Raw genomic sequence first — 57,671 nt, forward strand, 5'->3', positions numbered from 1 at the left:
AGGCCACGCGTCCCCAAAAATATTTTTAGACCATATGTGCGGATCAAGGAGTTCGTCCAGAAAGGGACGATCACCATAAACAACATAAATGGGCGCATTTTTTTTGGCATGCGAGAAATGATGTAAGCGAATGGGTAGCCAATCAACAAACACAGCAAGGTGGCTATGGCAGCCATGTAGAAGGAGTGCCATACCACTTTTGCGTAAAGTGGATCCATCAACTTGGCGTAGTTGCTCAAGGTGAAGGTCATCTCAATCAGGTTTGCATCATCGCGAGTTAGGAAACTGGTGATAATAATCATCAGGTTCGGGATCATGACGAACAGCAGCAACCAACCTACAATGACACCAATGATGGCGTTTTGGAGATTAAGCTTCTTCATCAGGTAGCACCACTTCCCAGCTTTCAACCCAGGTAATCGCCACTTTCTGATCTAATGAGTGATCAACATCTGGATCATCTTCGTTGAAGAACTCACTCACCATGACAGACATGCCGGACTCAAGTTCAAGCACAGAATCTAAAGTCATGCCTTTGTAGTTACGTTCGCGAACATAACCCACAATGCCATTGCCAGATTCTGAAGCACTGATTTCTTCAATGCGAAGATCCTCAGGGCGAAGCAGTACTTTCACTTTGTCACCAGCGCTCACATCAAGTTTGCAATAAACCTGACATTCCTGGCCTTCGACGGTGGCAGTAATGCGCTCTGCATCGATTCGAGCAATTACATGAGCGTCAAACACATTGATTTCGCCAATGAAGCGGGCGACAAAAAGGTTGGCGGGTTCTTCGTAAATTTCTCGCGGCGTGCCGTCTTGCACCACATCACCTGACTGCATCACTATGATACGGTCGGACATGGACAGGGCTTCTTCTTGATCGTGAGTCACGAAAATGAAGGTAATGCCTAGCTTACGTTGAAGCTGCTTAAGCTCATTCTGCATCTGTTTACGGAGTTTGTAATCCAGTGCGGAAAGCGACTCATCGAGCAACAACACTTTTGGCTTATTAACAACAGCACGCGCAATAGCGACGCGTTGTTGCTGACCACCGGAAAGTTGATGCGGCTTGCGAGGGGCAAACTTCTCAAGCTGAACCATGCGCAATGCTTCCATAACACGCGGTTCGATTTCACTTTCGTTTACTTTCTGCATGCGCAGACCGAAAGCGACGTTTTCGAACACAGTCATGTGCGGGAAAAGCGCGTAGCTCTGAAATACGGTATTAACGTGTCTGTGTTCTGCGGGGATTGCAGTCACATCTTGATCGTCAATAATAATTTGGCCATCGTCTGCATCTTCAAGACCAGCAATCAAACGAAGTACTGTGGTCTTGCCACAACCGGACGGACCTAGGATTGTCAAAAACTCGCCGTTGTTTATCTCGAGATCAAATTTAGAGATGATCTCTTTACCATCGAAACTCTTACAAAGTCCCTTCAGTTGTACAACGGGTTTTTTCATTGGTTGTGTCGCGTTCAATTCTACTCTCTCTCCTTACACCACGGGCGATTAGCTAGAAAAAATTCCCCAAAAAGTAGACGGCGCATGATAGACGTGCAAACCATGAAGTTAAAGCGTTTTTTTGTATTTAGAGGGCAAAATAATGCCCATTATCTGCGAGATAACCGAGATGTGCGGAAACATCAACCAAAATGCGGTTTGTGAACTCCATCGCGAAATCCGCCACGCAAGCGTTGAGTAGTATAGCGCGTTAATTCGCTGCCTAAAAATGCATCACTTTGAGACGAGTTCAAAAAATATCACCTATAACTTTATAAAGACGGAATTTTCTTAGGCTAAAGACAAAAGTTACTTTGCTATGAATAAACAACAATTGAGCAATGCACTTCACGTTGGCGGGACATTAGAGAATGCACTGACAGGGGATTACACCCTGAGTGCATCGAGTGTGGTCCAAGAAGCCCTAAAATTGACGCAGAAGCACTTCTGGCGATTTTTACCAGCCACGTTACTGTTGGCTGGAGCCAATGTTGCCATTTTCTTAGTCGCGTTATCGATAATGCAAGACTCGCCCATGGTGCTGTTTGATGCGTTGTTAGGTAAAGCGCCGATGAATGAAGATTTATTGGCATCAGGACGAATAGCGCTTTTCGCAACGACGGTGTTAAGTGCGCCGCTGTATGCGGGAGCGAGTTTAATGGGCTTAAGCCATGCTATTGGTTTCCGTACCAAGCCTAGACACATTATTAAAGGGATGGCCTTTGCGCTAGCCGTGACAATTGCGATGGGTTTCATTTCGGCCCTGCAAAGTGTAGGAAGCCAGATTATTCCATTGTTCGGTGTTTTCCTTGGTATTACATTTTCAATGACCATTCTACTAATCTGCGAAAAACGCCTGCGCCCCGTGGAGGCGATGATTGTTTCGTTTAGAGCGATCATCAAAAAGCTGATACCATTGAGCTTGGTTTACATCGTCATTGCAATTTTGTTCGTGTTCTCTTATGCGACAGGCGGTATCGCACTGCTGTTTGCTCTGCCTTTTATGTTTAACGTGAAAGGTGTGATCTATAGAGAAATGTTCGGTGTAGGTATTGAAGTGACCGTGTCACAAGAAGGGGATGATGATTCCCCATCGGATGGCGGTAATAAAGAGGTTTTCAACGCGTAAATGAAGCTCTCCTATGCTGTACTGGCTTCGGCTCTGTTTATTTCTGCGTGTAGCGACGCTCCCCAAGCACCCACAACTCGAATTGACCAACTTCAACAGGCTTCTCCGCCACCAGAAATGGTGGTGAAGCCCGATTTTGCTAAATATGAAATCGTGGATGAAAAGAAGAGAGCGTTTGTCGCTTTTTTAAAGCCAGGTGTGGATTACATCAATGGCTTGATTGAAAAAGCGAGAGTGCGTTTAACTCAATTGTCTGATACGGCGTCTCCGACGAAAGATGACCTGGCTTTCCTTGCTAAGGTGGCGGAGCTTTTTAATCTGCCTCTTCCAGAATCTGGTGCTGATAAAGCGTGGTTCGATGAAGCGTTGAAACGTGTTGATATTATCCCGAGTGATTTGGTACTCAGCCAAGCGGCGAAAGAGTCTGGGTGGGGTACGTCACGATTTGCTCGTGAGGGTAATAACTACTTCGGACAGTGGTGTTACACTTCGGGCTGCGGCATGGTGCCAAGTGCACGAAGCCAAGGTAAAACACACGAAGTTGCCGCATTTAAAGATGCCTACCAGTCTGTTCGCGCGTATTTTCTTAACGTAAATCGTAACAAAGCATACTCGTCACTACGTGATATTCGAGCTGATCTTAGAAAACAAGGTAAGCCTATCACAGGGGTGGCACTTTCGAACGGTTTGGGTAGTTATTCGGAACGCGGTCAGGCATATGTTGATGAAGTGCAGGGCATGATTCGTTATAACGAAAAATATTGGAGCCAAGGATGATCAAAGGACTTACGGCTGCTGTCATTGCAGCTGTAATTTCACTGCCTGTCAGCGCAGTGCAGATTGAATTTAGTTACAGTAAATTGTATAGCCAATTAAAGCACAACCTTGGTGAAAACCACCCTGATGTGAAAATAGGTTACTTTATGGTTGCCCCAGAAACGGGGAAAGTTTGCACCATTACGAAAGCGTGGATGGTAAAAAAGAAAAACTACGAAGAATTTGTCATTCCTGATTCCCAAGAGCTCCCACTGCCGATTGATAATCGACTCCGTCAGGTGAATCCTGATGTGTTTATCCAAACGGAAGGTGAGACGCCTTGTGATGTTTCTTTCCAAGTCTTGGCTAAAGAGACCTATGAGAAGGAGTTGTCTGAGCAGGAGCTAGGTCACCTAGTACCACAAATGACAGCAATGATGCAGGATTTGGGTGGCATGTTCTCATCATGGTTTATGCCAGATGTTGAAGGTGTTTCTGTCCACTTTGATCAAGCACCGAGTTCACTTTCAACTTCAGAAGGGAGGGTGATCGAAGTTGTTGGTAACGTGGCCGTTTTGAAGCTAGCTGATCTTAAAGAAGGTGAGCGCGTGTTATTTGAGCGAACCCCAGTAAAAGTAACACCTTGGATACCGCAAAGCTGACTTACCTCGAGAGACGGTAATGCCATAAAAAAAAGAGCCCGCATTGCGGGCTCTTTTTTTTAATCGTTGGTTTTATCAGCTTACCTGAACAACGTTCAGCGCCATTGCTGGGTCAACTTCAATCACGTCGTCTTGTGACGGCGAAACATCAGTGAATTGCTCTTTGTCGAATGCGGTGTCACCGCCGTTGATCACGCCTGATTCTTTGTTGATGCTCTTGAAGTCGAACAAGTTAAAGTCCGCTAAGTGAGAAGGCACAACGTTTTGCATAGCAGTGAACATGGTTTCAATGCGGCCAGGGAAACGCTTATCCCAATCGCGAAGCATTTCTTTGATCACTTGGCGTTGAAGGTTCGGTTGAGAACCACAAAGGTTGCACGGAATAATTGGAAACTCTGCCGATTGTGCATATCGCTCGATGTCTTTCTCACGGCAGTAAGCCAATGGACGAATAACAACATGTTCGCCATTATCAGAAACCAATTTAGGCGGCATACCTTTCAATTTTCCGCCATAGAAAATGTTGAGGAACATGGTTTCAAGGATATCGTCACGGTGGTGACCCAGCGCGATTTTCGTGCAGCCAAGCTCTTTTGCCGTGCGGTATAGAATACCGCGACGCAGGCGAGAGCATAGCGAACACGTCGTTTTACCTTCAGGCACTTTGTCTTTAACGATAGAGTAAGTGTCTTCTTCCACAATCTTGTACTGAACACCAAGTTTCTCAAGGTACTCAGGCAAAACATGTGAAGGGAAACCTGGCTGTTTTTGATCCAGGTTTACCGCAATCAGTTCAAACGAAATTGGCGCGCTTTTCTGCAAGCTTTGAAGGATCTCTAACATGGTGTAGCTGTCTTTGCCACCGCTTAGGCAGACCATGATGCGGTCGCCGTCTTCGATCATATTAAAGTCAGCAATAGCTTGGCCTGTGTTACGGCGAATGCGCTTTTGCAGTTTGTTCTGATTGTACTTTTGTGATTTTGTGAGTTCTTGATTCAACATGGTAATACTGTGTGCCTCTGAAATATCTCTACGCCAACAAGCAGGCAATAGGTTGAAGAGTTCGCTGTGAGCTTATCTCGTCAGTGCTTGATGCGAGGGTTTGGCGCGTATGATACGGATTTCGTGACAGGATGCTAGTGTACCGTGTTCAAAGGAGAAGAAAGAGAGCACATACGTTGGTAGTGTGCTCTCTTATGACGGTTAATGGGGGACGCAGATTGGCCTTACTTCTTCTAGCTTCAATTTCGATGGTTTGGTTAGTTTATTCTCTTTGAACAACTTATCGTGGGCGTCGTAATCCGATTGATCCAAGGTAACCACAGTGAGAAGCGCCATATCAACGCAAGCTATGTAGTGATTAGAGGTGCTTCCCCCATTTCCGGGAAACAGAGCGTGCTTGATGTTTAACTTTTCATCAAATCTGTCTGTAATTTCAACCTCTGTAGCAGGCTGAGGGATACCATCGAGCCTCAGGTGTTTGGCTGAATTAAAAGGGAAATAGGTGGTTAACATATAGCTACCATGTTTAAGCCAGTCTCTCTCTTTTTCATCGCCACATTGTAATACCTCATAACCATTCAATGGTTTTGAATTGAGAGGAGTTGGTTTGAGGTCTTGGTTGGAAGAGAGCTTGAGTGAACCTCTATAGTCAACACCATCAGCGAGTTCTTGATTGTTAGGAGGGTTGCTCGGATCATAGTTGGTATATCCGGAACGATAGAGTTTGTTCTTGTAATCGGTTTGTCCAAGGACAGCAGTATAGTATCCACTGAAATTAAATTTTGGCGTGAGTTTTAGCTCCACAAGATAATCCTTCATTTCAGGTTTACTAACACTGAGTAATTCAGATTTAATCATGGTTACGACTCTAGACTTAAGCCCTGAAGGGGCATTGAGATAGACATCAATATAGTTATGCCCTAGAGGGTCAGTATGAAGGACTGCTGGCGGCCAAACGTAATTGGCTTTTAATCCACGACCTGTGAGTACATCAAGCGAGTTGATGACTGCATCACCACTAGAAAGTATATATGGGCCGTTTAGCGTTGGTGATGCGGGTGCTACGTGGACAGCTTTAACTGCGCCTGATGAATAAGCCTTGACGTTTTTTACATGTTCATAAGCTTTATTCATGAAAAGGTTGCCTTGTGAATGAGCCAACAAGACGACTTTGTTTCCTTGCCACATAAGCGCGTCTAACAGTGCTTTATGCTCTTGGCTTGTTTCGAGCTCTGCCTGATTGTCGTAAAGGAAACCCAGCATCTTGTTGATAACGTCATGACGCTGTTCAGTGAGAACCTCCGCGAATAGGTCTAGATAACTCGAAAGTACATCGCCCAAGTAGTCCCATATGTTTGATGATTGTTGTCCGCTAAGTACTAACCAAAAAAGCTCCCACCGATCAGATAGCCGGACATCAATTTCATCAGCTCGTTGCTCAAAGGTCTCTGCAAAGTCTCTCAATGCGCCGACAAAGCCGTCTCCCTTTTCTGTTTCGTTATAGGCGAGAACGTACGTAAGCTTTTCAGAGTTATATGAGTTATTGATTCCAAGAGCAAAACGCGTTTCTAACACATTGCTTTGAGCTTCATACTTGTCTGTTAAAACACCATTGAAAAATACGAGGCCATAGTCCTCCACTTTGCAGGTGTTGGGAGCGGAAGCAAAAGTTTGTACTGAAAATAGAGCGAGTAGTAAGGCGACAAAGGATGATTTATTCACATGCATCTTCGAATCCTCCTACAGTGAAAGCCATTCCATCAGCGATGCTATTACTTTTGATGAAATGCAGGGAGCGATTCTTAGTGTTATARGTCAGGGCTTTTAGTATGCGAGAAGGGCCTGAAAATCCAGCACCTAGCGTTTCCCCCAAGCATTGAGACGCCTTAGACATATCTGAAAACAAGGTTCGTTGCATTGACTTCGCTTCTTCATCAGAAAGGACTCCCCAATCTACCGTCAATTCTTTTTGGTAAGAGGTCGCTACTTGCACGAGCGCTTCTTTGATCGGTGTGTCTGAAGTTATATCGTTGATGATTACATCGATATCATCTCTGACTCCATTACCATTGTTGTCAGTCCCTGTAAGGCTGCTATCCCGATCAAGGTTGGGAGCATGGCGCAGATAAGACTGTTCTAGCTCTCGTTTTATAACCTCGGCAGGTGATTCGGATAACGCTTGTTCCTCGTCCTCTTGTTTCTCTTTGTCTGCGCTATCATTTCCTGAGTCTTGTTCTGGTTCCTGCTCTTGGTTGGGTGAAGATGGCGTCGTTGATATGTTGTTTTCGTCATTACATCCAAAAAGGAATATGGCGAGAACAAATACAAGTGAAATCCGTTTCATTTTAATAGCCTACTGATATTGTTGTCAGATTAGACTAAAGGGGCATTTCCTAAAATTCTGGCTTAACAATGAGAATACATTCAATAGGATAGGTCGAATGATGGAACTGTGAAGCCTGATATTATTTCCGTGATAATGAATATGTTCCATTGGTGGTATCCAAATAAAACAAGCGCAGAAAGCGCTTGTTTTACTTGGAGAAAGGTTTGTAACTAGGAAAGATTTGGTGCGAGAGGACTCACGTAGCCATCGGGCTTTATCGCCAACACATCACAGTTTAATTGGTCGATGGTATGCTCAGCGGTGTTGCCAATAAATATGGCAGATAAACCAACACGCCCCGTCGTTCCAAGTATGACTAATTCTGCATCGAGCTGTTTAGCCACTGCAGGAATAACATCTTCTGGCAATCCCTCCTGACAATATGTCTGCGCTTCGTCAATACCATGTTTTTGCCTTAGCGCTTTCATTTCAAGTAAATGATGGCCTCGAACAGCATCAGTGTAAGATGCAGGATCAAACTCTGGTAACTCAATCGTGACATTGACGGGTGTTGCAGGGTAAGCATTGACGAGGTTAACTTCTGCATTGAGCAATTTGCTCATCGCATTTGACTCATCTATGAGCTTGTCATTAAGCGGTATATGCGTTTCGTTTTCGGAAGACACATTGACGGCAGTGAGTATTTTACCGTTTTCTGGCCAACCGTGTTCTTTGACCAATAAAACGGGACAAGGACATTTTCGGAGTAAATGCCAGTCTGTCGGGGTGAAAATAACGGAGCCTAGTTTATCGTGCTCGTGTGTCGCTTTGACTAATAGGTCATGATTGCTATCAAACACCTGGGCAATCATGCTTTCGTAAGGGCGATTGTGCCAAACAACATGGGGAATCACTTCAACGCCTTGTGTGTCTTGGGCTGTCACCAATGAGGCAACCCATTCTTCACGTTGACGAAGTACACCGGAACGCATAGCTTGACGCTCTTCTGCTGATAGCATCGAGGTCATTTCGTAAGAAAAGTCGTAGATAGCAAGGAAAAGGGTAAGCTTAACATCGGCAGACGATTTTCTGGCGATATCAAGTGCTCGCGAGAGTGCGGGCTGTTCTTCGTGGTCGGGATCGATAGCCACGAGCAAGTTGGTATATCTGTTCATAACAAACCTCCAGCTTGGTGATGCCGATACTTTACTGTAACGCAATCTTAGCGGATAGTGAGATAAATTCAGATATATAAACGTAAAAAAGAGAAATGGCGCGTAAAGCGCCATTGGGAAATTTGTCAATTTGTGAGAGCGAGTTACTTGCTGATTCCAGCGAGTCGGCCCAGTTCTTCTTGGTCTAGTATCGTAATGTATTTGCCTTTTACGCTTAACATTTCGCTTTTCTGGAAACGTCCAAGTAAGCGGCTGATCGTTTCAACCGTTAGGCCGAGATAATTACCAATATCACCACGAGTCATAGTAAGGCGAAACTCTTTTGCAGAGAATCCGCGCTGCGAGAATCGAGTAGACAAAGTATGCAGAAACGCAGCTAAACGCTCTTCAGCATTTTTCTTTGACAAAAGTAGGATCATTTCTTGATCCCCTTTAATTTCGCTACTCATTAATCGCATGATTTGTTGACGAAGTTTCGGCATTTTACCTGAAAGGTCATCAAGTATCTCAAAAGGGATTTCACAAACCATTGAGGTTTCAAGAGCTTGGGCAAAGCTAGGGTGAGACATGTGATTAATAGCGTCGAAGCCGACGAGATCACCAGCCAGATGGAATGCAGTGATTTGCTCATCACCTTGCTCTGTGATGGTGTAGCTTTTTATCGTACCTGAGCGAATGGCATAAAGTGAACGAAGTGCGTCGCCTGCTTGGAACAATGGCTGACCTTTTTGAATTGGCTTCTTCCGTTCAATAATTTGGTCAAGCTGATTTAGCTCACTTTCACTCAAGGTGAAAGGGATACAGAGCTGACTGATACTGCAGTCCTGACAATGGATTGCGCACCCGCCGGATTGAACTCGTTTAGTGATGATCTTGTCTTGAATCATGAGCCTGCTTTGCCAAATTGATTTGAGTCAATATTTTACCACTTCTACATGATAAATCGAGCCTTAGTACAACTGATTGTATACAGAATAAGCGGTAACTATTCCGTACATTAGTAGTATCATCGATGAGAATCTTCTAAAAATCAGGTTGTTAAGTAACTTTTTGGCTGCTTCAGCAAAAGAGCCAATAAGTAGCATTGCAGGGAGCGTTCCTAGGCCAAATGCGAGCATTATCAATAATCCATGTAACGCATTACCAGATACTGCTGCCCAACTTAACGCTGAATAAACCAATCCGCATGGCAACCACCCCCAGATCATGCCAAATGGAAGTGCTGCCCATGGGCTTCTCAACGGTAGAAATCTAGAAGATAGGGGAGAGATATGTCTCCACAGTACTTTACCAATTCTCTCTACATAAGACAGTCCGTTCCAGAACTGTCCTATATATAGTGCTAATAAAATCATCATGATAGCAGCAGCTAGTCGCAACCAAATGAGCCCTTGAGACATTTGACTAATACCGATAACACCGGAAACTACGCCGCCACCAATTGCTCCAATGACGCTATAAGACAACAGTCGTCCGCCATTGTAAAAAAGTAAAAATGGCATTTTACTTTTGTCAGTAGGCGTGCCAAAGGAAACGGCGGCAGCGACGCCACCACACATCCCTAAGCAATGGCCGGCCCCCAAGAGGCCAACCATAAATGCAGCAATGAAATCAGCGTACGGCATTACTGTTCTTCCGAACTATCAGGCCTATTTTTTGTGCTTGCTGGTTCGCTGTCGTCATCAAGAAGAATATTCATTCCCTGACGCTCCAGATCTTCAAATTGTTCGGTTTTTACCGCCCAAATGAAAATGCCGACAGCAACACAGACAAGCAAAATGGCTATAGGTATTAGAATATACAGGCTTTCCATAACTACTTATCCTTTAAGCGTTCGATAAGGTCTTTCTTAAAGAGACGCAAAGAGTTGGTGACCACAATGACGGAGCTACCTGACATACCTGCAACGGCAATGTATGGAGCAACAAAACCCATTACGGCAAGCGGCAAAATAACGAGGTTGTAGCCTAGTGCCCAAGCAAGATTCTGGCGGATTATCTTTTGCGTAAAACCCGCCAAATGACGCGCATCAAGGAGCTTTGTAAGATCATCACCCAGTAATACCATATCCGCTGACGCTTTCGCGACATCAGTCCCGCCCCCCATAGCAACAGAGAGGTGAGCACCAGCCAATACAGGGGCGTCATTGACACCATCTCCAATCATCATCGTGATTTGGTCTTTTGGCAGGGAGTTAAGGTAATCAAGTTTACCTTGCGGTGACACGCCAGAAACAAGCTCATCAATGCCAAGTTGTGTCGCAACGGCTTGGGCTGTTTTTGAGTTATCACCGGTTAGCATTGTTACCGCAATGCCAGCTTCGTGAAACTTATCGATAAGCGCTTTACTGCTTACACGGATAGGGTCTACGAGTTGGAAAGAGGCAACTTTTTCACCTTCACAAGAGAGCCAAATCTGATGGTCTATCGTTTTGGCTTCATGCGCGTTTGTTAATGCAAACTCGGGCTTACCAATTCGCCATTCTTGACCAAGGTAAATGCCTTTCAAGCCTTCACCAATAACATTTTCAACCTGCGTAATGCCATCTGCCGCTTCAATGTCGCAGAATGCTTCTGCGATTGGATGGTTAGCGTATGATTCTAGCGCTGCAGCAATACTAAAAGCTTGCTCAGAAGATGTACCACCATAAGTCGCACTGTGCGATAAGGTGATATTGCCTTCTGTGAGTGTGCCTGTCTTGTCGACAATAACCCGGTTAACCTTAGTCAGCGTTTCAAAGACGTGACCGCGACGTAGTAAGATCCCGAGCCTTCCAAATGTCGACGTCGAGCATGTCAACGCAGTGGGTGTAGCTAGAGACAGGGCACATGGACAGGTAGCCACTAATACCGACAACATGATCCAAAAGGCATCGTCAGGGCGATGGCTCTGCCAATACCACCAAGTTAACGCAGAGATCAACAAGATGGCCGCCACGAAATACCTAGCGACGATATCGGCTATTTGAGCAACTCGCGGTTTCGCGAGTTGCGCTTCATCTTGAAGCTGCACGATATGGGCAATCAAGGAGTCCTTTTTCTCTGCTGACACTTTCACATTAACATTACCATCAATGTTGAGCGTTCCTGCAAATACTGAGTGACCAGACTCACGAGCTTCTGGCATCGACTCACCGGTTAGCATGGATTCATCAACGGTGGTGACGCCTTCAGTAATAACGCCATCAGCAGGAAAGGGTTCTCCTGGAAGCACGCGAACGATATGACCGACCGACAGTGATTTGGCCGGGATTTGCTCACCAGAATCGAGTGTTGCTAAACGCGGTATCAGCTTAAGTAAATTTGCACTTGCCGCTGCCGCTGTTCGACGCGCACGCATTTCAAGGAAACGACCAACAAGCAAAAAGAAGGTAAACATCGCAATCGATTCGAAAAACACCTCGCCGACGCCGGTGACAGTGGCATATAAGCTAGCAAAATAGGCGAATAACAACGCAATGGATACGGGAACATCCATACCGAGTGTTCTTGCTTTCAAGTTACGCCACGCATTGATGTAGAACGGCATGGCCGAATACAGCAGAACCGGAGTGGCAAAGATCAAACTGACCCAACGGAAATAATTTCGGAAAGATTCATCCATATCACCAAAGACTTCGAAATACATAGCAACGGCCAGCATCATAACCTGCATGGTTGCGAGGCCAGCAACACCCAACTTATAAAGGTATTGCTTCATCGTACGGTGATATTGCGCTTCTTGATTATCAGCCTCGAAAGGCGCGGCTTTGTAACCGAGGTTATGAATTTCCCCAAGTAACGTACTTAGTTTGGCTTTTGACGGATCCCAGCGCAGTGTGGCGCGATTTGTGGTCGTATTCACTTGAATACGAGAGACGCCAGCTTGGGCGCTGATTTGTTTCTCGATTAACCAAGCACAGGCGGCACAGGAAACGCCATCGACAGAGAGAATAACTTCATCAATACCGTTCTCATGGCGGACAAACTCTTGCTGAACATCTTCGTTGTCGTAAAGGCTGAGGGATTGAAGCTCTTCTGGGACGAGGTTTGCTCTTTCTGCAGGTGCAGTGCGGTACTCGTAATATGAGGTTAAGCCGTTCGCAACGATGGTTGTTGCAACGGCCTCACAACCCGGACAGCACATCGTACGGTTTGTGCCCTGAATTTCGACTTGGTAGGAGTCACCAGTTAATACTGGCTCTCCGCAGTGATAACAATCTTGCGTCATTCCTTGATCTGACCATACAACTTAACAGGTTCTGAAGATGGGAGGTTTGCACGTCCATTCAGTGCCCAAGAGCCATCAAACGCATTAAGTTCGATATACCAAGGTCCTTCAAGTGGCTCTGAGAGAGCGATACGATAACGACCATTAAGGTCAGCATTGACCATTTGTTCAATATCTTTGTTAGCAAGGGTACGGTGCTGGAATGTCACTTTTAGGGTAGGGAATTGCTTGAGTTGACCCTTGTCGAGGGTGAACACGGCAGAGTCTTCTTGCATCGTTAAAAACGCAGACAGTGATAAGGAATCGGCATGACGAAGTCGAGAAAGGTCCTGATTAATGCCTTTGCCTTCTTTGTAATAATCTTCTGCGACGAGAGAAACCTGATTTTTGCTGAATAACGTGAAGGTGAATAAGCTGGCAACGACAACTGTGCCGGGCAATGCAATCAGGAACCAAGGCCAGAACTGCTTATACCATGGTTTGTTCATATCGCTTTCCTGTATTTACTAATTTCTTGGGTAAAAAAGCCCCTGAATGCAGGGGCTTAACAACAACGACTTCTTATTGATTTTGTGTATTGCTTAGTTGCCAAACATACGCAGAAAGAAGTTGGATCTTATCTTCGTCCAAAATATCTTTCCATGCTGGCATCACGCCTTGACGCCCATAGCGAACGGTATCTTCAACGGCTTTACGAGAGCCACCAAATAACCAGACGTTATCTGTTAGGTCAGGTGCACCAAAGGCAGGGTTACCTTTACCATCCGTACCATGACATGCGGCACAAACAACAAAGCGCGCTTTACCTTTCGCCGCTTCTTCTGCATTCACTTTACGACCTGAAAGGCTCAGAGCATACGCAGAAACTTCCTTAACACCATCTTCACCAAATGCATCTAACCATGCTGGCATGTTACCGACACGACCATGTAACAAAGTAGCTTTGATAGCTTCAGGCTCACCGCCATACAACCATGCTTTATCAGTTAGGTTCGGGAAACCTGACTGACCGCGAGCGTCAGAGCCGTGGCACTGAGCACAGTTCTGAATGAACAAGCGCTGTCCCACTTTAACCGCTTCTGGGTTCTTGGCGATTTCAGTAATTTCAAGTAGCTCATCGCTACCAGGCTGGTAAGCAAGCTGACGGAAGGTCTCTCCAAAGATCTCGTTTGCAGAAGATAATTCACGAGCATATTGGTCAATACCCTCGCTATTTACCATCAATTCACGAGATTGCTCGATGTTTTTGACGTTCTGCGCTGAACTCTGCCAATTGAATAACCCTTGGAAGTTTCCTAGGCCTGGATAAAGCGCCAAGTAAACGGCACCGAATACAATGGTTGCCCAAAACATGTAGGACCACCATTTCGGTAGGGGGTTATTCAATTCACGAATACCATCGTATTCGTGGCCCATATCTTCACCGTCAGCAATACCTTTAAGGTCTTTGCCACACCAAATAATCAGTGCAGCACACCCAACTAGCGTACCGACGACAATGACAGTGATAAATAGACTCCAAAATGTCGTCATTTGTTATCTTCTCCTGTCTTTTTTGCACCTTTTTCCTCATCCGCAAAGACAAGGTTCGCAGCGTCTTCAAATTCCGTTTTACGACGGCTGCTGTAGGCCCAAAGCACTATCCCAATGAAGCTCACAAAAATTACGAGTGTCCAGATACTATGGAACGAAACAATTTCCATAACGATTCCTTACTTCATTGCGTGGCCGAGAGACTGAAGGTAAGCAATTAATGCTTCCATTTCAGTTTTTCCTTGAACGTCAGCTTGTGCGTTCTCGATTTGCTCGTCGGTGTATGGCACGCCGAACATATCTCGGAAAACTGTCAGTTTTCTCTCTGTCGTATCGCCTGATAACACATTTTCAGCTAACCAAGGGAAGCCAGGCATGTTTGACTCAGGCACAACGGCGCGAGGATCAATCAAGTGAACGCGGTGCCATTCGTCAGAATAACGACCACCAACACGAGCCAGATCAGGACCAGTACGTTTTGAACCCCACAAGAATGGGTGCTCCCAAACACTTTCACCCGCTACGGAATAGTGACCGTAACGTTCGGTTTCAGCACGGAATGGACGAATCATTTGGCTATGACAAACGTTACATCCTTCGCGGATGTATATATCACGGCCTTCCATTTCTAGTGCAGTGTAAGGACGTAGGTTATCTACAGGTTCCGTTGTTTGCTTTTGGTAAAGCAATGGCGTGATTTCAACCAGTGCACCTAAGCTGATAGCAATAACGATTAGGATTGCCAACAGACCAACGTTTTTTTCTACTATTTCGTGACGACTAGTACTCATTCGTCGATCTCCTTATGCTGGTTGCTCAACGGCTTTCAGGCTAGCTTTCGGCGCGGAGATGGTTTTGTACGTGTTGTACGCCATCAAGAACATGCCAGAGAGGAAGATAGCTCCACCAACGAATCGAACGAAGTAAAACGGGTACGACGCTTCTAATGATTCTACAAAGCTGTAGGTCAGGGTGCCGTCAGTGTTAACTGCACGCCACATCAAACCTTGCAGTACGCCTGAAATCCACATCGCAACGATGTATAGGACCGTACCGACTGTTGCCAACCAAAAGTGAACGTTGATTAGGTTGAGCGAGTACATGCGCTCTTGATTGAACAACTTAGGGATCAGGTGATATACCGCGCCAATAGAGACCATGGCTACCCAGCCCAATGCACCGGAGTGAACGTGACCAATTGTCCAGTCGGTATAGTGAGACAGGGCGTTAACCGTCTTAATCGCCATCATTGGACCTTCAAACGTGGACATACCGTAAAACGACAGAGATACCACAAGGAAACGAAGGATTGGGTCATAACGTAGTTTATGCCAAGCACCAGACAGGGTCATGATACCGTTGATCATGCCGCCCCAAGATGGCGCGAACAGAACGATAGACATCACCATGCCCAACGACTGAGTCCAGTCTGGAAGTGCAGTGTAGTGAAGGTGGTGAGGACCAGCCCAGATATACAGAGAGACAAGCGCCCAGAAGTGAACGATGGATAGACGATAAGAGTAAACCGGGCGACCAGCTTGCTTTGGTACGAAGTAGTACATCATACCTAGGAAGCCTGCAGTCAAAAGGAAGCCTACAGCGTTGTGTCCATACCACCATTGGATCATGGCATCTATTGCTCCAGCGTAAATCGAATACGATTTCATGCCAGAGACAGGGATAGCCATGCTATTCACAATGTGCAAAACGGCAACGGTGATAATAAATGCACCAAAGAACCAGTTTGCGACATAAATATGGGACGTTTTACGTTTTATCATGGTCCCAAAGAAAACCACGGCGTATGAAACCCAAACGACCGCAATAGCGATATCGATTGGCCACTCTAACTCAGCATATTCTTTACCACTGGTGTAACCCATAGGTAAGGTAATTGCTGCAGATAGAATAATTGCTTGCCATCCCCAGAAAGTAAATTCAGCCAGCTTTCCTCCGAACAGTTTTACCTGACATGTGCGCTGAACAACGTAATAAGACGTTGCGAACAGTGCACTTGTGCCGAATGCGAAGATCACTGCATTAGTATGCAGAGGACGCAGACGGCTGTAGGTCAGGTATGGAACATCGAAGTTAAGCGCAGGCCATACCAACTGAGCGGCAATGAGAACACCAATACCCATGCCCACAATACCCCACAAAATTGTAACGAGGGTAAATTGACGGACAACGCGGTAATTGTATTCGAGTTCAAGCTGCTTATCTTGGCTCATATTGCATGCTTCCACTTTTTAATTACTACACTCACGTATATACAAAGTGACTTAGTGTCACAATGCCACCCAGGAGCAATGCAATGCGAATAGTGCTTGATTTATACCCACTTGATGCATTCCATTGCTATTTTATTGTAAAAGTGGCATTTTCGGTGTTGATAATACTTCACTTATTCAGTTAAAAACAGGTCTCTAACCACACTCGGTTTACCCTTAGGTAACATTTCTACTAAAACTTTGAGCTCTGTAACACGGGAAAAGCAAAGTCATATGGCTGCAGAAAAATTAACCACCGGTCGTTTAATACAAATATTAGTCGTTATGGCTGCACTTATTGCGGCATTTATTTGGCGAACATTTGACTATTCGGATTCAACTAATGTCTTTCAATGTGAGATGTCTTCAGGGGGGTGTCAGTTCACTGTGAATGGCACTCAAGTTGAAGTTTTGGCTAAAAAACAGTCAGATAAGTCAGTCTTGCTAGTAGTGAATTCCGCCATCAACCCATCGTCTTTATATGTTAATAGAGGCTCAGTTAAGACAAAGATCGACGTGAGAAATATCGAGGTAACTGAGAATAATCGCGCTTATCTTTACGCTTTATCAGACAATGTTAAATATAGGGCAGGGGATAAATTGACATTAATCATTGATCGAGATCAAATAGAAATTAACTTTTAACAACAAATTAATATTTATGCGATTAGAGTTAACATTTTGGTGATTGGTAACGAATATTGAGTGAAGGTTATAAAATCTTACATAAAAGCAGCGGAAGGCTGCTTTTTTACTGCTTATTTATCCCTCAGATTTTCAATATAGAAAGCCTGACGATAGATGGCGCGGGCATGTGAGGACGTTAGATAATGTATCAGGTTAGAGACATCAGTGGAGATATCCGAGAACACTGAGCTTTCCATCAGTTTTTCGTCCGCCTTTGTTGATATCACAACGTAATTTACTCGAAGCGCACTAGGTTTTTCGTATAAATGAGATTGGGCACACAAAGCTAAGTGTATCGCTTTTAGCGACTCTGTTTGTGTGTCGTCATTTGAAACGATGACATAGGTGAGTGGGAGAGTCTGTACTGATTCTTTCAACACCACGGACGAAAACAAGGAGTGGTCTTCAAGCGGCATTCGAATGCCTTGCACCTCGGCTGCTGACACCACGGCAACAATGCCATCAATGGATGAAACACACCGTTGTGTCCATTCTACTTCAGACAAAATCATGTCTTCATCTCTAGGCTGACAATAACGATAGCGAATGCGAGGCTCTTCAGCCGCCAATCGATAGCCTTCTTGTTCATCGTCGTCAAGATAGACGACGACATTTCCTTTTTCTGCCAACCGTTTACTGACTTGTTGGCCCAAACATTGTATTTGGTTTACGACTAAATAGAGCTGGCTATCCATGGCGAGCGAAATATTGGCCTTCGATGTCGCAATTCTATCGTCTATTAATAGAGATTTCAGTGATTAAACGAAAAGATTAGACCGAAAAACTGGTGTTAGCCGAAAGGAGAGCGCTATTATTGATTTAACTGTAGAAAACACGATAGAACTGAAATCCATGAGAATTGCGACATCGTCGTCTACTGATTCAAATGCCATGTCTGCTGTGCAAGCGGTCGCTGAGGAGATACGTTCTGTTATCTCTTCACCTGCGCTCATCTTGGTGTACTACACGGAAACGCAAGACGCTGAAACATTAAGGCAAGCGTTTAGACATCAATTTCCAAATGCATATATCGTTGGATGTTCATCTTGCCGCGGCACAATGACTGAAAAAGGGTATGTCGGCGGTCATAACTTAGCGGCATGGGCGGTGCAAGATGACGCGGGCACATATGGAACAGCACTTTGCTCATTGTCTGAAACTTCTGATATAGACACGAGTGCAAAACAGGTTTTACAACGAGCCATTGAAAGCAGTGGTAGACCTGGAGAGCTTCCTGCCCTGATTGCCCTTCATGCCACACCGGGTAATGAGGAAACCATACTTCGTGCCATTCGAAGTGAATTAGGTGTCAACATTCCTATTATTGGTGGAACAGCTGCTGATGATGGTGTCAGCGGTAATTGGTCGTTGTTCAATAGTGACAGTGTCACGGACTCTGGCATCGCTATGGCGGTCTTTTTTCCTTCTGCCCGAGTGAGCTATTCTTTTCACAGTGGGTATGCGCCGTTAGGTGATTGTGCCGTAGCGACCAAAGTCAATGGTAGAACCTTGCTTGAGTTGGATAATGAGCCTGCTTCTGAGGTTTATGGGCAGTGGTTTCAAAATGCGACGGGACAATCTATTGATGAAGACGACTTGTTTGCTCAATCAACCTTGTTTCCATTAGGAAGGCAAACCGGAGAGATTCACGGTATGCCTTACTATACCTTGTCTCATCCTGCTTCCGTATCAGATGACGGCGGCATAAACATGTTCTGCAATCTTCGTGAAGGGGAAACCGTCCATTTCATGTCAGGAACTAAAGAGATGCTAGTGTCTCGTGCCGGGAGAGTCGTTGATTCTGCAAACGAGCATGAAAGGTATACGTGTGATCCGATAGGGGGCATTGCGATTTATTGTGCTGGGTGCATGCTACACGTTAGAGAGTCATTGGATGATGTTGCGGCGAATATGAACCGCGCGATGCAGAAAGCCCCCTTTATATGTCCTTTCACGTTTGGAGAGCAAGGACAGTTTCTCGGGGGCGAGATTGCTCATGGAAATTTGATGATTTCAGCTGTTTTGTTCCACAAGGATGAATTATGACGGGCGCTGTATCCGAGAAGTTGCAGGAAACGCTCTTTGAATTGAATCGCGTTGAAGAACGAGAGCATAAATTCAAAGAGGAAAACCGAGCGATCCTTTCTGCCATTTCCGCCATGTCAGGGGCCAGCAACAAAATAGAAGTGTTTAATACACTTCTTAAAGTGATCGAGCGTTACGTTTCATTTGAAAATGCTTTGGTACTCACACGAAACAAAGATACAGAAGATAGATATTCGTGTCTTGTATCGACCTCGCACGAAGTCGAAAAATTCCAATGGCAAGATGGCGGCACATTTTCACGCTGTGTGAATGGCCAAACTGTTATCTTATATGCGCCAGATAGAGTACGAGAATTCGACTTGCTCGATGCATCAGATTTTGACTCCTGCCGTTCTGCTTTGGTGACTGGCATGACGGTGAATGCTAGCGAATCTATTCTTCTGCTCTTCTCTTCCCAAAAGGGAGGGTTCGACATCAAAGCCCAGCAAGTTATCGAACGCTTTCGACCACTGATTGAACGAACAATCATTGATATAGATTATCGAGAACGCCTCCAGTGCTTGGTTTCGGTTAAAACCCAAGAGCTTACAGCTAGTCGTCAGCGATTCAGAGATTTTGCTAAAACCGCGGGGGACTGGTTCTGGGAAATCAATAATAACCTGCAGTTTACTTATTTGTCGTCACCATCAAATGAAGCGCTTTCAACAGAACCTCAAGCTATTATGAGCCAGTTTGATCGGCAGCCTGAAGTGAAGAAAAGGCTGATGGATCTAATCCAACTAGAGCAGCCGTTTTCAGAAGTGGAATGGAAAGTTTTTAGTCAGGGAGCTGAGCAATGGATCAGCCTTTCCGGTAGGCCTTATTACGATAAGCGCGGAAACTGCTTAGGTTTCCGAGGGACAGCAAAAGATATTACAACGCGAAAGCAACGATTGCATGAACTACAAATGGCGAGGAGACAGGCAGAATCAGCCAATGCCGCGAAATCACAATTCCTTGCCATGATGAGCCATGAAATTCGGACACCGCTTAATGCAGTAATGGGTTTGCTTGATGCCCTTCAACAGTCGCCAATTAATGAAGAACAAGAGCAATGGGTTCTCCAAATGGATAAGTCAGCCCATCTTTTGTTGACGATCATTAATGATGTTCTAGATTTATCTCGCGTAGAATCTGCTCGTTTTGCGCTACATCCCGAGAACATGAGCCCAAGAGAATGTATCTCTGTGGTGTTTAACCAGCTAAAAGAAGCGTCTTCCAGCAAGGACATAATGTTGGAAATGGATGTTTCTAATGATGTGCCCAATCTCATCTATCAAGACGGTAATCGTTTTACGCAAATCTTGTTAAACCTGGTTGGAAATGCAGTGAAGTTTTCGGATACGGGTGAAATTAACGTATCAATGTGGGCGGAAGGGAGAACGTTAAAACTCAGCGTTCAAGATTCAGGGATCGGCATCGCCCCAGAAAGAAAAAGAGATATTTTTCAGCCATTTACTCAGGCTGATGGCAGTATCACCCGTAAATACGGAGGTACCGGTCTCGGGCTTTCTATTTGTAAAAAGCTTGTATCAATGATGCAAGGTACGATCGACTTTGAAAGCCAACTAGGCGTTGGGACGACATTCTATATCACCATTCCTCTCATTGAACCTCCGATGCAGGAAATCGTTCAAAAAGACAAGACGGAAAATAGCGAAGTGAAACCGCTGAGAGTTTTGGTTGCCGAAGATAGCAAAGCAAATCAAATGGTTGTTAGGCTCATGCTGGAAAAAGCAGGTCATTCTGTCGTTCTGGCAAACAACGGCCAAGAAGCGATAGAAATATTGGACCGTGAACGGAGAGAGTCGCCATTTGATATAGTTCTCATGGATATGTCTATGCCTGTGCTTTGTGGTATTGAGGCAACAAAACAATTGAGAGCAAAAGGCTTCGCACAACCGATTATCGCCTTAACAGCCAATGCAATGAACGAAGATAGAGAGAAGTGTCTGCAAGCCGGAATGGATGATTTTGTTACAAAACCAGTGCGCTCAGTAATCCTTAAGCAAGCATTACAAAGACACACAGTAGGGAATGTAACAACCTAAATTTTTTTCTTCCTATTCGGGTTAGTGTCATATTACTACGCGGTGACGTTGTAACAATCTGTAATTTTGATTGTTCAGTAGTGTTCTATCGGCACGGTTCTAATTACGTGGTTTGTTAGATGTGGCACTAAGCAAGAACTCGCTAAACGCGAGTGCAATAGGCGAGAGTTTTTTTTCCTTTCGATGAACCAAATACCAATGCCGAATGATAGGCATGTTTTCAACATCAAGGACTTGAAGCCGTTTAGTCTCTAACTCCAACTCAATGGTATGACTAGATACAATCCCCAAGCTTAGTCCGGCTGAAACAGCTTGCTTGATGGATTCACTCGCACTCATTTCCGCAGACACGATGAGCGATAACCCGTGATTGTGAAAGAATCGCTCAATCGAAAACCGAGTACCTGATCCTTGCTCTCGAACTACCATTGGTTCTTTGGCAATCCTAGACAATGGGATATTGGTTTCAGCGCACAGCGGATGGTTAGCTGGGGCAACGACCACTAATGGGTTTTCCATAAAAACGGTGGCGTTTAAATCGAGCTCGGCAGGAGGCTTGCCCATAATGGCCAAATCACATCCATTGATTTTTATGTCTTTTAGTAGGTGTTCTCGATTGGTTACTTTAAGACTGAGTTTTACATCAGGATGCTCTTGAGAGAACGATGCGAGTAGACGCGCAGCAAAGTAGTTAGCGGTACTTGCCACGGTAATGTTTAATTTCCCACGAGTTAGCTCTTTCATGCTGTCGAAAACATCTTCGGCATCGCGAAGCTGTTCTGAAATACGCTCGCAGTAACCGAGTAGCTCTTGACCCGCTTCGGTAAGAAACAACGATTTACCCAACTGTTCGAACAATGCCAGCCCAATATTGTCTTCAAGTTGCTTGATTTGCATTGAGACGGCAGGTTGTGTCAGGTGAAGCTCTTCAGCTGCACGCGTGTAACTTGATTGAGTGGCTACGGCCTGAAAGATGTTTAGTTGTCTTAGGGTCAGATGCATACGACTACCTTGTATCAAACCACGAGATTAATGACCAAGATCCTGATTACTAGAACATCACCATCAACCTGCTCGTTTAGTCAATGAAGCAAACAAGCTAGGAAGAACGTCTGGCAGTTGAGTAACCTTATCGACAACCGTGTAATGACCTTGCCCAAATATCTGACCGACATAATTATCTGCGTCAGGATCGATCGTCAGGCAGTATGGGATCACACCTTGGCTGCATAGTTCGTCGACAGCACGCCTTGTATCGGCTTGAAGATATAGCGGGTCGCGAACATCAACATCTGCGGGTTCTCCGTCTCCTACTAATAACAGTAGTTTCTTTCGTTGTGGCTGTTTAGCCAAAAATGTTTTGGCATGACGCAATGCTGCTCCCATCCGTGTAGATAGGCCGCCTTGTATACCCGCTAAACGTGACTTGGCTTTGTCGTCATATGCTTCGTCAAAATCTTTGAATCGTTGATATTGCACATCCTCTCTACCGTTGGATGAAAAGCCATGTATTGCGAAGGTATCTCCAATCCCATCAAGCGCTGATGCCAACATGACTGTGGCTTCCTTAGCGACATCAAGAATGGTACGGCTTTCGTCATCGTTGGGTATTGTATCAAGCGTTGATTGAGATAAATCCAACAGGACCAATACTGCGATATCTCTTTCTTGCCGCTTCAGCCGTTGGTCAATGTTCATTTCTGGCAATGCGCCGCGACGTAGTTCTTTCATCGCGTCTATCGCAGCATCTAAGTCTAGGCCGTCACCGTCGTATTGCTTTCTCAGACGGGTAAGTCCTTTGGGTTGAAGTGTTTCAACCAGTGTTTTTATTTTTCGAACCAGCATTTGACGCTTGGCTAGAATACTGTCGATATCTTCAGAAAGACCAAGAGGGGCGCGCCGCTCTGTTAACGTTACCCAATCTGGCCGATGAGCTTGCAGTCCATAGTCCCACTCGGGGTACAAAATAGGAGGTGATATATTTTCGTTTCCCGCTAGAGCATTGGCATCTCGTTCGTTCATGCTGACATTTTCAGGGTCGCCGTCTCTGAAAAACTCAGAGTGTAATGTCCAAATCTCCTGTGCATTTTCATCGGCTAACTCGCAGTCAATTTCGTTGACCATTTGCGTGACTGTGACACTACGTCGAACTTGTTGATGTTGCTGCACTTCCCAGCGCACAAGTTCTGCTTCGCTGTCACACCACATCGCTATATTATCATCACGATAAGGCGCTAAAGGCTCCATATGGCTTGATGGTATTGAGGCCGAAATATCAAATTCTTGTATCACTTCATGGGCAAGCCAGCATCCCAAGCGCTCTATTTCTTGTGAGCTATCATGCTTATCATCATGACTTAACGTATTCCAAAATTTTGTATGTGACGCTGTAACTAATTGATGGCGGGTGTTGTCGGCCTCTATTGACGCGTCTTTATCAAGCAATGCATTTGCAATGTCTTTTAGGACCACCAAATAGCTTTCAGCCGAGGTGTTGTTGTTCTGATGATGTCGATGACATGGGTGATGAAAGCATTTCCATAAAATCTTTAATCCCGGAAACACCTCAATAGCCATTGCTTCAACGCGAGCGTCTTCAAATAAACCAATACAGATCCGCTCTAATGGTGAGAAAGCGTCACGTAAGCGAGGTCGACTGTATTTGACATGCGCTGCACAATGGGCAGACATAGCGCGGTAAAGCTGTTTGTTTAATGTTGCCTGTGTTGAGTGAGATTGCGCAGTTTCTGCGGCATTACGTGTGTTCAACGTTGCTATCGCGTCTACTGCGTCTGGCAATAAAATGACGCCATCCTCTATTGTCGCTAATTGAGTCGTCATGATAGGAGAGGTTGCTATTTTGGAATGGGTGTCATTCATGGGGCTAACATCAGTCGTATCGCCGTTCGCGAATAACGACTTGTGCATAGATATAGGCCGCATAAAGAAATCGCTCCCCCATACTGCACGGAGAAAAAAGTGTACTTGTCGCTGAACATTGCTGAAAAGAGTGCCTTTTCGCTGTTTTTGAAACACGGTCAGGCTTTCAGTCGATGCCAGAGAAAAGTATGCATCAAGCGCTTCATATTGATGAGCATGCGCGTTGGCACCAAAGAGAACCCAGTATCTAAAGCCGCTAAACGGTAAAGCTTGTAAATACAAAGACGCGTTATCTAAAACAGATTTGAGATTGCGAGGTGCTTTCAATACCAGTAATTCAATGAGCTGCAGGTAAGCGAGGAATTCTTTCGATGAGTTCAGCTGAGTGGCGACTTTGGGCAGTGAATAGAGAAACTGCGCTTGCCGCGCCGAGCTTACCCATCGTCCAAGTTCCATTGTCGTTGAATAGATCTTTCGAGTGACGCTGTCACTTTTTGTATGGGATGTTTTTTCGGCGATACAAACATCACCTTCGAAGGGAATATCTTTGAGACCTGAAGCGAAAGATAAATAAGGAATAGTCAGGATCCATGCAACGGTTATTGGATCAAAACGTTTATTGGACATAAACGATCGAATGGCCTGATAAAACGATGCGAGTTCATCTGACTGGAGCAAGTGTTGAGCATCGGATAGTGCCACCTCAATGTCTTCGAAATGAATGTCATCACTTTCGGAGTTGGAATTAGCACCATTGTGTCTCTCGACGACAAGTTTGATGTCTTGAATAGAAAGAGGCGTTCCATCATCCATTTTATGTGCTCCTATGCTATTTCTGCCCGCGTGTGTTTTGCCCGTCATGGCTTCATCAATTCGAGTATTCGCATACTGATTAGTTAGAAACAGCCCATGACCGTGGCTTCTAATGTGTCTCGAATATCTGGGTCATCGCTGAGTGGGCGTACCAACGCCATATGACAGGCTGATATGGCAGGGATGCCTTGACTGATCAACTGCGCGGTATAGACAAGAAGTCGCGTCGAAATACCTTCAGTAAGGCCATGCCCAACAAGGTTTCTTGCGTGAGTGGCGATTTGAATAAGACGTTGAGCAGTATCTCTATCCACACCGGTTTCATGGCAGACGATGAGGATTTCAGTTTCCTCGTCAGGATAAGTGAACTCCAACGCTGCAAAGCGTTGTTTGGTTGATGTTTTTAAATCCTTCATGATCGTTTGGTAACCTGGGTTATAAGAAATCACCAATTGAAAATCAGGATGTGCAGCAAGTAATTCGCCTTTTTTTTCTAACGAAAGAGAGCGACGGTAGTCAGTCAAAGAGTGAATTGCCACTGTGGTATCTTGTCTGGCTTCAACCACCTCATCGAGGTAGCAAATTGCACCCATACGCGCAGCGAGTGTCAATGGCCCGTCTTGCCAATATGTACCATTCGCATCCAACAAATAGCGACCAATCAAATCGGATGCCGTCATGTCCTCGTGACAAGAAATGGTGATCAATGGCCTTGATAGCCGCCATGCCATATGTTCAATAAATCGCGTTTTACCGCAACCAGTCGGGCCTTTTAACATCATCGGAATGCGTGATTGATAGGCCGCTTCATAAAGCGTAATTTCTTCGCCGGATGCTTGATAGTAGGGTTCTTTGTCAACCAAATATTGTTGATTGGCAGGCATCGCTTCAATTGTCTGAGTCATTGCTGGCTTCCTGTCATTCGCAAAAAAGGGCTAGGGCGACAGCTGGATAGGTAGCTGTGCCCCGCCAATAGACAGCGTATTATGGATACTGTCACTCAAATCCGGGCGCGCGATAGATAACCATCGATGCCCCTTGGCTTTGTTGATAATTGTCGTAACCAACTAACCTGACATGGTGATTGGCGTTTAGGTTGTGACAAAGCTGAGCTTCATTGAGAATCGTATCGACGTTAGTTTCTCCAAACATGGGAAGTTTCCACATGTACCAGAATGAACCACTGGCTTCCTCAGGTTCGGAGTGCTCAATCGCTGGGTTCCAACCTTTGCTGACAATGTATTCCACTTGGCGTCGAATTTGCTCTGCGGTCATACGGGGTAGGTAGGAAAACGTCTCGAACTTCCGGCTATGTTTGTCGGTTAACCTTGACGGGTAGTCCATCACTTCACTCATAGTGTCGCTCCTTTTGTTGTTACGTTTCGGGTGAGTCGTTATCCATCAATTAGGCATGAACCACATCGAGTTTATCGACCGTATCGAATTCGAATTTGACCTCTTTCCATGTTTCCATGGCTGCTTTCAGTTCTGGGCTATGTTTCGCGGCGGCAGTAAGAATGTCTTTGCCTTCGCGCTCCAATTCTTTACCTTCGTTTCTTGCTTGTGTACATGCTTCCAATGCCACACGGTTTGCAGCCGCGCCAGCTGCGTTACCCCAAGGGTGACCTAATGTGCCCCCGCCAAATTGGAAAATGGCGTCGTCACCAAAAATCGAAACAAGGGCAGGCATATGCCATACATGGATTCCGCCCGATGCAACGGGTAACACGCCAGGCATTGAGCCAAAGTCTTGGTCAAAGAAAATCCCGCGAGAGCGATCTTCTTTGATAAAACGATCACGCATGATGTCAATCCAACCCAGCGTTGCTTCACGATCCCCCTCTAGCTTTCCAACAACCGTGCCTGAATGGAGATGGTCGCCGCCTGAAAGGCGAAGGCATTTGGATAACACGCGGAAATGAATACCATGACGAGGGTTTCTATCTAACACCGCATGCATTGCACGGTGAATGTGAAGCAACATGCCGTTTTCACGGCACCAGTTAGCGAGCCCCGTATTAGCGGTAAAACCCGCGGTTAGAAAATCATGCATGATGATTGGCATATCCAACTCTTTGGCGAACTCGGCACGACGATACATTTCTTCAGGCGTTGCAGCCGTCACATTTAGGTAATGACCTTTACGCTCACCAGTTTCACGCTCTGCACGATGAATGGCCTCGGCCACATACTCAAAACGATCACGCCAGCGCATAAACGGTTGAGAGTTAACATTTTCATCATCTTTGGTGAAATCCAACCCACCACGCAAACCTTCGTAACAAGCACGCCCGTAGTTTTTCGCAGAAAGGCCTAATTTCGGCTTGATGGTGCAACCAAGTAGGGCACGACCGTATTTGTTCATTTTGTCACGCTCGACCTGAATACCATTTGGTGGGCCACCACAGGTTTTTACGTATGCAATAGGGAAACGAACGTCCTCTAAACGCAGCCCGCGAATCGCTTTAAATCCGAATACGTTACCCACCAATGAAGTCAGTACGTTAACCACTGACCCTTCTTCAAATAGATCAATAGGGTAAGCAACAAAGGCATAGAAGGCGGTATCGTCTCCAGGCACATCTTCAATGGCGTAAGCACGTCCCTTGTAATAGTCGAGATCAGTAAGTAGATCCGTCCAAACCGTCGTCCACGTACCTGTCGAAGACTCTGCCGCAACAGCTGCAGCAGCTTCCTCCCTCGGTACTCCCGGTTGAGGTTCTATTTTAAAACATGCAAGAAGATCGGTGTCTGTGGGAATGTATTCAGGCATCCAATATGTTTCACGATAATCCTTTACGCCGGCTTGATAACTTTTTGCCATAATCAAATTCCTTATGTATTTCTGTTTAGAAGAATGAGCCTTTGAATCATGTGTGCTTCAATGCGTTAGGCTTATATTCAGTGTTGCTATTTTCACGAGGAAGTGAAATAGAAAGTTCTTATGGGAAATATAATAAATAATTTGGATGTAATAATGCTCCCGATTGGTGTTATTTTTTCCTGAGTGTTTCTTTGCTCGCCATTCACACTTTGAATTCGCCAAGGCATCACCTAGTTGTCTGATTTTAATGGTTTAAATAGACATTCCAATGTATTGAGTGGTGCGAACCTACTGGCGGTTTAATATTTATAAATCTCCGGTATAACTATTTCTTATCATACTGGAAACTATTCCTGATTGGTTTGTTTTGAACTGACTGTTTAATTTCAATATTGATTTCCATGATTTTACTGTGGCTTTCTCTCTGTGTGTTTTGATCTAAATCGGTCAGTGAATATTTTTAATAATGAAAAATCGAGACTTAATAAATCATACGCGTGGAAATTATTTATGTCTGGGCAATCAGGTTCAAATGGGCGGCAGGAAACCTCTATAGTGAAAAGGAGTTTATATGAACAAAGCTAAATATCTCAGTGAAGTCCACAGTGGCCTTGGCACCGATCATAGCGCTATTGACGGTTTAACGAGGCACCCAGAAATATCCAATAATATCCATCTAGAGTGCGCTACCGCACTTCGTATGCTCTGCGTCGATATGGTGGAAGCGGCCAATTCTGGTCATCCGGGTGCGCCAATGGGAATGGCAGATATTGCGACCGTACTTTGGAGAGATTTTTTAAAACACAACCCACGAAATCCTCTGTGGAGTAACCGTGATCGTTTTGTCCTTTCCAATGGACACGCGTCGTCAATGCTTTACGCGCTGCTGCACCTCACTGGCTACGACCTTCCTCTAGACGAATTGCGTCGGTTTCGTCAATTGGGCAGTAAAACCCCAGGTCACCCTGAAGTAGGTGTTACTCCAGGAGTAGAAACCACAACAGGTCCACTAGGGCAAGGCTTGACCAATGCTGTTGGCATGGCGTTAGCAGAAAAAACACTGGCGGCCCAGTTTAATCGCCCTGATTTCGACATCGTCAATCACTATACATACACCTTCTTGGGCGATGGCTGCCTGATGGAAGGTATCTCCCACGAAGCCTGCTCTTTGGCGGGCACTCTTAAATTGTCAAAGCTGATCGCTTTTTACGACGACAATGGCATTTCGATAGATGGCGACGTTGATGGTTGGTTTACCGATGACACGCCACAACGCTTTCTTTCCTATGGTTGGCATGTCATCGAAAATGTGGACGGGCATGATCCATTAGCAATTCAAGAAGCGATTCTTGATGCGCAATCGACAACAGATAAGCCAACATTAATCTGCTGCAAAACCGTGATAGGTCAGGGCTCCCCAAAAAAAGCTGGTTCTCACGACGTACATGGCGCCCCATTGGGCAGTGAAGAAGTGACTCGCACGAGAAAAGCGCTGCATTGGATTTATGAACCGTTTGAGGTTCCTACAAAAATTGGCACGTATTGGAATGGTTCTGAACAAGGCGAAATGCGTGAAACGCTATGGAACTCTCAATTTTCCGCATATGCCAAACAATACCCAGAGTTAGCCGCTGAATACACTCGCCGTGTGGAAAATCAATTGCCTTCAAACTGGTCAGCAACTGCGGAAAGGCATGTGAGAACCGCCGCTTTACAGGCGCAGAGTATCGCCAGTAGACAAGCTTCTCAGGCAGCATTGAACGCTTTTGGCCCTCAACTCCCTGAATTGATTGGCGGATCAGCTGATTTAAGTCCATCTAATAATACATTTTGGAAAGGCGCTGCGGATAACACTCCTAATAACCCAGAGGGCAACTACATACGTTTTGGCGTGCGTGAATTTGGTATGAGTAGTATTGCAAATGGTATTGCACTTCATGGCGGTTTCATCCCGTATTGCGCGACATTTCTTGTGTTTTCAGACTACGCAAGAAACGCACTCAGAGTTGCTGCTTTGTCTCATGTGCATGCCATTTTTGTTTATACCCATGACTCCATTGGCTTAGGGGAAGATGGCCCAACTCATCAACCTGTTGAGCACCTTACTAGCTTCCGAGCCATGCCAAATATAAGCGTTTGGCGCCCTTGCGATTCCGTTGAAACCGCGGTGGCTTGGAAAAAGGCCATTGAAGACCAAAGTGGCCCTCATATTTTGGTTTTCTCGCGTCAAACATTGGCGTATCAACTGCGTCGCGCAGACCAACTCTCCTTGATTGAACGTGGTGGCTATGTGCTTCGAGAACACGATGGTCACAGGGAAGATCAGCCTGATTTGATATTGATAGCGACGGGTTCTGAAGTAGAACTCGCTATTGAAGCCGCAACCAAGCTCAACCGCAAAGGAATTCGAGCACGCGTCGTATCGATGCCTTCAACCACTGAATTCGACAAACAATCCAAGCAATATCGCGACAGCGTGCTTCCACCTCAGGTCACGCACCGAGTTTCAGTTGAAGCTGGCTCTACTTTGGGTTGGCACAAATATGTCGGTTCAAACGGGTTCGCAATGGGAATCGACACCTTTGGTGAATCTGCACCAGCCTCAGAGCTTTATGCCCATTTCGGCTTAACGGTAGAGAACATTATTGAACAAGCCGAGCAACTGACGGCGATATGACTAAGCGCCATGAAAGGCGACATTTATAGATTTTTAATTGCAAGGAGAGTGTTATGGCACTTATCAGCTTGAGACAGTTACTCGATCACGCCGCAGAACATGGATATGGCGTACCGGCATTTAACGTGAACAACATGGAACAAGTACAAGCCATTATGGGGGCGGCGGCGGCATGTGATAGCCCTGTTATTCTCCAAGCATCAGCAGGCGCAAGAAGCTATGCAGGTGCGGGTTTTCTTCGTCATCTTATGTTGGCGTCCGTTGAACAATGGCCCGAGATACCCGTGGTTGTCCATCAAGACCACGGAGCCTCACCGGCGGTGTGCTTACAGTCAATTCAGCAAGGATTCACTTCCGTCATGATGGATGGTTCGCTGCACGAAGACATGAAAACGCCGGCAAGTTATGAGTACAACTGCGACGTCACGGCTCGTGTGGTTGAGATGTCGCACGCATGTGGCGTATCTGTAGAAGGTGAACTGGGTTGTCTTGGTTCTTTGGAAACTGGTACCGCAGGTGAAGAAGATGGTTCAGGAGCGGAAGGGGTATTGAGCCATGATCAACTCCTTACCGATCCGAAAGAAGCGGCACTGTTTGTTAGCCAAACCAAGGTTGATGCGTTAGCCATCGCGATTGGTACCAGCCACGGCGCTTACAAATTCACCCGTCCTCCGACTGGTGACATTCTCGATATCGAGCGTATAGCGCAAATACACCAGCAAATTCCCAACACGCATTTGGTCATGCACGGCTCCTCATCTGTGCCACAAGAATGGCTGAAAGTCATCAATGAATTCGGCGGAGATATGGGGGAAACCTATGGCGTTCCTGTCGAAGAGATTGTCGAAGGTATCCGCCATGGTGTGCGAAAAGTCAACATTGATACGGACTTACGCATGGCGAGCACTGGTGCTGTTAGACAGTTTTTAGCACAAAACCCAAGCAATTTTGATCCACGAAAGTTCCTGATTGCAGCGACAAAAGCAATGGAAGCCTTGTGTTTAACGCGTTATGAGGCATTTGGCTGTGCGGGCATGGCGTCAAAAATCACCCCCGTGAATTTAGAAATCATGTCGACGCGTTACTCGACGGGTGAGTTAGATCCTTCCGTTCGATGAGTTTCATTTGAGTGAATAAGGTATCCACCTGTAGGAGAAACACTATGTCTATTAAACACCCCATTGTTGCGGTTACAGGCTCTTCTGGTGCGGGCACATCGACAGTCAAAAATGCGATGGAGCAAATCTTCCGTCGAAATCAATTCAATGCTGCCGTGGTCGAAGGAGACAGCTACCACAAATTTGATCGTGCTGAAATGCGAGACCGTCTCAGAAAAGCCGATGAGAAAGGGAAAAATCTGAGCCATTTTGGTCCAGAAGGTAATGACTTCAATGAACTAGAGAAGACCTTTAGATCCTATGGTGAAACGGGTTCTGCATTACGTCGTTACTATGTTCACAACGAAGAAGAAGCCGTATTACACAAAGCCAAACCAGGCACCTTTACGGAATGGTCACCTATTCCAGAAGGGTCAGATCTTCTGTTCTATGAAGGTTTGCACGGCGGAGTAGTGACGCAAAGTAGCAATGTTGCTCAATTTGTTGATTTACTGATTGGCGTGGTGCCGATTGTAAACCTTGAATGGATACAGAAAATCCATCGAGATACCCATGTTCGTGGCTATAGCCGAGAAGCGGTTACCGATACGATCTTACGTCGTATGCATGACTACGTGCATTACATTACGCCTCAGTTTTCACTCACCGATGTCAATTTTCAACGTGTGCCTATGGTGGATACGTCAAACCCATTCATTTCCAGAGACATACCAACGCTTGATGAGAGCATGGTGGTTATTCGCTTCCGTGATCCAAAGAAAAGTGGCGTCGATTTTCAGTATCTACTGAACATGATTGATGGGTCATTTATGTCTCGTAGAAACAACATTGTTGTGCCGGGTGGGAAAATGGGGCTTGCCATGGAGTTGATTATGCAGCCCATGATCGAAGAACTGGTGCTACACGGTTCCAATCGTGTGAGTGTTGCGACGACTCACGATCGCTTCTCGAAGCGCGTACCTGCTTTATAGGGAATAGGGAACATTCACGATGAGAACAAAAACGACCTTTACTCGATTTATTATTGAAGATCTTCGAAAGCTGCCGGAAGCGACAGGAGAATTTACACTGTTGCTCAACGCGATTGTCACAGCGTGTAAAGAAATTGCTGATGACGTTAACCGAGGTCAGTTAATCAATGTCCTAGGCTCAGCGAAAACTGAGAATATTCAGGGGGAGACGCAGAAGAAACTCGATGTGATTTCCAATGACGTTATTCTCCGCTCTCTGGAGTGGTCTGGGCACCTTGGCGGTATGGCTTCAGAGGAAATGGAGGAGGCTTACTCCATACCCAGCCGTTATCCAAAGGGAAAATACTTACTTGTCTTTGACCCGCTGGATGGTTCTTCAAACACTGAAGTGAACGTTTCTATCGGCACGATATTTTCCATACTACGTTGTCCCGAAGGGATTGAGGAGCCGACAGAAGAAGATTTTCTTCAACCGGGCTCTCGCCAAGTATGTGCGGGTTACGTGCTTTATGGCCCAGCAACAAATTTGGTTCTTACGACAGGGCAAGGCGTAAATGGCTTCACCTTAGATAGAGATATCGGCGAGTTTATTCTGACTCACAGAAAACTCTCGATTCCTGATCAAACCAGTGAGTTCGCGATCAATATGGCCAATCAACGTCATTGGGAGCCCGCGATAAAACGCTATATCGATGAAGTTGTTGCTGGTGAAGATGGTCCAAGAGGGCGAAATTTCAATACCCGTTGGGTCGCGTCTATGGTTGCCGAAGTACATCGGATACTGATGCGAGGTGGCATATTCCTCTATCCCATGGATAGCCGTGAAAATGTTCAAGAAGGGCGGTTGCGTCTTTTGTACGAAGCCAATCCAATGGGCTTTATTATTGAACAAGCAGGGGGCATTGCATCGACAGGTCGGCAACGTTTGATGGAAGTGAAACCCAACCGACTTCATCAGCGTGTCCCGGTGATCATTGGGGCGAAAGAAGAAGTAGAACGTGTCGAGCTTTACCATTCATTGATGGATCAAGAACGATCTGACAGCACTCCTCCTCATAGGCAGGAGGCGAAACAGGCGTAGCATTTTCGTGCTGCTAAATGGCCCACTTCATGTGGGCCATTTCGTTATTGGAAACTAGGAATTTGGAAACTAGGTATCCGATTTTCTCGCTTTCTGGTAACTCGCTAACACCTTCAACGGCAGTGCCCACGACAAGTTGAATATAACTCATTGAAAGATGGCTAATTAACACAGTGATAACAATTGGCATTGTGTTTGCTAAACATAAAGGAGGATAAGGTCATGAAGGGAGACACCTCACAGATGATCGCCAAGTTGCATTTATACACATTGCTGAAAATGACGGATAACACAGTGTTAGCTGTGCTTTATGGGATTATCCGTCAAGCATCGAAACAGTCGATTTTGCCACGATTCAACGGTAGTGCTGTTAATGATATTAACTATAAAGCCAACATGGATATCGTCACCGATGCTGATAACGAAATGCAATCAAGCATCATTGATGGCTTACATCGTAACTGGCCTCATATCTCGGTACTTGGCGAAGAACAATCACATCTTATGCAACATGCGGTAATGAGTAATGACAAGCAAGCTTTTTGGGTGCTAGACCCAATTGATGGTACGAGCAATTTCGCTTTTGGAATTCCATATTTTTGCATCTCATTGTCGCTGATCTACCAAGGGGTCGTCAGGCTTGGCTTAGTGTATGACCCTATGCGAGATGAATGCTTCTTTGCTTCCCACGGTGCAGGAGCTTGGTTTAATGGGAACCGGTTACATTCCAGAGAATTGAAAGCCAAAGCAGATCTTAAGCATGCGATGGCGTTGATAGATTTCAAACGGCTTCCAATGGCGCTATCTGCAGGGCTCGCATCAAGGCCGCCTTATCGCTCTCAGCGTAGCTTTGGTGCGAGCGCACTAGACTGGTGCTGGATTGCCGCGAATCGATGCCAGCTCTACTTGCATGGCGATCAAAAGCTGTGGGATTACTCTGCTGGTCAATTGATTCTTCGCGAAGCCGGTGGGATGTCCTGCGCATTTGATGGTAGTTCCGTATTCAACAATAGCTTGCAGTCTAGAACCGTTATCGGCGCATCTCATCCCTTCCTTTTTGAGCAATGGCGCGAATGGTTATCTCCGTATCTACATAGCTTTGATTCGCCAATGAAACGAGGAGATGTACGCCTTATAGATCCTGGCTAATCACCGTCACCAAACTATATCACCTCAATTAAAACATTATTTTAGGCCCATATTTCATCGAATAGGGGCAGGCATCGTCTTGCCTATCATCCGCCCGCTTATTCGCTATTACATAAACATATGCGACAGACGGAAGCAGGACAAAGGAGTAAGCAATGAGCAATAAAGTAGAAGCGATAATAACGCGCTATCAGCGTCGCCGAGAAAGGCTGATTGATATGCTAATAGCCGTTCAAGAGAGTGAAGGTTACATTTCAGATTCGTCAGTGAATGTGCTGGCATCTGGATTGAACCTTTCACCGTTGGATGTGAGGGAAACCTTGTCCTTCTACCATTTCTTGCGTGACACACCATCGGGTAAGCATTCGATCTATCTCGCTGATACCGTGATTGCACGTATGAATGGGTATCAAGATGTGAAAGAGGCGCTGGAAGACGCCGTTGGCTATGCATTTGGAAGTGTGTGTGCTGACGGAGAGATTGGGTTGTTTGATACGCAGTGTATCGGGCTTTCTGACCAAGAGCCTGCCATGTTGGTTGATGGCATTCCATTTACCCGTTTAACACCAGATAAAGTGCGCACTTTACTCGCCGCTTTGAAGGCCGGCGTATCTCCCGCGGCATTGGCTAATCCAAAGGGCTATGCGAACGATACTTTTGATTACATTGAATCGTTAGTGGAATCCAATATACGCCAGCCGGGGCCAATATTTTTTGGCCAGAAGGTAAATATTGAACGTGTAATTAGTGACGCTGTCACTCAATTGCCCGTCGAAGTGATAGATGCAATGAGCACTTCGAGATTACGTGGTCGCGGTGGTGCGGGTTTTTCTGCCGGGCTCAAATGGCGTCTGTGTCATGACGCGCCGGGAGAGACCAAATACGTCATTTGTAATGCTGACGAAGGTGAGCCGGGTACGTTTAAAGATCGCGTTATTCTCACTCATTGCCCAGAGCAGGTTTTCGCAGGCATGGTGATTGCTGGACATGCTATAGGAGCAAAAGAAGGGATAATCTACCTCCGCTACGAATACCGCCATATGGTGCCTTATCTTGAAAAAACCCTGCAGTCTATGAGAGAGGAAAAACTCTTAGGCCGAAGAATTGCTGGCAACGCTAAGTTTGATTTCGACATTCGAATCCAACTTGGAGCAGGGGCATATATTTGCGGTGATGAATCCGCATTGATTGAGTCTTGCGAAGGCAAGCGTGGTACACCGCGTGTGAAACCACCATTCCCTGTTCACAAAGGCTTTATGGGTTGCCCAACAGCCGTCAACAACGTCGAAACACTCGCCAACGTTTCTCGAATTTTCGAAAAAGGCGCGAAGTGGTATGAGTCCATGGGCACAAAGGAATCAGCGGGCACACGATTGATCAGCGTGTCTGGCGATGTCGACAAGCCCGGTGTCTATGAAATTGAGTGGGGAATATCACTGAGTGATGTGCTTGATTTGATTGGCGCGAAAAACCCCAGAGTCGCACAAATCAGCGGACCATCGGGCGAATGTGTATCGGTCGCGAAAGATGGAAATCGTATATTTTCTTACAAAGACCTTTCTTGTAACGGCTCACTGATGGTGTTCAGTTACGAGCGGAACTTACTCGATATCATCCGGCAATTCATGCATTTCTTTGTTGAAGAATCGTGCGGGATCTGTGTGCCGTGCCGAGCGGGTAACGTGGAACTCTACAACAAGATTTCATTGATCATCGAAGGTCGAGCAGTAGAGCAAGATCTGGATGAAATCTTAGCGTGGTCGAAGATTGTTCGTGGCGCCAGTCGCTGTGGCCTCGGGACCACCTCACCCAAACCAATCATTACTTCTCTTCTGGCATTTCCTGAAGAATACAATCAAAGAATCACGACGCAACACGGTCCATTGTTAGCATCATTCGATCTTAATGCCGCGTTGTCTGAGTTCACCGTCGCCACTCAAACCCTCAATAGCACGAACAGTGATCAATCTGCGGAGGTATCGAAATGACTATCACGTTAACGATCGACGGAAAAGAAGTCACGGCTGAAGAGAGTCAATCCTTAATTGATGTCGCGTTAGATAACGGCATTTATATTCCTTCATTGTGTTATGAGCGAGGCAAACCCTGCTTGGGAACTTGTCGTGTTTGTACCTGCAAAGTGAATGGCACTAACGCTGCTTCATGCACGGTGCCAGTGTCCGATGGGATGGTTGTTGAGGTGAACGAACCTGAAACCAAAGACATTCGAAAAGCGCTGGTGGAAATGCTGTTTGTAGAAGGTAAACACAACTGCCCAAGCTGTGAAAAAAGTGGGCGGTGCGATTTACAGGCTGTTGGGTATGAAACAGGCATGATGGTGTCCCGTTTCCCATATCGTTTCCCAGTCACCCAAGCCGATTTTCGTTCCGAAAAAATATGGCTTGAGCGCGATCGCTGCATTTTTTGTCAGCGCTGTGTCGAGTTTGTCAAAGATCGTGAAACCGGACGGAAGATATTCAACATTGATGGGCGAGGAACCAATGCTCGGATCGAAATTGACGTTGCACTTGCGGACAAAATGTCTGACGAGCAAGTCACAGAAGCAATGGAATTGTGCCCTGTGGGTTGCATCTTGAAGAAAGGGGTTGGCTTCGATGCGCCAATAGGTCGACGTAAATTTGAGGTTGAGTCAGTGCGAGAGCGTGCAACAGAGAGGGATGGCAAATGAGCACACAATCAAAAACTAGCTGCGAAACGATATTTTCCCATGAATTGCCATGTACACCTTTGGACCCTGAAACCATTGCGCAGCGCGAAGGGAAAATCAAAGTCGCCATGATTGGTTTATGTGGTTGCTGGGGATGCACCTTGTCATTTCTCGATATGGATAGCCGCATTCTAGGGTTATTGGACAAAGTCACCATTACGAGATCATCAGTCACGGATGTGAAGCGTATTACTGAGCGCTGCACGATCGGCTTTGTGGAAGGAGGTGTCGCAAACGATGAAAACATCGAAACACTTGAGCACTTTCGAGAGAACTGCGACATCTTAATTTCAGTTGGCGCTTGTGCTGTGTGGGGCGGTGTTCCTGCAATGAGGAATCAAGTCTCTCTCACCGAATGCTTAGACGAAGCCTATATATCTTCACCTACACGTGTTGCTGGCTCAGCTGATGTGATTCCACATGTTGATGTACCCAAAATTACGAACAAAGTGTATCCCGCTCATGAAGTCGTAAAGATGGATTATTTCATCCCTGGGTGTCCACCTGATGGGGATGCCATTTTCAAAGTTTTGGATGATTTGGCAAACGGACGAGACGTAGATTTGCCAACTTCCATCAACCGATATGATTGATACGAATAAAGGAGAGACACCATGAGTAAGACACTCGTTATCGATCCGGTCACTCGGATTGAAGGACACGGAAAAGTCACCTTGCAGCTAGACGATAACAACCAAGTTACCGATGCACGCTTACAAGTTATCGAGTTTCGCGGTTTCGAACGTTTTATCCAAGGTCATCCCTATTGGGAAGCACCTATGCTACTGCAACGTATATGTGGCATTTGTTTTGTTAGCCACCATTTGTGTGGCGCAAAAGTGTTGGACGATATGATAGGCGTCGGCCTGAAAGATGGCATTACCATGTTACCAACCCCAGAGAAGGTGCGCCGCCTTGGCCATTATGCTCAGCAGTTGCAATCGCATGTGACTGCGTATTTCTATTTGATTGCGCCAGAAATGGTGTTTGGCATTGAAGCGGCACCAGAAAAAAGGAACATTTTAGGCCTTGCGGAAGCGAACCCTGAACTCGTCAAGCGCGTGATTGAACTGCGGAAATGGGGGCAAGAGCTAATTGTCGCGGTGCTGGGTAAACGAATGCATGGGATCAGCTCGATTCCTGGCGGAGTGAACAACAACCTAAGCATTGAGCAGCGCGATCGGTTTCTTAACGGTGACGACGACCTACTTTCTATTGATCAAGTTATCGACTATGCACAAGATGCCCTGAATCTTTTCTACGAATATCACGAAGAACACCGCGATGAAATTGACAACTTTGGTATCACGAAGTCGCTAGACATGTGCTTGGTTGATGACAATGGCGATGTGGATTACTACCACGGGAAAATGCGCGTCGTTGATGAAAATAAGCAAGTGGTGCTGGAAATCGACTATCACGACTACCTCGATCATTTTGCGGAAGCCACTGAGTCTTGGAGCTACATGAAGTTCCCTTACCTTAAAGCGCTAGGTCGTGAAGCGGGGGCAGTCCGTGTTGGCCCGCTTGCACGCTTAAACGTAACTCGTCGATATAACACGCCAATGGCACAAGAAGCACTTGAACGTTTCCACGATTACACCAATGGCAAATCAAACAACATGACCCTGCACACCAACTGGGCAAGGGCCATTGAAATTCTACACTCTGCCGAACTGATCAAAGATTTGCTCAATGACCCTGACTTGCAGGGTGAAAGCCTGACGATCACGCCCGAGAAAGGTGCATGGACCGGAGAAGGTGTGGGTGTGGTTGAGGCGCCAAGGGGAACGTTACTTCATCATTATCGTGCTGATGAAGCAGGAAACATGACCTTTGCAAACCTTGTTGTCTCAACGACCCAAAACAACACTGCGATTAACCGAACGGTTAAGGCGGTTGCTGAGGAATGGATCTCAGGCAATACGGAAATCACAGAAGGCATGATGAATGCGTTGGAAGTAGGCATTCGTGCGTATGACCCTTGCTTAAGTTGTGCCACTCATGCCATGGGAGAAATGCCACTTCACATCACATTGCTTGACGCAGAGGGAAGGCTACTCGATGAAAAATATCGATAACACACTCCAACTCAGAGACTTTGACCTGATCTACGGCATTGGTAATGTCGGACGCCAAGATGATGGGCTAGGTTGGGCGTTTATCGATGCGTTGGAGGAGATGCCAAGTGTCACTGCTACCTTAGTACGCAACTATCAACTCTTCTTCGAAGATGTGGATCTAATCCGTCGTCATCAGCGTGTTCTGTTTGTTGACGCCACCAAAAAGGCTGAAACCCAACAATTTTCGATGGAAAGAGTCTCGCCAAAATTTGATGACAGTTTCACGTCACATGCGATCTCCGTGCAAACGATAGTCGCAATGTGCCACAAATGTTATGAGGCCTTCCCAGATGTATGGCTGCTAACCGTGAAAGGTGAGGCTTGGGAACTGTCTTTAGGTTTGACGCCATCCGCAAGTTCAAACCTAGAGCACACCCTTACTTCTGTGGTCACCGAGGGGGTGAAAGAAATACCCTCAAAGCAGCAATTAGAGCCGGTTTCTCATGTACTACGGAGTGCCGAGAGACCCGTATTAACAAGGACTCAATATGAATAAACCCAATGTAGAAAATGTAGCGCGTTTGATTTTGGAAGCACCAATTGGGAAATATATTGGTGAATCTGGTGCAGGTGTATTGGCGCAACAAGCAGTACGAGAAATGACGTTAGAAGATGGTCAGTTTCTCTACCATGCTGGTGATGTTGCCAACAGTTTTTACATCGTGACGTCTGGTCGCTTAGCTTGCTGCCGTGAAATCAAAAACAGTGGAAAGATAAACCTTATTCATACCCTTCATCATGGAGATTTGATTGGAGAATTGAGCTTTATTGATGGTGAGCCGAGAACGATTTCGGTTCAAGCGCTCGGAACGGCTTCGGTCTTATGCTTTGATCGCGAAAATATCGACCCATTAGTTACCACGCACCCAGAGCTGGTGTTTGATTTCATGCGGGCGGTGGTTAAGCGCGTTCATCACACGGTGACAGCGATTGGTCAGCAACAGGCAGAGTTAGCGGAATACATTGCCACGGGAGGTAAAGGAAGGTTTTGATTAGGTAGTAACGAGAAGGTAAGGCCCACTAACTTTAACCTTTATTGTTATACGAGACCCCACGATGCATTTTCTGTGGGGTCTTTTTTATTCGAGTGCTCGTTGTCATCCCTTTGTGAGTACTTGGCAATGGTGCTTATTGGTCATTGTGCGTCTAGGTATGCAAATCTAGGTATGAAAACGCTTCGCGAAGAACACCTCTCGGTAACAACGATCTGGGCATGTTTTTCACATCACTCACTGAAAAACATAACTGGAAGTTTTGTTTCCACTTTTACGGATTCTCGGAAAGTAACCTTGCAAATAGTGAGGCCACTGTTAACACTTTGTATTGGGTCGTTTCTACCTTGTTAACCTGTGTGGCTTTGAATTTCAAGGGCGCAAGCCGTTTTACCGATGATGAGAAGAGGTTGGCACACTCCCTGCAATAGTGCTTGTGATAAATGAGGGATCGCAACATGCATGAACTGTCCATCTGCGAAAGCATAGTGCAAACGCTAGAAAAACAAGCCGAAACGCATGAGTTCTCGCGTGTATCTGTTCTTCGCTTGGAGATTGGTCAGTTTGCTGGTGTTGAAGTCGAATCGCTACGTTTTTGTTTTCCTGTTGTTGCGGAAGGTACCTTGGCACAGGACGCAGCGCTTGAGATTACCCATATTCCCGCCGTCGCGTGGTGTGATGATTGTAAATGGTCTGTTTCACTCAAAGAACGCTATTCATCATGCCCTGATTGCGGCGGAAAAGCGCTGACATTGTCGTCAGGAGAAGAAATGCGTATTGCTAATGTGGAGGTTGACTAATGTGTACGGTCTGCGGTTGTAGCGAAAGTAACAATATGCATCATGAACACGAACACCATGTTCAAGACACTCATGATCATGAGCACCATAGTCATCACTACCATCATCATTACGGAAAAGGGCCAGCGGGCGCTCATGCCCCCGGACTTAGTCAATCACGCATGGTCAGCATAGAACAAAATATTCTTGCTCAGAATGATCACTATGCTGCGAAAAACCGCGCGCGTTTTGAGAGTGATGGCCAACTGGTGCTGAACTTGGTTTCTAGCCCTGGCTCTGGAAAAACCTCGTTGTTGGTGAACACATTGAATCAACTAAAAGAGTCAGTGCCGGTGGCTGTCATTGAAGGCGACCAACAAACCACTAACGACGCAGAACGTATTCGTGCCACTGGCGTGTCTGCCATACAAGTGAATACAGGAAAAGGGTGCCACCTTGACGCTCACATGGTCGGTCACGCGTTGGATGAGCTTGAATTACAGAAGCAGTCTCTATTGTTTATCGAAAACGTTGGAAACCTAGTATGTCCAGCGGCGTTTGATTTGGGAGAATATTGCAAGGTAGCGATTTTGTCGGTTACTGAAGGTGAAGACAAACCTTTGAAGTATCCAGATATGTTCGCTGCCGCTGACTTAGTGATCTTAAACAAAATCGACTTACTACCTTATGTCTCCTTTGATGTGTCTTTGTGTCGTCAACACATAGAGAGCGTAAATCCCCAAGCCAGCATTATCGAACTTTCAGCTACAAACAATCAGGGCATGCAAGATTGGTTGAACTGGTTAATTGAAAAGCACAACGTAGTGTTACAACGTCACTCAGGTCAATCGACTCAGTCAATTGATGAGTACGACGCGGGATCTGATCGTGTCTGAACATAGCAATACTGCTAATCCGGTTCGGTTACCCATTGTGCTGTTAGTGGATGATGAACCCATGTCGTTGCAAGTGTTACGACGGACTTTGGATGAAGAGTTCACCGTATTGACCGCAGATAATGTGGCCGATGCAGAGAAAGTCTTGTCGGAGATCCCTGTACAGGTTGTGGTGTCAGATCAACGAATGCCTGATATGAGTGGAACCGATTTTCTCACGCATGTAAGAACACAATGGCCTGACGTTATTCGTATTATTATTTCTGCTTATACCGATCCCGTTGATTTGATCAAAGGCATTAATGAAGCTGGCATTTATAGCTTTGTGCCCAAACCGTGGCAGCCAGAGCATCTTATTCTGACGCTGAAAAATGCAACGCGCCTATTTGCACTTCAAAAAGAAAACGAGCTACTCAATTTAGAACTGAAAGTGACTGCACCACAACTAGATAGTCAGCTTCAGCATAAACGTAGGGTACTTAAAGAGCGTCACCACTTTGACAACATAGCCTGTGCGCCAGATAGCCCAATGAAGGGGATATGCGCGCAAGTTGCCCGCGTCGCACCTTACGACATTTCCGTGCTCGTTACGGGCGAGTCTGGTACAGGGAAAGAGCTCATCACTCGAGCGCTTCATTACACCAGTCATCGCGCTGATAAACCCTTTGTGAAAGAAAATTGCGGCGCGATGCCTGTGCAGTTGTTGGAAAGTGAACTGTTTGGTCATACTCGCGGCGCGTTTACTGGCGCAAATACAGACAGGGTCGGGATTCTCGAAAAAGCGGATGGCGGTACGGTATTTCTCGATGAAATTGGCGATACCTCCCTAGAGTTTCAGGTGAAATTACTGCGCTTTCTGCAAGAAGGCGAGTTACGACCGCTTGGCAGTAATCGCAGAAGAAAGGTCAATGTTCGTGTGATATCAGCGACAAACCGGAATTTGGAAACGGAAGTCAGAGCAGGACGTTTTCGTGAAGATCTCTACTATCGCCTTGCTACCGTGCCTATTCATCTTCCTCCGCTAAGAGAGCGAGAGATGGATATCCCCGTCATCGCTAACCGTATTTTGCAAAGCATCATGATCTCCTATGGCAAACCCGTTGAAGGGTTCACTGACGAGGCGATGGAGTGTATTTCCGCCTACCGCTGGCCTGGCAACGTGCGAGAACTTGAGAATGAAGTGAGAAGAATGCTGGTAATGGCTGACGATCCAGTATTAGGCGCTGATTTGCTCTCTCCGAAAGTGCTCAAAAACGTGAATAGCGATGAAGACGAAGATATGCCGGTTTCACTTGAAATTGGTAGCCTAAAAGATCGCGTTGAAGTGCTAGAGGCTCGAATTTTAAAAGAAACATTGATTCGAAATAAATGGAACAAAAGCAAAGCCGCTTTAGAGCTCGGGCTATCACGTGTTGGTTTGAGGGCCAAACTTGAACGCTACGGTCTTGAGCAGCACAAACTGGGAAATGAATAACCTCGTTTATCCAAATGGAATAGGAGAAAGCCAATGTGCTTGGGTATTCCCGGACAAATTACAGAAATTAAAGACAATGCTAACTGCATTGCTCTAGTGAACATTTCAGGTGTACATCGACCCGTCAATATTGCCTGCGTGCTTGAAGGACAAAAGCCTGAAGCATGTATTGGTGAGTGGGTGTTGGTTCATGTTGGGTTTGCAATGAGCAGAATAGATGCCGATGAAGCGACTAAAACTCTAGCACTATTGGCCGAAATCGGTGAGCTGCAAGAAGAACTGGATGCCATGGAGGCTTCTTCAGCCAGTCAAGAGGGAGAAAGACCGAATGAAATACGTTGATGAGTTTCGTGACCCGAGTGTCGTTGAAGGAATTTGTGATGCGATCAATCGTCAACTCGATCGCATTGAAAAAGCGCGAGCCAAAAATAACGATTCCCCGATGCGACCGCTTCAATTGATGGAGTTTTGTGGCGGACATACACACACCTTATTTAAATACGGCATTGAATCACTGCTTTCGGAACGCATAGAAATGGTTCATGGTCCGGGCTGTCCCGTGTGTGTGTTGCCATCAGGGCGAGTGGATGACTGCATTGAAATTGCGGCTAACCCTAACGTCATTCTTACCACCTTCGGTGATGCCATGCGTGTGCCGGGCGTGAATGGGAATTTACTTGATGCAAAGGCACGAGGCAGCGATATTCGCATGGTCTACTCGCCACTTGATGCCTTAGCGCTGGCACGCCAACACCCAGAACGTGAAGTGGTTTTCTTTGCACTCGGTTTTGAAACCACCATGCCGAGTACCGCTCTGACGGTTTTGCAGGCAGCAAAAGAAGGGATCAGTAATTTCTCTATATTTTGCAATCACATCACGACCGCTCCGACGATAGATGCCATTCTCAACGAGCCAGATTTGGACCTTGATGGATTTCTAGCGCCAGGACACGTCAGCATGGTGATCGGTACGGATCCGTTTCAATTTATTGCCCAAGACTATGCCAAGCCAATTGTGATCACGGGTTTTGAACCACTCGATATTTTGCAATCTATCTTGATGCTCGTGACACAAATTGCCGAGAGTCGTTGCGACGTTGAAAACCAATATCGTCGTGTGGTTGAAGCGGGAGGAAACTCATCAGGTTTATTTGCCATGCAGGAAGTGTACGACGTATATCCTGTGACTGAGTTACGTGGTTTTGGCGAAATTGGTAATGCCGGTGTTTGTGTTCGTGATGAATACGCTGCGTGGAATGCCGAATGCAAATTTGACGTTCAGCGAAAACAAACGAAAGACCCTCATCAATGCCAATGTGGGGAGGTACTCAAAGGCCTTATTCGACCTTGGCAATGTGGCATGTACGGAAAGCAATGTTCGCCTGAAACCCCACTTGGCGCCTTGATGGTCTCATCTGAAGGGGCATGTGCCGCTTATTACAATCACGGTTTCCGAGTGCCGGATAAAGGCAAGGGTCGCATCGCCATTGTCGATACAACTCACAATAACCACGCCGTATGAGTGACTAAAAGGATGTCTGTCTATGATGCCCAATAAGCAGGAAAACGAGAGTAATGATGCTCAATCAAACGATGTTGCATGTATTACCTTAGCGCATGGCAGTGGAGGGAAAGCCATGCGAGATCTTGTAGAGAACGAGATCGTTTCCGCATTTGCTAACGAATACCTCACGCCACTTGAAGATCAAGCGCGCCTACCACTTAGTGCAATGAATTCGCTCGGTGATCGCTTAGCCATGACAACAGATTCATTTGTCGTGGACCCGTTAGAATTTCCTGGTGGAGATATTGGCACCTTAGCGGTTAATGGCACGGTTAATGATTTAGCGATGAGTGGCGCAACACCCTTGTACCTAACTTGTGGCTTAATTTTGGAAGAAGGGTTACCGCTCGACACACTACGTCGAATTCTATCCAGCATGAAAAGGGCGGCTGACTTAGCTGGCGTGACCATAGTGTCCGGCGACACAAAAGTGGTTCATCGAGGGGCTGCCGATAAAATTTTCATCAATACGTCCGGGATCGGCGTTATTCCAAAGCACCTTGAAATCAATGCCAATGCTGCACAAGACGGTGACGTTGTCATCGTGAATGGATGGGTTGGCGATCATGGAGCCACGATCATGGCAGAGCGGGGAGAACTGCAGTTAGATGCCGATCTTTATTCCGATTGTCGTCCTTTGCACCGTGAAGTGAACGCCTTGTTGGCGCATTGTCCTGATGTTCATTGTCTGCGTGATGCCACTCGTGGTGGGCTCGCCACTGTTCTTACTGAATTTGCAGAAAGTAGCAACGTGAAAATCGTGCTCGATCAGGCGGCTATTCCGGTGAGAGACGAGGTCCGCGGCGTGTGTGAGCTTCTCGGTTTAGATCCTCTTTATCTAGCGAACGAGGGCAAATTTGTTGCGATCGTTCCTGCTAAACATGCTCAGGCTGCGGTCAATGCACTAAGAAAACTCCCTGGCGCAGAACAAGCCTCTGTTATTGGACATGTTGAAAGCACCGAAACGTTAGGTACTTATGTAGGTGTCTCCTTGAAAACGACGTTTGGTAGTGAGCGAATGATCGACATGCTTATCGGCGCGCAACTTCCCCGTATTTGTTAACGCTTTACCGCGATATGCGATGTATTGTCACGATTAGCAGCCGTCAGGCTGAATGGAGAAATAGGAAGGATGAATATGAAACGTAATGGAATCCGAGCGGCAACGATATTAACGTCAGCTGTACCGTTTGCAGCGTCAGCGCATACAGGGCACGACACATACGGTTTTTTTGTTGGCTTTAGCCACCCGCTAACGGGTGCCGACCATATGATGGCGATGCTTGCGATAGGTATGTGGGCCATGTCACTCAATGCTTGTGGAAGCAAAAATGCAACGCGTGCCATTCCTACGATGTTTTTAGTGGCAATGGCAAGCGGTGCTTTGGCCGCAATGTCTGGGCTGGTGGTGCCGTTTGTCGAAGTGGTTTCGTTTATTGAAACAGGTATCGCGGTATCAGTCTTACTTTTGGGTATGCTGCTGGTGGGAGGAACTCGCTTGCCACTATCAGTGACACTTCCTGCAACGGCTTGTTTTGCAGTATTTCATGGCATGGCACATGGCGCCGAATTGCCACTTTCAGCCCATGCTGTTGGTTACACACTCGGTTTTCTTTTCGCCACCACATTATTGATAGCCGCAGGGGGGGCGTTAAACGCATATGCTCGTCGTCACAGCAATGCGCGCATCGCGTTGCCCGTGTCCGGCGGAGTGTTCGCCCTTGCAGGCCTTTATCAGTTAATGGGTTAACCCGTTGATGCAAGGCTATCGAGTTCGGATCCGCGGTGTTGTTCAAGGCGTAGGGTTTAGACCTATGATTTGGCACGTCGCGAATTCGTTAGCCTTGAATGGTTCAGTGCTTAATGATGGTGAAGGTGTAGTGGTTGAACTTTGGTGTTCACCTGACAATGTCGCCACTTTTCTAGAGCAAATTCAATTAAACTGCCCAGCTCTTGCCGCAATAAATTCCATAGAAACAACACCTTTCGCTGATTTTGATACATTAGGCCAAGACATAGGGTTCCATATCGTTGCGAGTGATGAAACTTCAACGCTTAATGCGGGAATACCGGTGGATGCTGCCGTGTGTCGCGACTGTATAGATGAGACCTTTGACCCCAAAAGCCGCCGTTATCGTTATCCCTTTACCAATTGCACTCACTGCGGCCCTCGGCTTTCCATCATTAAATCGTTACCTTACGATCGTCCAAAAACCAGCATGGCAAATTTCCCCCTGTGCGCGGAATGTGAGCAAGAGTATCTCAACCCTGCAGACCGTCGCTTTCATGCACAACCTGTTGCTTGCCCAGCTTGTGGGCCAAAGGTGTGGTTGTGCGATAAGCATGGAGAGCCAATAAATGCCGACAATGAAGGGGGCAGCGATGCCATTCAACTCGCGGCTTCCTTATTGAAACAAGGCAAAATTCTCGCGGTGAAAGGCATTGGAGGGTTTCACCTTGTCTGCGACGCAACCAATGAAGAGACGGTGAAAAAGCTTCGACAGCGTAAATTCCGCCCCGCCAAACCTTTTGCTGTGATGATGCAAGACTGTGATCATGTTAACCGGTATTGCGATGTGACCCCTGAATCTATTAAGGCATTGCAAAGTCATGCAGCACCCATCGTCATTCTTCCGATACGTGCTGTGACAACGTCACTAATCGATATCGCAACATCGGTCATGCCAGACCTCAATGAAATCGGGGTTATGCTGCCAGCGACACCACTTCATGTTTTGTTGATGACAGATGTCGGCGTACCGCTGGTGATGACTTCTGCAAATCTGAGTGGCAATCCACAATGTATAGACAATGATGAAGCTCTGGCAGACTTGCAGCATATTGCCGATGTGTGGTTGATGCACGACCGCGAAATTGTAAGCCGTACCGACGATTCTGTTTTACGGCAAACCTCGTTAGGCACGCAATTGCTGCGTCGTTCAAGAGGTTATGCCCCCAGTCCGATTTCTCTGCCCGTGGGCTTTGAAGAAACAGAGAACATAATGGGTCTGGGTGGTGAAGTGAAAAACGCCTTTTGTTTGTTGTCACGCCATGGCGCGATTCTCAGTCAGTACATTGGTGATCTTGAAAGTGTGCGCATTTGGCAGGACTTTCGGTCTACGCTGGGGCATTTTCAAACCTTGTACCGCTTCGAGCCCTACAGGGTTGCAGTGGACAAGCACCCTGAATATCTTTCGACAAAATACGGAAACGCAAATTACTCAAAAGACAGAGTGTTCGAAGTACAGCATCATCATGCGCATATCACCGCATGCATGGGCGATAACCATTTGCCGCGAAACAGTAAACCGGTTTTAGGCGTGGTGTTTGACGGACTAGGGTTAGGTGATGATGGCGGTCTGTGGGGCGGTGAGTTTCTACTTGCCGACTATACGAGCTTCCAGCGCTTGGCGCATCTATCACAGGTTGCACTACCCGGTGGCATGGTTGCGATTAAACAACCTTGGCGAAATTTGTTGGCGTGGCGACACAAACTCAATTTAACTGAAGATGTCTGGCAGCAACTCATCGCTAAGCATGACATCGCCTCAAAAACGTTCGCTATTGATCAAATGATAGAGAAAGCGATCAATACACCTATCACGACATCGGCTGGGCGATTATTTGATGCCGTGGCTGCGTCACTCTCCATTTGCTTTCAAAGCCAAAGTTACGAAGGCCAAGCCGCTATTGAGCTAGAATCTCTTGCTCACTCCAGCAACGAAGATAGCGGTTACACATTCGATATTATCGCCGGAGAACCTGCACACCTTGATCCATCACCAATGTGGATTGAACTCGGAAAAGATTTGGCATCAGGAACTGCGCCAAACGACATCGCGAGAAGATTCCACCTTGGGTTGGCGTTGGGAATCGCTGACATGGTCGATCACCTCTCGAAACAAATGACGAATGTGCCAGATATCGTCCTGACAGGGGGCGTATTTCAAAATCGCTTATTACTTGAATACGCCCATTCATATCTCACTAAACGTGGTTTCAGTGTGTTGCTGCATCAACAAGTGCCCGCTAATGATGGCGGCTTGGCATTCGGACAAGCCTTAGTGGTTTCCGCGCAGTCTTTAGCAAGAAACATCCAAACCTGAGCGCTTGAACCATAATTAATCATGCAGTTAAGCAGGAGTTCGTCATGGTGAAAGGCAAAATGACATTGCTATGGTTTCAAACAGGGAGTTGTGGCGGAGACACAATGGCACTTCTCAGTGCAGATAGACCGTCATTCTCTGACCTGCTGACCGAATATTCTATCGAACTTTTATGGCAGCCTTCGCTATCTATTCAAAATGTCCACAGTCTCAACGATCTTATTGAAGACATTATTAACGGCACGCAGCGGTTAGACATTCTTTGCATCGAAGGCAGTATAATTACCGCGCCTAATGGCACGGGAATGTTTGATACATTTCAGCGAAAAGCCAAGAAAGAGTGGGTCAGCTTGTTAGCTGACAAGGCGCGCTATGTGGTCGCCATGGGCACTTGCGCAGCTTTTGGTGGTGTTCATGCTGCGCCACCAAACCCATCTGACTGCATGGGGTTGCAAATGGACAAGGAATCCCCCGGAGGTTTGCTCCCTCCGGAATGGCGAAGTGGAGCGGGGTTTCCTGTGATTAATGTGGCGGGATGCCCTGTGCATCCCAACACCATGACAAAAACCTTGGCAATGATTGCCAGCGGCATGATTTTACAACTCGATGAACTCAATCGCCCAAAAGAGTTTTTCAGTACTTTGGTCCATCAAGGTTGCACCCGCAATGAATACCACGAGTATGACGTCGAAGAATCGGAATTTGGCACAAACGGGTGCATGTTCTTCAATCTTGGTTGTAAAGGACCTTATACCCAAGCGACTTGCAATACTGATTTATGGAACGGCCGAAGCAGCAAAACGCGAGCAGGGGTGCCTTGTTTTGGCTGTACCTCACCTGCGTTTCCAGAAGATGAAGGGCTGTTTCAAACCGAAAAGTTAGGGCCTATCCCCTCCAAATTGCCTGTAGGCGTGGAACGTGCGAACTATATTGCCTACAAAAACCTCGCCAAAGCCGCAGCGCCCGAGCGCGTGAAAAAGCGAAAAATGGAGCCTTAATGGTTAAGAAAACCCTGAACATAGACCTTAACCGTGTTGAAGGCGATCTTGAGTTTGAGCTAGACGTTGAGCATGGAAAAGTGGTCGATGCTCGCTGTATTGGTGTGATGTATCGAGGGTTTGAGCAGATCATGATTGGTCGAACGCCACGTGATGCCGCCGTTATTACGCCGCGGGTTTGTGGTATTTGTGGCACAGCGCACCTCTATGCTGCAACGTTGGCCTTGGAGCAAATATGGGGAATTCATGTTCCACCCAACGCCACGTTGATTCGAAACCTTTGCTTGCTGACAGAGAGTATTCAAAACGATATTCGCCAGTCGTTTTTAATGTTTCTTGTCGATTTCTGCCATGAAGATTATCGCCATCATCCTTTATACCAAGATATATTGGCGGCGTTTGAACCTTTCAAAGGACGCCATCACCTTGGCGCATTAGAACAATCTCGTGATGCCGTAGGCATTATTGCATTGTTCGGCGGTCAATGGCCTCACTCGTCTTACATGCTACCTGGTGGTGTGGTGGGTAAACCCAGCCAACGTAAGATCATAGAGACTAAGGATGTGATAGCCAAACTGATACGCTGGTATGAACTAGCAGTGATCGGCGACACGCTGGAAAATTGGATGTCAGTCAGCTCTAAACGGCAGTTCTTTGATGGGTTAGATGATAACGCTCACCAAGCCAATAGTGCGCTCGGATTGTTTACGCGATTTTCGCGCTCAATTGATCTACACAAGATCGGGTTTGGTAGTCGGCATATGTTGAGTTTTGGCGCTGTCATCGACCCAGTGAAACCTGACCACCACGCGCTACGTTCCGGCGTCTATGAAGCAGATACTGGCACCATCCAACCCCTTGACCAGTCATTGATCTCTGAGCATGTTCGCTACTCATGGTTTAGGCAATATCAAGGCGGACGCCACCCACACAAAGGGGAAACGATTCCCGATTATCAAACACAATCTGACCGTTATACTTGGGCAAAAGCGCCGCGATATGATGGCAAGGTAATGCAAACTGGGCCTTTAGCAGAATTGTTGATTGGTGAGGATTCGCTCATTCAATCATTACACCAAGAAGAAGGACCATCAACTTGGCTACGACAGTTTGCTCGCTTGCGCCGCATTGGGTTCAGTTTGATGCAGATGAAAAAATGCGTTCAGGACTTATCAGAAGACATCAGTGGTGACTTCTTCCTGCCACCCAAACCACAAGATGAAATTGATGGTAAAGGGTTTGGCATGATCCAAGCTGCGCGAGGAGGGTTGGGGCACTGGATTAGTATCAAAAATGGCGTTATCGACAATTACCAAATCATCACTCCGACAGCATGGAATGCATCACCAAGGGATTCCGATGGTCAACATGGGCACTGGGAGCAAAGTGTGATTGGCTTGCAGGTTGATGATGCGGACAATCCATTACAGCTCAGCCATGTGATCCGATCACATGATCCGTGTTTAGTATGCACGGTACATATGCTTCCGACCGGGAAAAAGCTGCGCTTTGGAGTATGAGGTCATGAAGGCGCTGAATGTACTCTGTTTTGGCAACGCATTACATGGTGATGATGGACTAGGGGCCGCCGTAGCAGCGAGACTTAAGGACGTGTCACTGCCAGCAAACGTCAACGTATATAATGCAGGCACCTTGGGCCTAAATGCATTGCCATTGTTCGAGCATTGTTCGCATGTGTTAATCGTGGATGTGGCCGAACTTGGCCTATCGATTGGTGACTCTCGTTTCATCTTGCCCGATACGCTAGATAACAGCAGTTCTGCCGATCATATGGGAGGCGTCAGCTTTCTACTCCAAGCTGTTAGTGCCATTGTTAAACCAACACCAATCATTAATATTCTGGCCGTTCAGCCTTCAAAAACGTCCACGTTCTCCCCATCGCTTTCTGTCGAAATGACTCTGTCGTTGGAACGTTTAGTGAACCAAGTTAGCGAGTTCACTGTTGAGTGGGACGTCAATAATATTGAGCTAAAAGGGTGTTCAACATGACGCCGCCTAAAGTCATGAATAGCACACAGCAATTGGCATCAGAAAACGAACAATTGCGACAAGAAATTGATGCCTTGTATGCCGCAGCTGAAGCCAGAGAGCAACAATTGCTTGCTGCGACACATGCTATGGATGAGATCTTGTTGGAGATGGAAACGCAGCGAAATGCGCTTAAGCGTAAAAACAAACAACTGCTTGAACTCAATGCTTATATTCGCAGTATTAACGACGCCATGAATAGCATGCTTGTTGTTGTCGGTGTTGACGGGCTAGTCACGCAAACCAACCGCGTGTTTACTGAAGACCTTGGCTGGACAGATGAAGAGCTACCTGATATTCACATTGATTCGTTGTTTCCTCATTCAATGCTGACCAATTTGAGCAACACTACAGCGGATACGCAGGAATCGAAAGTTGTCTCGACTATCACTCAAAGTGGTCACTTGGAATTGGAAATGCCTTTGATACGCTGTAACGGTGAATTGACTCATGCTGTTTACCTCGTTAAAGGCGAGCAGTTTTATAGCCATCAGGGTAAGTTGCAGGGGATTTTGCTGACAGCGACGGACATTTCTGAGTTAAGACAGCGAGAAGTCGCCCTGAAGCAAAGTGAAATAGCGTTGCAAAAAGCCAAAGCGGAAGCGGATGCAGCGAATCAGGCAAAAGGGGATTTTCTGGCTAACATGAGCCATGAAATACGAACACCACTGAATGCAATAATCGGTTTCACCAAGCTCTGCTTGCACTCTAATTTATCAACAAAACAGCGTGGCTATCTCAACACGGTAGACGTGGCTTCCCACTCCTTGTCTCATTTGATTAATGATGTTCTCGATCTTTCCAAGATAGAAGCAGGAAAGCTCACAATGGAAAACGTGCCTTTCAACCTTCACCAAGTGTTGAGCAATGTTCGGCACGTCATGTGGTTCGACGTATCAAAAAGAGGGCTAACATTCGACCTGCTGGTTGACGATGATGTTAATCCATTACTCAAAGGTGACCCGCTACGTTTGCAGCAGGTGTTGGTTAACGTGGTAGGGAATGCGATTAAATTTACCGACCACGGCAGCGTATCGGTGACGGTCAAAAACAAAGATACAAATAATATAGATAAAGAGTCAGACAACCCCACACGACCACAGTCACTGCAGTTTCAAATTAACGATACAGGAATAGGGATGACAGCACCTCAGCTTGACAGACTATTCAACAAATACCATCAGGCAGATCCTTCAACGACTCGACGATTTGGAGGGACGGGATTGGGGCTAAGTATCAGCGAGAAACTGGTGAATTTGATGAATGGAGATATTCAGATTCAAAGTATTTATGGTGAGGGCACACAAGTGACATTTTATGCTTGTTTTGAATCTGTGAGTGATTCAGGCCAAACCGATGTGCCTTTACCCCAGCCAAGTGATTACACCGAATTACCGAATGTCAACGAGCTAAGCGGTGCGCGTGTACTGGTTGTGGATGACAACGCCATCAATCGTGAAATGATCAAAGAGCTATTATCATCCCTCGGTATGTGGGTAGAGCAGGCGAGTTCTGGTCAACAAGCATTGGAGGCCATTGAATCTCATCTGTATTCGGTTATCTTGATGGACTTGAGCATGACCAACATGGACGGCATTGAAACCACGCAAGCGCTACGAAAACTGGATTTGGGTAAAAAAGTGCCAGTCATTGCATTATCAGCCAACACTTCTGAAAACATCCTTGAAACCTGCCTAAACGCAGGAATGAATGATTACTTGCCAAAACCTATTGATTTTCAGAGGCTAATTCAGGTTATTGCTAATCATATGACAAATCAACAAGAAATAGGCGACCAAGTATTCCAGCCGGAACATGCGCTGCAACGTTTAGGGTTTAATTATACGGTCTACAATAAGATGCTTAAGCGCTTTGTCGACCAAACTGATCAGCGACTACAAACGTTACAAGAAGCGCATGATTCGCGCGATCTCGCTGTGCAAAAGCATATATTCCATGAGCTGAAAGGTATTACTGCTACGCTTGGCGCCGACAAATTAAGCATGCTTTGTGGATCACTTGAAGCAAAGTGCCAGTCTGTTTCCGTTGACGAGGAAACGCTCTTCGAGGTGGTTTCGGCGTATCTTGATCTTACTAATGAGCTGACTGAATACTTGAAAACGCATTCATAGCGCATTAAAAACACGCGATATTAGATGTTGATGCTCCACGCTATTACACTGAAATAATGCGCAATACCAAGGACGTTTAATGACTGAGCCAAAATCTAAGGCCGCCACCATTGCCATTGTTGACGACTCCGCCCCCTTGTGTGAAATGCTTTGCGACTTACTCGCCGATGAAGGGTATGACACCCAAGCGTATACTTCGGGGGCAGACGCATTAGTAGGAATAGCCGAAAGCCTGCCCGATCTGGTGTTATTGGACATAGATATGCCCAACATGGACGGCTTTGAAGTGTGCGAAAAGCTCAAAGCTTCGCCGGCCTCACAAGCTATTCCCGTGCTTTTTATCAGCAGTTACAGTGAACTTGATGAGAAACTCAAAGCCTTTAGTTGCGGAGCGATGGATTACGTCACTAAACCGATTCACCTTGCTGAAGTCACTGCCAGAATAAAAACACACCTATCACTGCGCTATTATCAACAGGAGTTACAAGCCCAAAACGACATACTCGCATCAACGTTAAAGCAATTAAAAGATGCCCAGAAGCAGCTCGTTCAATCTGAAAAACTCGCCTCACTAGGGAAAATTGTCGCGGGCGTGGCGCATGAAATTAATAACCCGATTAGTTTTATTGTTGGTAATGGACATGTGCTGCAACGAAACTTTGACCGCATCAATCAATATCTGGACTGTGTTCATGAACAACCGCTCAATGAAGAAATAATTGAACAACGTCAATCTCTTAAGGTCGATACGGCGAGCAGTGACCTTAAACCCGCAATAAACGACATCCTTGAAGCAGCGGGTCGAGTGAGTGCAATTGTCGAAGATTTGAGTTTGTTTTCCGCGCAACAACAAACAGAAACCACTCTGGTTAACCTCAGCAGCGTGGTGTCATTGGCCGTTAAATGGGTGAGTGCCAGCCGTCAGTGCATGAACATCATTACGCTTGAAATAGATGAAAATGCGACTGCATTGGGCCATAAAGGGCAACTAGTACAAGTGATTGTTAATGTGCTAAACAATGCGCTTGATGCGTCTAAATGCCGGACAAAACCAAAAGTGATGATTCAATGCGGAGCTAACGACAATACTGGATGGATTTCTGTCACCGACAATGGCACTGGCATTGATGAAGGCCATCTCAACCAAATTTTTGATCCTTTCTTTACGACCAAAAAAGTGGGTGAGGGCAGCGGTCTAGGTTTGGCTATCTCATATCGATTAATCGCGGAACAACACGGAACGCTCACCGCCTTCAATCATCCTGATGGTGGTGCGAGCTTTTGCGTATCACTTCCTTTATCTCACTAACTTCTATGTACCACTAGTCTCCTATACATCACTAACCCAAGAATCTTGTTAACTATGTATAGCCTCTCGAATATTGGCTTCATCGAGTAAGAAGTCACAAAACGCATGGGCAATTGGCGTGAGCTTTTTTCCTTTTCGATGAACCAAGTACCAGTGGCGTATGATGGGCATGTCAGCAACATCCAATTCAATTAACCTTCCTGTCTCTAGTTCTTGCTCAATAGAATGCCGAGAAACGATACCAAGGTATAAGCCTGCAGAAACCGCCTGCTTGATGGCTTCAGTTGCACTCATTTCGGCTCCCACGTTTAAGGTGAGATCTTTGCTTCGAAAAAAACGCTCAATCGCAAATCGTGTGCCTGAGCCTAACTCTCTAACAACCATGGATTCACTCGCTATACGCTGAACGGAGATACACGCTTCCTTCCCAAGTGGATGATTTGGTGGCGCAATTACCACCAAGGGGTTTTCAATGAACGGCGTCGCGTTGACTTCAATGTCGGCAGGAGGCTTACCCATGATAAGAAGATCACAGTCGTTATTTTTGAGTTCATTGATCAAAAACTCTCTATTTGTGACATTCAGTGATACTTGAATATCCGGATGGATATGTAGAAAGGATGCCAACAAGCGGGCAGAGAAGTAGTTTGCGGTGCTGGCAACAGTAATTTTCAACTTGCCACTTTTAAAAGATTTTAAGCTTTCAATGGCTCGTTTCGCGTCCGAAAAATCTTGCATAATGCGATTACAATGAAGCATAAACTCTTCGCCAGCACTGGTTAAATATAGAGATTTTCCCATGACCTCGAACAATGCTAAGCCAACATTTTCTTCCAATTGGCGAATTTGCATTGAGACAGCAGGTTGAGTCAGAAACATCACTTCAGCGGCTTTGGTATAGCTAAGATGACTCGCGACCGATTGGAAAATATGGATCTGACGAAAAGTGATGTGCATATTTAAGCCTCACGAACTTCAAACGTAAATAGTTAAAGCACAATGCTTGCCAGTCTTATTAAAATATTGATTATACAAACTAAATTGACAAATCCAGATGATCACGCCAATGATTAAATCTAATGGGAGTGGAAGAAAGCTTTCCAGTTTGGCTGCTTACTTCTCTACAGAGATTCCAAGAATATAGGCATTGAGACTGGCACAGCGAACTACGCTTTTCCTATCTATATTATTGATAGATGGAGATATTGTTGTGACATTCGAAGAATTGAGCAAAATGTTTGATAAAGCGGTGTTAGATGCCGAGAAACAAGCTGACTATTACGCGTTTTATCAAATGATATTTAGGGGGGTATCTTTTGCAATACGCGCAGCAGTCGTCTTTGCGCTTTTTAATGCTGCCATGTTAGCACTTGAAAGCGAAAAACAAATGCAGGCGGACAGTCTGACATGGATAGCCGCAGCAGGTGTACTAGCAGCCACCGATCAGCTTTTTGTTGTAACCAAAAACTGGAGAAGATTCACGAAGGCTAATTTGGAAATTATGTTGCTAATAGCCTTAGCTAAAATCGACTGGGATGAATTCAAAAGTAAGTTGAGCGGCGCCCAGGCAACAAATGATGATATCGAAAAGACAGCCAAAATTTGTAGAGACTTGGT

Annotated in this window: 54 protein-coding genes (2 of these 54 cut by a window edge); 31 read left to right on the top strand and 23 right to left on the bottom strand. The window is 46.1% G+C overall.

What is annotated here, in order from left to right; translation table 11 throughout:
* Together potB and potA are read right to left on the bottom strand one after the other, a co-directional pair.
* Nucleotides 1-383 carry the beginning of a spermidine/putrescine ABC transporter permease PotB gene (potB, locus tag L4D06_RS08335; RefSeq protein ID WP_274162543.1) on the bottom strand. It extends 472 nt beyond the left edge of the window, so the window shows 383 of its 855 coding nt (coding positions 1-383); it begins with the start codon at nt 381-383; its stop codon lies off the left edge, out of view.
* Nucleotides 370-1,467, bottom strand: a complete 1,098-nt coding sequence (gene potA / locus L4D06_RS08340) for a spermidine/putrescine ABC transporter ATP-binding protein PotA (RefSeq protein ID WP_035025614.1) — start codon at nt 1,465-1,467, stop codon at nt 370-372. Before potA ends, potB begins: the two co-directional genes overlap by 14 nt.
* 358 nt (nt 1,468-1,825) lie before the next feature.
* On the opposite strand from potA, the gene L4D06_RS08345 reads away from it, so the two are divergent.
* From L4D06_RS08345 to L4D06_RS08355, 3 genes are read left to right on the top strand one after another with little or no spacing between them, the layout of a single operon-like run.
* Complete coding sequence (locus tag L4D06_RS08345; RefSeq protein WP_274162544.1) at nt 1,826-2,635, top strand: DUF2189 domain-containing protein; 810 nt, start codon at nt 1,826-1,828, stop codon at nt 2,633-2,635.
* The gene (locus tag L4D06_RS08350; protein ID WP_429738785.1) at nt 2,636-3,412 is read left to right on the top strand and encodes a glucosaminidase domain-containing protein; all 777 of its coding nucleotides are present in this window, start codon (nt 2,636-2,638) and stop codon (nt 3,410-3,412) included.
* Nucleotides 3,409-4,053: a DUF2987 domain-containing protein gene (locus tag L4D06_RS08355; protein WP_429738787.1), complete on the top strand. Its 645-nt coding sequence runs from the start codon at nt 3,409-3,411 to the stop codon at nt 4,051-4,053. The genes L4D06_RS08350 and L4D06_RS08355 overlap by 4 nt, the downstream gene beginning before the upstream one ends.
* Before the next feature lie 75 nt (nt 4,054-4,128).
* Here the strand turns inward: L4D06_RS08355 and ttcA are convergent, their stop codons facing one another.
* From ttcA to ccoN, 13 genes are all read right to left on the bottom strand, one after another.
* The gene (gene ttcA, locus L4D06_RS08360) at nt 4,129-5,055 is read right to left on the bottom strand and encodes a tRNA 2-thiocytidine(32) synthetase TtcA (protein WP_274162547.1); all 927 of its coding nucleotides are present in this window, start codon (nt 5,053-5,055) and stop codon (nt 4,129-4,131) included.
* A 201-nt stretch (nt 5,056-5,256) separates the two neighbouring features.
* Nucleotides 5,257-6,783: a hypothetical protein gene (locus tag L4D06_RS08365; protein WP_429738789.1), complete on the bottom strand. Its 1,527-nt coding sequence runs from the start codon at nt 6,781-6,783 to the stop codon at nt 5,257-5,259.
* Complete coding sequence (locus L4D06_RS08370) at nt 6,770-7,399, bottom strand: hypothetical protein (protein WP_274162549.1); 630 nt, start codon at nt 7,397-7,399, stop codon at nt 6,770-6,772. Before L4D06_RS08370 ends, L4D06_RS08365 begins: the two co-directional genes overlap by 14 nt.
* A gap of 212 nt (nt 7,400-7,611) precedes the next feature.
* Nucleotides 7,612-8,556 carry a universal stress protein UspE gene (gene uspE, locus L4D06_RS08375; protein WP_429738791.1) on the bottom strand — a complete coding sequence of 315 codons (945 nt, stop codon included), beginning with the start codon at nt 8,554-8,556 and terminating at the stop codon, nt 7,612-7,614.
* A 143-nt stretch (nt 8,557-8,699) separates the two neighbouring features.
* Nucleotides 8,700-9,443: a fumarate/nitrate reduction transcriptional regulator Fnr gene (fnr, locus tag L4D06_RS08380; protein ID WP_274162551.1), complete on the bottom strand. Its 744-nt coding sequence runs from the start codon at nt 9,441-9,443 to the stop codon at nt 8,700-8,702.
* 63 nt (nt 9,444-9,506) lie between these two features.
* Nucleotides 9,507-10,181, bottom strand: a complete 675-nt coding sequence (locus L4D06_RS08385) for a sulfite exporter TauE/SafE family protein (RefSeq protein ID WP_274162552.1) — start codon at nt 10,179-10,181, stop codon at nt 9,507-9,509.
* Complete coding sequence (ccoS, locus tag L4D06_RS08390; protein WP_429738793.1) at nt 10,181-10,369, bottom strand: cbb3-type cytochrome oxidase assembly protein CcoS; 189 nt, start codon at nt 10,367-10,369, stop codon at nt 10,181-10,183. Before ccoS ends, L4D06_RS08385 begins: the two co-directional genes overlap by 1 nt.
* Before the next feature lie 2 nt (nt 10,370-10,371).
* Complete coding sequence (locus L4D06_RS08395; RefSeq protein ID WP_429738795.1) at nt 10,372-12,765, bottom strand: heavy metal translocating P-type ATPase; 2,394 nt, start codon at nt 12,763-12,765, stop codon at nt 10,372-10,374.
* Nucleotides 12,762-13,253, bottom strand: a complete 492-nt coding sequence (locus L4D06_RS08400; protein ID WP_274162555.1) for a FixH family protein — start codon at nt 13,251-13,253, stop codon at nt 12,762-12,764. The genes L4D06_RS08395 and L4D06_RS08400 overlap by 4 nt, the downstream gene beginning before the upstream one ends.
* Nucleotides 13,254-13,326: 73 nt before the next feature.
* Entirely contained in the window at nt 13,327-14,298 is a 972-nt protein-coding gene (ccoP, locus tag L4D06_RS08405; protein ID WP_274162556.1) for a cytochrome-c oxidase, cbb3-type subunit III, read from the bottom strand.
* Entirely contained in the window at nt 14,295-14,468 is a 174-nt protein-coding gene (locus L4D06_RS08410; RefSeq protein WP_274162557.1) for a cbb3-type cytochrome oxidase subunit 3, read from the bottom strand. The genes ccoP and L4D06_RS08410 overlap by 4 nt, the downstream gene beginning before the upstream one ends.
* A gap of 9 nt (nt 14,469-14,477) precedes the next feature.
* Complete coding sequence (gene ccoO / locus L4D06_RS08415; RefSeq protein ID WP_274162558.1) at nt 14,478-15,089, bottom strand: cytochrome-c oxidase, cbb3-type subunit II; 612 nt, start codon at nt 15,087-15,089, stop codon at nt 14,478-14,480.
* 12 nt (nt 15,090-15,101) lie between these two features.
* Complete coding sequence (gene ccoN, locus L4D06_RS08420) at nt 15,102-16,529, bottom strand: cytochrome-c oxidase, cbb3-type subunit I (protein ID WP_274162559.1); 1,428 nt, start codon at nt 16,527-16,529, stop codon at nt 15,102-15,104.
* A gap of 273 nt (nt 16,530-16,802) precedes the next feature.
* Here ccoN and L4D06_RS08425 point away from each other — a divergent pair, with 273 nt between their 5' ends.
* The gene (locus tag L4D06_RS08425; RefSeq protein WP_429738798.1) at nt 16,803-17,213 is read left to right on the top strand and encodes a hypothetical protein; all 411 of its coding nucleotides are present in this window, start codon (nt 16,803-16,805) and stop codon (nt 17,211-17,213) included.
* Between the two features lie 113 nt (nt 17,214-17,326).
* Here the strand turns inward: L4D06_RS08425 and L4D06_RS08430 are convergent, their stop codons facing one another.
* Nucleotides 17,327-17,950, bottom strand: a complete 624-nt coding sequence (locus L4D06_RS08430) for a Rossmann-fold NAD(P)-binding domain-containing protein (protein WP_429738800.1) — start codon at nt 17,948-17,950, stop codon at nt 17,327-17,329.
* A gap of 157 nt (nt 17,951-18,107) precedes the next feature.
* Between L4D06_RS08430 and L4D06_RS08435 the strand changes: the two genes are divergently transcribed.
* Together L4D06_RS08435 and L4D06_RS08440 are read left to right on the top strand one after the other, a co-directional pair.
* Complete coding sequence (locus L4D06_RS08435; protein ID WP_274162562.1) at nt 18,108-19,301, top strand: FIST signal transduction protein; 1,194 nt, start codon at nt 18,108-18,110, stop codon at nt 19,299-19,301.
* A complete protein-coding gene (locus L4D06_RS08440) occupies nt 19,298-21,391 on the top strand; it encodes an ATP-binding protein (RefSeq protein WP_429738801.1) in 2,094 nt (697 codons plus the stop codon). The genes L4D06_RS08435 and L4D06_RS08440 overlap by 4 nt, the downstream gene beginning before the upstream one ends.
* A 99-nt stretch (nt 21,392-21,490) precedes the next feature.
* Here L4D06_RS08440 and L4D06_RS08445 read toward each other — a convergent pair whose 3' ends face one another.
* The 5 genes from L4D06_RS08445 to L4D06_RS08465 form a co-directional block, all read right to left on the bottom strand.
* Nucleotides 21,491-22,393 (bottom strand): LysR family transcriptional regulator, encoded by a 903-nt coding sequence (locus tag L4D06_RS08445; RefSeq protein ID WP_274162564.1) that lies wholly within the window; start codon nt 22,391-22,393, stop codon nt 21,491-21,493.
* 63 nt (nt 22,394-22,456) lie between these two features.
* Nucleotides 22,457-25,084, bottom strand: coding sequence for a nitric oxide reductase activation protein NorD (locus L4D06_RS08450; RefSeq protein ID WP_429738803.1), 2,628 nt, complete (start codon nt 25,082-25,084; stop codon nt 22,457-22,459).
* 83 nt (nt 25,085-25,167) lie between these two features.
* Nucleotides 25,168-25,989 carry a CbbQ/NirQ/NorQ/GpvN family protein gene (locus L4D06_RS08455; RefSeq protein WP_274162566.1) on the bottom strand — a complete coding sequence of 274 codons (822 nt, stop codon included), beginning with the start codon at nt 25,987-25,989 and terminating at the stop codon, nt 25,168-25,170.
* A 91-nt stretch (nt 25,990-26,080) separates the two neighbouring features.
* The gene (locus tag L4D06_RS08460) at nt 26,081-26,440 is read right to left on the bottom strand and encodes a ribulose bisphosphate carboxylase small subunit (protein WP_028025567.1); all 360 of its coding nucleotides are present in this window, start codon (nt 26,438-26,440) and stop codon (nt 26,081-26,083) included.
* 49 nt (nt 26,441-26,489) lie between these two features.
* Nucleotides 26,490-27,908 (bottom strand): form I ribulose bisphosphate carboxylase large subunit, encoded by a 1,419-nt coding sequence (locus L4D06_RS08465; RefSeq protein WP_274162567.1) that lies wholly within the window; start codon nt 27,906-27,908, stop codon nt 26,490-26,492.
* Between the two features lie 571 nt (nt 27,909-28,479).
* Here L4D06_RS08465 and tkt point away from each other — a divergent pair.
* Genes tkt through L4D06_RS08485 form a run of 4 tightly spaced genes read left to right on the top strand, consistent with a single transcriptional unit; the run spans nt 28,480 to nt 33,755 of the window.
* Nucleotides 28,480-30,585, top strand: a complete 2,106-nt coding sequence (gene tkt, locus L4D06_RS08470) for a transketolase (protein WP_429738806.1) — start codon at nt 28,480-28,482, stop codon at nt 30,583-30,585.
* A 53-nt stretch (nt 30,586-30,638) separates the two neighbouring features.
* The gene (fba, locus tag L4D06_RS08475; protein ID WP_274162569.1) at nt 30,639-31,703 is read left to right on the top strand and encodes a class II fructose-bisphosphate aldolase; all 1,065 of its coding nucleotides are present in this window, start codon (nt 30,639-30,641) and stop codon (nt 31,701-31,703) included.
* 44 nt (nt 31,704-31,747) lie between these two features.
* On the top strand, nt 31,748-32,674 hold the full coding sequence (locus L4D06_RS08480; protein ID WP_274162570.1) for a phosphoribulokinase: 927 nt from the start codon (nt 31,748-31,750) through the stop codon (nt 32,672-32,674).
* A 19-nt stretch (nt 32,675-32,693) separates the two neighbouring features.
* Nucleotides 32,694-33,755, top strand: coding sequence for a class 1 fructose-bisphosphatase (locus tag L4D06_RS08485; RefSeq protein WP_429738808.1), 1,062 nt, complete (start codon nt 32,694-32,696; stop codon nt 33,753-33,755).
* Between the two features lie 13 nt (nt 33,756-33,768).
* Here L4D06_RS08485 and L4D06_RS08490 read toward each other — a convergent pair whose 3' ends face one another.
* Nucleotides 33,769-33,945, bottom strand: a complete 177-nt coding sequence (locus L4D06_RS08490) for a hypothetical protein (protein ID WP_429738810.1) — start codon at nt 33,943-33,945, stop codon at nt 33,769-33,771.
* Between the two features lie 32 nt (nt 33,946-33,977).
* Between L4D06_RS08490 and L4D06_RS08495 the strand changes: the two genes are divergently transcribed.
* The 20 genes from L4D06_RS08495 to L4D06_RS08590 all read left to right on the top strand — a co-directional run bounded on the left by L4D06_RS08495 (nt 33,978) and on the right by L4D06_RS08590 (nt 56,054).
* Nucleotides 33,978-34,904, top strand: coding sequence for an inositol monophosphatase family protein (locus L4D06_RS08495; RefSeq protein ID WP_429738812.1), 927 nt, complete (start codon nt 33,978-33,980; stop codon nt 34,902-34,904).
* A gap of 155 nt (nt 34,905-35,059) precedes the next feature.
* Nucleotides 35,060-36,892, top strand: coding sequence for an NAD(P)H-dependent oxidoreductase subunit E (locus L4D06_RS08500; RefSeq protein ID WP_429738814.1), 1,833 nt, complete (start codon nt 35,060-35,062; stop codon nt 36,890-36,892).
* Nucleotides 36,889-37,593, top strand: coding sequence for a 2Fe-2S iron-sulfur cluster-binding protein (locus L4D06_RS08505; protein WP_274162574.1), 705 nt, complete (start codon nt 36,889-36,891; stop codon nt 37,591-37,593). The genes L4D06_RS08500 and L4D06_RS08505 overlap by 4 nt, the downstream gene beginning before the upstream one ends.
* Nucleotides 37,590-38,225, top strand: a complete 636-nt coding sequence (locus L4D06_RS08510; protein WP_429738816.1) for an NADH-quinone oxidoreductase subunit B family protein — start codon at nt 37,590-37,592, stop codon at nt 38,223-38,225. The genes L4D06_RS08505 and L4D06_RS08510 overlap by 4 nt, the downstream gene beginning before the upstream one ends.
* Before the next feature lie 21 nt (nt 38,226-38,246).
* On the top strand, nt 38,247-39,713 hold the full coding sequence (locus tag L4D06_RS08515; RefSeq protein WP_429738818.1) for a Ni/Fe hydrogenase subunit alpha: 1,467 nt from the start codon (nt 38,247-38,249) through the stop codon (nt 39,711-39,713).
* Entirely contained in the window at nt 39,697-40,251 is a 555-nt protein-coding gene (locus L4D06_RS08520) for a hydrogenase maturation protease (RefSeq protein ID WP_274162577.1), read from the top strand. Before L4D06_RS08515 ends, L4D06_RS08520 begins: the two co-directional genes overlap by 17 nt.
* Nucleotides 40,244-40,747: a Crp/Fnr family transcriptional regulator gene (locus L4D06_RS08525; RefSeq protein WP_274162578.1), complete on the top strand. Its 504-nt coding sequence runs from the start codon at nt 40,244-40,246 to the stop codon at nt 40,745-40,747. The genes L4D06_RS08520 and L4D06_RS08525 overlap by 8 nt, the downstream gene beginning before the upstream one ends.
* A 458-nt stretch (nt 40,748-41,205) precedes the next feature.
* Nucleotides 41,206-41,547, top strand: coding sequence for a hydrogenase maturation nickel metallochaperone HypA (gene hypA, locus L4D06_RS08530; protein WP_274162579.1), 342 nt, complete (start codon nt 41,206-41,208; stop codon nt 41,545-41,547).
* Nucleotides 41,548-41,582: 35 nt separating this feature from the next.
* Nucleotides 41,583-42,422 carry a hydrogenase nickel incorporation protein HypB gene (gene hypB, locus L4D06_RS08535; protein WP_429738821.1) on the top strand — a complete coding sequence of 280 codons (840 nt, stop codon included), beginning with the start codon at nt 41,583-41,585 and terminating at the stop codon, nt 42,420-42,422.
* On the top strand, nt 42,415-43,896 hold the full coding sequence (locus tag L4D06_RS08540; RefSeq protein WP_429738823.1) for a sigma-54-dependent transcriptional regulator: 1,482 nt from the start codon (nt 42,415-42,417) through the stop codon (nt 43,894-43,896). The genes hypB and L4D06_RS08540 overlap by 8 nt, the downstream gene beginning before the upstream one ends.
* A 33-nt stretch (nt 43,897-43,929) precedes the next feature.
* Entirely contained in the window at nt 43,930-44,238 is a 309-nt protein-coding gene (locus tag L4D06_RS08545; RefSeq protein WP_429738825.1) for a HypC/HybG/HupF family hydrogenase formation chaperone, read from the top strand.
* Nucleotides 44,225-45,418, top strand: a complete 1,194-nt coding sequence (gene hypD, locus L4D06_RS08550) for a hydrogenase formation protein HypD (protein ID WP_429738826.1) — start codon at nt 44,225-44,227, stop codon at nt 45,416-45,418. The genes L4D06_RS08545 and hypD overlap by 14 nt, the downstream gene beginning before the upstream one ends.
* A 22-nt stretch (nt 45,419-45,440) precedes the next feature.
* Nucleotides 45,441-46,523 carry a hydrogenase expression/formation protein HypE gene (gene hypE, locus L4D06_RS08555; protein WP_429738828.1) on the top strand — a complete coding sequence of 361 codons (1,083 nt, stop codon included), beginning with the start codon at nt 45,441-45,443 and terminating at the stop codon, nt 46,521-46,523.
* A gap of 75 nt (nt 46,524-46,598) precedes the next feature.
* Nucleotides 46,599-47,210, top strand: a complete 612-nt coding sequence (locus tag L4D06_RS08560) for a HupE/UreJ family protein (RefSeq protein WP_429738830.1) — start codon at nt 46,599-46,601, stop codon at nt 47,208-47,210.
* A gap of 7 nt (nt 47,211-47,217) precedes the next feature.
* A complete protein-coding gene (gene hypF / locus L4D06_RS08565) occupies nt 47,218-49,566 on the top strand; it encodes a carbamoyltransferase HypF (protein ID WP_429738832.1) in 2,349 nt (782 codons plus the stop codon).
* 44 nt (nt 49,567-49,610) lie between these two features.
* Nucleotides 49,611-50,564, top strand: coding sequence for an NADH-quinone oxidoreductase subunit B family protein (locus L4D06_RS08570; RefSeq protein ID WP_429738834.1), 954 nt, complete (start codon nt 49,611-49,613; stop codon nt 50,562-50,564).
* On the top strand, nt 50,564-52,084 hold the full coding sequence (locus L4D06_RS08575; protein ID WP_429738836.1) for a nickel-dependent hydrogenase large subunit: 1,521 nt from the start codon (nt 50,564-50,566) through the stop codon (nt 52,082-52,084). The genes L4D06_RS08570 and L4D06_RS08575 overlap by 1 nt, the downstream gene beginning before the upstream one ends.
* 4 nt (nt 52,085-52,088) lie before the next feature.
* Nucleotides 52,089-52,574 (top strand): hydrogenase maturation protease, encoded by a 486-nt coding sequence (locus L4D06_RS08580; protein ID WP_429738838.1) that lies wholly within the window; start codon nt 52,089-52,091, stop codon nt 52,572-52,574.
* Complete coding sequence (locus L4D06_RS08585; protein ID WP_429738839.1) at nt 52,571-54,745, top strand: response regulator; 2,175 nt, start codon at nt 52,571-52,573, stop codon at nt 54,743-54,745. Before L4D06_RS08580 ends, L4D06_RS08585 begins: the two co-directional genes overlap by 4 nt.
* 79 nt (nt 54,746-54,824) lie before the next feature.
* Nucleotides 54,825-56,054: a response regulator gene (locus tag L4D06_RS08590; protein ID WP_429738841.1), complete on the top strand. Its 1,230-nt coding sequence runs from the start codon at nt 54,825-54,827 to the stop codon at nt 56,052-56,054.
* Nucleotides 56,055-56,102: 48 nt separating this feature from the next.
* Here L4D06_RS08590 and L4D06_RS08595 read toward each other — a convergent pair whose 3' ends face one another.
* Entirely contained in the window at nt 56,103-57,011 is a 909-nt protein-coding gene (locus L4D06_RS08595) for a LysR family transcriptional regulator (protein WP_274162592.1), read from the bottom strand.
* Nucleotides 57,012-57,264: 253 nt separating this feature from the next.
* Here L4D06_RS08595 and L4D06_RS08600 point away from each other — a divergent pair, with 253 nt between their 5' ends.
* Nucleotides 57,265-57,671: the 5' portion of a hypothetical protein gene (locus L4D06_RS08600; RefSeq protein ID WP_429738844.1), read on the top strand. 106 nt of this gene lie beyond the right edge of the window; only the first 407 of its 513 coding nucleotides appear in the window; it begins with the start codon at nt 57,265-57,267; its stop codon lies off the right edge, out of view.

Origin of the sequence: Enterovibrio makurazakiensis, from assembly GCF_050336585.1 — a bacterium.
GTDB classification, from domain to species: Bacteria; Pseudomonadota; Gammaproteobacteria; order Enterobacterales; family Vibrionaceae; genus Enterovibrio; species Enterovibrio gelatinilyticus.

Coding starts and splice junctions, on each gene's coding strand:
- L4D06_RS08455 (WP_274162566.1), bottom strand. CDS start 25,989: ATGACTCAGACAATTGAAGCGATGCCTGCCAATCAACAATATTTGGTT.
- hypA (WP_274162579.1), top strand. CDS start 41,206: ATGCATGAACTGTCCATCTGCGAAAGCATAGTGCAAACGCTAGAAAAA.
- L4D06_RS08395 (WP_429738795.1), bottom strand. CDS start 12,765: ATGACGCAAGATTGTTATCACTGCGGAGAGCCAGTATTAACTGGTGAC.
- ccoS (WP_429738793.1), bottom strand. CDS start 10,369: ATGGAAAGCCTGTATATTCTAATACCTATAGCCATTTTGCTTGTCTGT.
- L4D06_RS08545 (WP_429738825.1), top strand. CDS start 43,930: ATGTGCTTGGGTATTCCCGGACAAATTACAGAAATTAAAGACAATGCT.
- L4D06_RS08430 (WP_429738800.1), bottom strand. CDS start 17,950: ATGGATAGCCAGCTCTATTTAGTCGTAAACCAAATACAATGTTTGGGC.
- L4D06_RS08410 (WP_274162557.1), bottom strand. CDS start 14,468: ATGGAAATTGTTTCGTTCCATAGTATCTGGACACTCGTAATTTTTGTG.
- hypF (WP_429738832.1), top strand. CDS start 47,218: ATGCAAGGCTATCGAGTTCGGATCCGCGGTGTTGTTCAAGGCGTAGGG.
- L4D06_RS08515 (WP_429738818.1), top strand. CDS start 38,247: ATGAGTAAGACACTCGTTATCGATCCGGTCACTCGGATTGAAGGACAC.
- L4D06_RS08500 (WP_429738814.1), top strand. CDS start 35,060: ATGAGCAATAAAGTAGAAGCGATAATAACGCGCTATCAGCGTCGCCGA.
- hypB (WP_429738821.1), top strand. CDS start 41,583: ATGCATCATGAACACGAACACCATGTTCAAGACACTCATGATCATGAG.
- L4D06_RS08595 (WP_274162592.1), bottom strand. CDS start 57,011: ATGCACATCACTTTTCGTCAGATCCATATTTTCCAATCGGTCGCGAGT.
- L4D06_RS08445 (WP_274162564.1), bottom strand. CDS start 22,393: ATGCATCTGACCCTAAGACAACTAAACATCTTTCAGGCCGTAGCCACT.
- L4D06_RS08510 (WP_429738816.1), top strand. CDS start 37,590: ATGAGCACACAATCAAAAACTAGCTGCGAAACGATATTTTCCCATGAA.
- L4D06_RS08560 (WP_429738830.1), top strand. CDS start 46,599: ATGAAACGTAATGGAATCCGAGCGGCAACGATATTAACGTCAGCTGTA.
- fba (WP_274162569.1), top strand. CDS start 30,639: ATGGCACTTATCAGCTTGAGACAGTTACTCGATCACGCCGCAGAACAT.
- L4D06_RS08525 (WP_274162578.1), top strand. CDS start 40,244: ATGAATAAACCCAATGTAGAAAATGTAGCGCGTTTGATTTTGGAAGCA.
- L4D06_RS08590 (WP_429738841.1), top strand. CDS start 54,825: ATGACTGAGCCAAAATCTAAGGCCGCCACCATTGCCATTGTTGACGAC.
- L4D06_RS08440 (WP_429738801.1), top strand. CDS start 19,298: ATGACGGGCGCTGTATCCGAGAAGTTGCAGGAAACGCTCTTTGAATTG.
- L4D06_RS08465 (WP_274162567.1), bottom strand. CDS start 27,908: ATGGCAAAAAGTTATCAAGCCGGCGTAAAGGATTATCGTGAAACATAT.
- L4D06_RS08575 (WP_429738836.1), top strand. CDS start 50,564: ATGGTTAAGAAAACCCTGAACATAGACCTTAACCGTGTTGAAGGCGAT.
- L4D06_RS08490 (WP_429738810.1), bottom strand. CDS start 33,945: ATGCCAATTGTTATCACTGTGTTAATTAGCCATCTTTCAATGAGTTAT.
- ccoN (WP_274162559.1), bottom strand. CDS start 16,529: ATGAGCCAAGATAAGCAGCTTGAACTCGAATACAATTACCGCGTTGTC.
- L4D06_RS08435 (WP_274162562.1), top strand. CDS start 18,108: ATGAGAATTGCGACATCGTCGTCTACTGATTCAAATGCCATGTCTGCT.
- L4D06_RS08485 (WP_429738808.1), top strand. CDS start 32,694: ATGAGAACAAAAACGACCTTTACTCGATTTATTATTGAAGATCTTCGA.
- L4D06_RS08385 (WP_274162552.1), bottom strand. CDS start 10,181: ATGCCGTACGCTGATTTCATTGCTGCATTTATGGTTGGCCTCTTGGGG.
- fnr (WP_274162551.1), bottom strand. CDS start 9,443: ATGATTCAAGACAAGATCATCACTAAACGAGTTCAATCCGGCGGGTGC.
- ccoO (WP_274162558.1), bottom strand. CDS start 15,089: ATGAGTACTAGTCGTCACGAAATAGTAGAAAAAAACGTTGGTCTGTTG.
- hypD (WP_429738826.1), top strand. CDS start 44,225: ATGAAATACGTTGATGAGTTTCGTGACCCGAGTGTCGTTGAAGGAATT.
- L4D06_RS08450 (WP_429738803.1), bottom strand. CDS start 25,084: ATGGATGATGGAACGCCTCTTTCTATTCAAGACATCAAACTTGTCGTC.
- potA (WP_035025614.1), bottom strand. CDS start 1,467: ATGAAAAAACCCGTTGTACAACTGAAGGGACTTTGTAAGAGTTTCGAT.
- tkt (WP_429738806.1), top strand. CDS start 28,480: ATGAACAAAGCTAAATATCTCAGTGAAGTCCACAGTGGCCTTGGCACC.
- L4D06_RS08355 (WP_429738787.1), top strand. CDS start 3,409: ATGATCAAAGGACTTACGGCTGCTGTCATTGCAGCTGTAATTTCACTG.
- L4D06_RS08495 (WP_429738812.1), top strand. CDS start 33,978: ATGAAGGGAGACACCTCACAGATGATCGCCAAGTTGCATTTATACACA.
- L4D06_RS08480 (WP_274162570.1), top strand. CDS start 31,748: ATGTCTATTAAACACCCCATTGTTGCGGTTACAGGCTCTTCTGGTGCG.
- L4D06_RS08570 (WP_429738834.1), top strand. CDS start 49,611: ATGGTGAAAGGCAAAATGACATTGCTATGGTTTCAAACAGGGAGTTGT.
- L4D06_RS08365 (WP_429738789.1), bottom strand. CDS start 6,783: ATGCATGTGAATAAATCATCCTTTGTCGCCTTACTACTCGCTCTATTT.
- L4D06_RS08505 (WP_274162574.1), top strand. CDS start 36,889: ATGACTATCACGTTAACGATCGACGGAAAAGAAGTCACGGCTGAAGAG.
- L4D06_RS08350 (WP_429738785.1), top strand. CDS start 2,636: ATGAAGCTCTCCTATGCTGTACTGGCTTCGGCTCTGTTTATTTCTGCG.
- L4D06_RS08585 (WP_429738839.1), top strand. CDS start 52,571: ATGACGCCGCCTAAAGTCATGAATAGCACACAGCAATTGGCATCAGAA.
- L4D06_RS08520 (WP_274162577.1), top strand. CDS start 39,697: ATGAAAAATATCGATAACACACTCCAACTCAGAGACTTTGACCTGATC.
- L4D06_RS08345 (WP_274162544.1), top strand. CDS start 1,826: ATGAATAAACAACAATTGAGCAATGCACTTCACGTTGGCGGGACATTA.
- ccoP (WP_274162556.1), bottom strand. CDS start 14,298: ATGACGACATTTTGGAGTCTATTTATCACTGTCATTGTCGTCGGTACG.
- ttcA (WP_274162547.1), bottom strand. CDS start 5,055: ATGTTGAATCAAGAACTCACAAAATCACAAAAGTACAATCAGAACAAA.
- L4D06_RS08425 (WP_429738798.1), top strand. CDS start 16,803: ATGGCTGCAGAAAAATTAACCACCGGTCGTTTAATACAAATATTAGTC.
- hypE (WP_429738828.1), top strand. CDS start 45,441: ATGATGCCCAATAAGCAGGAAAACGAGAGTAATGATGCTCAATCAAAC.
- uspE (WP_429738791.1), bottom strand. CDS start 8,556: ATGAACAGATATACCAACTTGCTCGTGGCTATCGATCCCGACCACGAA.
- L4D06_RS08580 (WP_429738838.1), top strand. CDS start 52,089: ATGAAGGCGCTGAATGTACTCTGTTTTGGCAACGCATTACATGGTGAT.
- L4D06_RS08460 (WP_028025567.1), bottom strand. CDS start 26,440: ATGAGTGAAGTGATGGACTACCCGTCAAGGTTAACCGACAAACATAGC.
- L4D06_RS08400 (WP_274162555.1), bottom strand. CDS start 13,253: ATGAACAAACCATGGTATAAGCAGTTCTGGCCTTGGTTCCTGATTGCA.